Below are 56,173 nucleotides of genomic sequence, written 5' to 3' on the forward strand. Positions count from 1 at the left end.
CGCGCGACAGCTGGTTCAGCGCATACAGCGGCACCGCCAGCGTCACGCCATCGCGCACGCTGCCTGGTTCGAAGTGATAGGTCAGCACCAGCTCCAGGCCGGCCGCGTTCATCTTCTTCGGGAACAAATCGGTGGTGACGCCGGCCGCCTCATGCCGCATCAGCTCATCGCGGTTCAAGTACAGCAGCTTCGGTTCACTGGACGTCACATCCTTGTGCCACTTCTCGAAACCGGCGCCGTTCACCACGTCGGCCGGAATCAGCTTGTCGTAGAAGGCCGCGATCAGTTCATCGTCCACCAGCACGTCCTGACGGCGCGACTTGTGTTCGAGGTTCTCGATCTCTTTAATCAGCTTGTGATTGTGGGCGAAGAACGGCGCGCGCGTCTCGTAATCGCCGCCCACCAGCGCATCGCGGATGAAAATTTCGCGCGCCTCGGCCGGGTTGAACAAGCCGTAGTTGATGCGGCGCTGGCTGTACACCACCAACCCGTACAAGGTGGCGCGCTCGGACGCGGTGACTTGCGCCGAACGTTTTTCCCAGCGCGGCTCGCCCCACGATTTTTTCAGCAAATGGCCGCCGACCTTTTCCAGCCACTCCGGCTGGATCTGCGCGATGCAACGCGCATACAGGCGCGTGGTGTCCACCAGCTCCGCCGCCATGATCCACTTGCCCGGCTTTTTGCTCAGCGAGGAACCCGGCCAGATATTGAACTTGATGCCGCGCGCGCCCAGGAAGCCAGGATCGTCTTCCATCTTGAAGCCGATATTACCCAGCAGGCCAGTCAGCAGCGCCAGATGCAGGTTCTCGTAGGTCGCCGGCGTGTCGTTCAGGCGCCAGCCCTGTTCCTTGACGATGGTCAGCAGCTGCGAATGGACGTCGCGCCATTCGCGCAGACGCAGTTGCGACAGGAAGTTGGTGCGGCAGTTGTCCTGCAGCTGGCGGTTGGTCTTCTTGTGCTCAATCGCGTTTTCGAACCAGTTCCAGATCTTGATATAGCTGAGGAATTCGGACTTCTCGTCAGCGAACTTCTTGTGCGCCTCGTCGGCCGCCTGCTGGTGCTCCATCGGCCGGTCGCGCGGGTCCTGCACCGACAGCGCGGAGGCGATAATCAGCACTTCGTTCAGGCAGACGTTGTCCAACGCGGCCAGGATCATGCGGCCGACGCGCGGGTCCAGCGGCAGCTTGGCCAGCTTCTTGCCAAGTGGCGTGATCTGGTTGTATTCGTCGACCGCGCCCAGTTCCTGCAGCAGCTGATAGCCGTCGGCGATGGCGCGCGCCAGCGGCGGTTCGATGAAGGGGAAGGTCTCCACATCAGCCAGATGCAGGGTCTTCATGCGCAGGATGACGGAGGCCAGCGACGAGCGCAGAATCTCCGGTTCGGTAAACTTTGGACGCTGCAGGAAGTCCTGCTCTTCATACAAACGGATGCAAACGCCATCGGCCACCCGGCCGCAACGGCCGGCGCGCTGGTTGGCGGCCGATTGCGCGATCGGTTCGATCTGCAGCTGTTCGACCTTGTTGCGGTAGCTGTAGCGCTTGACGCGCGCCAGGCCGGCGTCCACCACGTAGCGGATGCCGGGCACGGTCAGCGAGGTTTCGGCGACGTTGGTGGCCAAGACGATGCGGCGCGCGTTGGTGGTCTTGAACACGCGCTCCTGCTCTTCGGCCGACAGGCGGGCGAACAACGGCAGGATTTCGACGTGCGGCGGATGATGTTTGCGCAGTGCTTCGGCGGCGTCGCGGATTTCGCGTTCGCCGGGCAGGAACACCAGCACGTCGCCGGAGCCGATGCGGCTCAGTTCATCGACAGCGTCAACCACGGCGTCCATCAGGTCGCGCTTCTCGCGTGCGGCGGCGGTGCGGGCGCCCTTGCCTTCGGCGTTGGCGATGGCGACCGCGTTGCCGCCAGGGTTGGCGCGGTTCACCACGTCGCTTTCGATCGGGCGATAGCGCACTTCCACCTTGTACAGGCGGCCGGAGACTTCGATCACCGGCGCCGGCTTCTCGGGCGTGCCAAAGTGGCGCGCGAAGCGGTCGGCATCGATCGTCGCCGAGGTGATGATGATCTTCAGGTCGGGACGGCGCGGCAGCAGCTGCTTCAGGTAGCCGAGCAGGAAGTCGATGTTCAGGCTGCGTTCGTGGGCCTCGTCGATGATGATGGTGTCGTAGGCTTTGAGCAGCGGGTCGCTTTGCGTTTCAGTCAACAGGATACCGTCGGTCATCAGCTTGACCGAGGCGCCTTTTTGCAGGGTGTCGGCAAACCGCACCTTGAAGCCAACGTGTTCGCCCAGCGGCGAGCCCAGTTCAACCGCGATGCGCTTGGCGGTGGACGAGGCGGCGATACGGCGCGGCTGGGTGTGGCCGATCAGCCCCTTCTGGCCACGGCCCAGCTCCAGACAAATTTTCGGCAACTGGGTGGTTTTGCCGGAGCCGGTTTCGCCGGAGACGATGATGACCTGGTTGTTCAGCAGCGCCTGCGCGATTTCGTGGCGGCGGCCGGACACCGGCAGATCTTCAGGGAAGGTAATCGGCGGCAGCGGGTTGCGGAACGCCCGTTCGGCCTCGCGCGCCGCCTGCTCCTCCGGCGTCAGACGCGGCCGGGCGTCGCGGCGCGGGCCACGCTGGCCAGCCTCGCCCTCGCCACGCGGGGCGCGGGGCGGACGGGCATCGGCGCCGGGCGCGGGGCGGTTGGCAGCGGTTTGAGGGCTGGAAGACGATTTTTGTGGCTTGTTGCTGGCTTCTGACATTGTTTTTTACAAAGGTATTTGGCGCGGACGTCGCGCCCCGAATTATAATGCGGCTAATGGAAAACCCTACCCAATTCGTCCAATGGCTGCGTTCCGTCGCACCCTACATCCACGCCTTCCGTGGCAAAACCTTCGTGGTCGCCTTCCCAGGTGAACTGGTGGCGGCCGGCGCTTTGCCGGTGCTGGCGCACGATCTCTCGCTGCTGCACGCGCTCGACATCAACGTCACCGTGGTCTACGGCTCGCGGCCGCAGGTGGCGGAACAACTGGCGCTGCGTAACGTCGAAGGCCGCTTCCACAACGGCGTGCGCATCACCGACACCGCCGCCATGGAATGCGCCAAGGAAGCCGCCGGCGAACTGCGCCTCGACATCGAGGCCGCGTTCAGCCAGGGCTTGCCGAACACGCCGATGTCCAACGCGGCGATCCGCATCATTTCCGGCAACTTCATCACCGCCCGCCCGCTCGGCGTGATCGACGGCGTCGACCTTGAACTGACCGGCGTCACCCGCAAGGTGGACGCTGAAACCATCCACTCCATCCTCGGCTCGGACGGCCTGGTGCTGCTGTCGCCGCTGGGCTTCTCGCCCACCGGCGAAGCCTTCAACCTGACCATGGAAGACGTGGCCTGCAGCGCCGCCATCGCGCTGCACGCGGACAAACTGATCTTCATCACCGAGACCCCGCTGATGACCGACGCCGGCGGCACCGAAATCCGCGAACTGTCGTCGCACCAGGCCGAAGCCGTGCTGCAGGCCGGCTTCCTGCCCGACGCCACCGCGTTCTACCTGAAGCACTGCGTCAAAGCCTGCGACAACGGCGTCGAACGCTCGCACATCGTGTCCTTCAACATGGACGGCTCGGCGCTGCTGGAGCTGTTCACCCACGATGGCGTCGGCACCATGATCTCGCACGAGAACCTAGAATCGCTGCGTACCGCCACCATTGAAGACGTCGGCGGCATCATCAAACTGATCGAACCGCTGGAAGCCGACGGCACGCTGGTCAAGCGCGGCCGCGAACTGATCGAACGCGAAATCGACCTGTTCTCGGTCATCGAGCACGATGGCGTGATCTTCGGCTGCGCCGCGCTGTACCCGTTCCCGGAACAGAAAATGGCGGAAATGGCTTGCCTGACGGTTAACCCTGAAGTCCAGGGCCAGGGCGATGGCGACCGCATCCTCAAACACATGGAGAACCGCGCCCGCGCCATGGGCCTGCAAAAACTGTTCGTGCTGACCACCCGCACCGCGCACTGGTTCATCAAGCGCGGCTTCCATCCGGCCACGGTGGACGCCCTGCCGAAGGACCGTCAGCGCATGTATAACTGGCAGCGCAAATCCCAGGTTCTGATTAAAACCTTATAATTCACGTTTTACATACCGCTTTAGGAGCACCCGAGATGGCCCGCACCGTTCAATGCATTAAACTCAACAAGGAAGCCGAGGGCTTGGATTTCCCGCCGTATCCTGGCGAACTGGGTAAGAAGATCTACGAACAGGTTTCCAAGGAAGCCTGGGCACAATGGCTGAAGCATCAGACCATGCTGGTCAACGAAAACCGCCTGAATCTGGCCGACCAGCGCGCCCGTAAATACCTGGCGACGCAGATGGAAAAACACTTCTTCGGCGACGGCGCCGATGCGGCACAAGGTTACGTGCCGCCAGCCGAGTAAGCTGCTGCCGCTCCCCGGTGCGCCGGGGAGCATCTGATTGCTTAGTACTTCAGCGTTTTCACACCTTCCGCCGTGCCCAGCAGGCACACATTGGCGCCACGCGCCGCGAACAGCCCCACCGCAATCACGCCGACGATCTGATTGATCTGCGCTTCCAGCGCCTTCGGATCGGTAATCGACAGACCCGACACATCCAGCAGATAACCACCGTTGTCGGTGACGAAGGCTTCGTCGCTGCCCGGCTTCAGACGCAGTTTCGGCGTGCCGCCCAGCGCCACCAGCTGACGCGCCACCGAGGCGCGCGCCATCGGGATCACTTCCACCGGCAGCGGGAACTTGCCCATCACGTCCACCAGCTTGGAACCATCGGCGATGCAGACGAACTGCTTGGCCACCGAAGCCACGATTTTCTCGCGCGTCAGGGCCGCGCCGCCGCCCTTGATCATGGCGCCGGAGTGGTCGATTTCATCGGCGCCATCGATGTAGACCGCCATTTCCGACACGTCGTTCAGGTCGAACACCTCGATGCCGTGGCCGCGCAGGCGAGCGGCGGTGGCTTCGGACGAGGCCACGGTGCCCTTGATCTTGTCCTTCATCTTGGCCAGTTCATCAATGAAGAAATTGGCGGTGGAGCCGGTGCCGACGCCGATGATCTCGTTTTCCACCACATAGGCAATGGCGGCGCGGGCTACGGCTTGTTTCAGTTCGTCTTGGGTCATGATAAAAAGATAAGGAAGGGGAATTCAGGGGGATATCAACTGCCGCTATTTTACCAGCCCGGCTTTTCCGGCAAAATTTACGTATAAAGCATGCAACAACTGTGGTCAGGAAGGTCACGGGATATGCGAGAATGAAAGCACCGCTCAGGGGACAGACATGACTACTAAAACAGTGCTGATCGTCGATGACAGCCGCGTCTCACGCATGATGGCGAAACAGTACATTGCCGGCCTGCGCGCCGACTGGATCGTGGAGGAAGCCGGCACCGGCGAGGAATCGCTGGTCAAGGCGCGCCACGTCAGCCCCGACCTGATACTGATGGACGTTAACATGCCCGGCATGGGCGGCATCGCCGCCGCCGAGCAGCTGCGCCAGGAATTCCCCACCGTGCCGATCTCGCTGCTGACCGCCAATGTGCAAACCGCCACCCGCGAGCGCGCCAGCGCCATGGGCATCGGCTTTGTCGAAAAGCCGATCACCGAGGCGCGCATCGCGCAACTGGTGGCCACGCTGGAAGCGGTGTAATCATGTTCAACCTGACCGAACTCGAAAACGACGCGCTGGTGGAAATCTTCAACATCGGCGTCGGCCAAGCGGCGGCGTCGATGAGCGCCATCGTGCACGAGGCGGTGCGGATGTCGGTGCCGTCGATCAGCTTCATCCCGCGCACCGAGGCGGCGCGGCTGCTGGGCAAGAACGACGGCCTGCCGGAGCGCATCTGCGGCGTCAGCCAGCATTTCCACGGCGCGTTCGGCACCCAGGCCATCCTGATGTTCCCGGAAGATAAAAGCCTGGAAATCGTGCGGCTGATGGTGGGGGAAGCCATTCCGCTCAAGGAACTGACCGAGATGGAACAAGAAGCCATGTGCGAGATCGGCAACATCATGCTGAACTCCTGCGTCGGCACGCTGGCCAACACCTTCCAGCGCGAGCTGCAAGGCTCGCTGCCGCAGTACCATGTCGGCACCAGCGATGAAATCCTCAGCGCCACCGGCAGCGAGGCCGGCAACGTGGTGCTGATGCTGCACATCGACTTTGTGCTGGAAAAGCACCAGATCCACGGCTACGTCGCCTTCGTGCTGGATATCTCGGCGCTGCACGACCTGCAGGAGCAGATCAACCTTTATATTGCGCGCGCGATGGGGCAAGCATGAATTCACCGCGACTGCCCCTGCTGGAAAGCGTGTTCTGCGCCGTCAACCTGGGCGCGATCGTGCTCGACCACGAGCGCCGCATCGTGCTGTGGAATAGCTGGATCAGCAAACACTCCGGGCTGGAGCACGAGCAGGTGCTGGGACGCGATTTCTTTGCCGTCTTCCCCGGCCTGCGCGGTGGCCGGGTCGACACCGCGATCCAGCACGCGCTGTACAACAACTTCGCCTCGCTGCTGTCGCAGACCCTGAACAAGGCGCCGTTCGCGCTGCATGCCAGCCGCGCGGCGGCCGCGCGCGACGAACGCATCCAGCAGGCGGTGGAAGTGACGCCGATCGCGGTGGATGGCGCGCCGCGCCACTGTCTGATCCAGGTCAGTGACGTCAGCATCGCGGTGACACGCGAAAAGCTGCTGCGCGAGCAAACCATGGTGCTGCGTTCGCAAACCTTCTCGGACGGCCTGACCGGCATCGCCAATCGCCGCCACTTCGACGTCGCGATGGAAAAGGAACACCGGCGCGCCAAGCGCGGCGCCACCCCGCTGTCGCTGCTGATGATCGACATCGACCACTTCAAAGCCTATAACGACCACTACGGCCACCAGAAAGGCGATCAATGCCTGATCCAGGTGGCGGCCGCGCTGGCCGACATGCTGAAGCGGCCGTGCGATCTGATGGCGCGCTACGGCGGCGAGGAATTCGCGATGATCCTGCCGGAGACCGACGTCGAGCAGGCCATGCTGATGGCGGAAACCATCCGCGCGCGGGCGCAGGAACTGGCGATCCCGCATGAACGCACCACCGACGCCGCGCAACTGGTCACGGTCAGCATCGGCATCGCCACCCAGTTGCCGGACCTGCCGGTGGAAATCGAAGCGCTGATCGGCGCCGCCGACCGCGCGCTGTACCAGGCCAAGCGCAATGGCCGCAACCGCGTGTCCGCCCTGCTCACCCACTGAGGAGACACCAATGCGCAAGCCGATGCTGTTATCCGCCTGCCTGCTCGCGACGCTAAGTGCCGGCGCCGCGCCGCTGGACCAGTTGGCGTGGCTGAGCGGCTGCTGGACCGCCGATGGCGGCGAGCCCGGCTCGGGCGAACAATGGACCACGACGGCCGGCGGCGCCATGATGGGCATGAGCCGCACCATCAAGGGCGGCAAGGTGGCCAACTATGAATTCATGCGCATCACCAGCGCCAATGACGATGCAGTGATTTTCCACGCGCAGCCGTCCGGCCAGGAGGGCGCCAGCTTCACCGCCATCGCCCTGAGCGCGACCGAGGTGGTGTTTGAAAACCAGGGCCACGACTTCCCGCAAAAGGTGATCTATCGTTACCAGCCGCCGAACCAGCTGCGCGCGGCCATCGAGGGCAGCTACAACGGCAAGGCACGGCGCATCGAATTCCCGATGACGCGCGCCGCCTGCGCCGGTCAGGTCCAGACGCGGTAGATCCAGTAGCTCTCGTCGCCGGAATCCAGCTTGCGCGCCAGTTCCAATGGACTGTGGCCTGTGATCTCGCGCGCTTCGCGGCAGAAGTGGGCCTGATCCGCATAACCACCGCGCGCGGCGATGTCGGACCACACCGCCCTGCCGGCCAGATACTCATCGCGCGCGCTGAAGAACGAGAGTTCGGCGCGCTGCAAACGCAGCAGCTTGCGCATTGGTTGGCCGGCGCTGGTTTTGATGCGGCGTTCGATGTTGCGCACGCCGCGTCCCAACGCGGTGTTGGCGGCCTGCGCGGCCAGATGGCGCACCCAATCGCCGGCCGTGGCGCCAGCGCCACCGGGACGCGCGGCCTGCCAGCGCGGCTCCAGAAATTCTTCCACCAGCTGCAGCGCCCGCTCCGGCGTCGCCAGCACGGCGGCCGATAAAGCTTCCCACTCGGGTCCCAGCGCCTGCTCCACCGGCGCCCAGCGGTTGACCCAGGATGAAAGGTCAATACCGCTCAACGCATGCAGCACCTGCGGGTAAAACATCACCATCAGCATGCGCACCGGGCCGGGATTGTAGGTGGTGATCGGACGGTTCTGCGGGCCGCAGAACACCACGCGGATGCGGTCCTGCGGCGCATCGGCCGGCTCCACCACTTCCGCCTCGCCCTCGATGTAGAAGGTGATCGAACAATGCGGCGTGGCCGGATAGTGGTTGTAGCGATCCGCGCGCGCGGCGAGCGGCGTCTCCACCGTGCTGCGCTCGATGTAGGCGCGTACGCAGGATGCCAGTGACTTGCGGGGGAAGATCAGCCGAGTACTCATGGCAAACAGTTTATACCATGTCGCAAACGTTCAATACGCTGCGCGCGCGGCGCGGCACACTGGCACTATCGTTACTCCAGGAAGCCGTCATGCAGAACACGATCAACGCCCCCGCCTCCGCCAACACCGCGCTGCGCCACCTGCGCGACCTGCCGGGACCACGTCCCTGGCCGTTGGCCGGCAATCTGCCGCAATTGCGCGCGCTGCGTATCCATCAGGACGTGGAGGCGTGGAGCAAGCGTTATGGTCCGCTGTTCAAAATCACGTTTGGCCGCACGCCCTTGCTGGTGGTGGCCGACCATCAACTGGTGAACGCGGTGCTGCGCGACCGGCCGGATGGTTTCCGGCGGCCGTCGATCAGCGCCATCATTTCCGAGGAAATGGGCGGCCGGCCCGGCGTGTTTTTGGCCGAGGGTGCGGCCTGGCGCGACCAGCGGCGCATGGTGATGGCAGCCTTGGCACCGCATGCGGTGAAGGCATATTTTCCATCGCTGGTGACGGTGGCGCTACGGCTGCAACAGCGCTGGCAACAGGCCGCGCGCGACGGCAGCAGCATCGATCTGGCCGAGGATCTGAAACGCTACAGCGTCGACATCATCGCCGGACTGGCGTTCGGTTCAACCGTGAACACCATCGATGGCGGCGAGGATGTGATCCAGCGTCACATGGACGTGGTGCTGCCGGCGGTGGCGCAGCGTTCGATCGCGCTGTTTCCTTACTGGCGCTATCTCAAGCTGCCGCGCGACCGCGCGCTGGACCGGCATCTGCTGGCGCTGAATCATGCCATCGATGAGCTGATCGCGGCGGCGCGCGCGCGGCTGACGGCCGATCCGGCGCGGCGCGAACGTCCATCCAATCTGCTGGAAGCGATGATCTGCGCCGCCGATGAGGGCGGCAGCGGCGTCACCGACGCGGCGGTGGCCGGCAACGTCACCACCATGCTGTTGGCCGGCGAGGACACCACCAGCAATACGCTGGCGTGGATGCTGTATCTGTTGCAGCGTAATCCGGCGGCGATGCAAAAAGCGCGCGACGAAGTGCTGCGGGTGGCGCCCGATCCACGCGGCTTCACCATCGAGCAGATGGACGCGCTGGATTATCTGGACGCCTGCGCGCAGGAGGCGATGCGTCTGAAGCCGGTGGCGCCCTTCATTCCGTTGGAAGCGCTGCGCGACAGTGTGGTGGGCGATGTGCAGGTGCCGAAAGGCGGCCTGGTATGGTGCGTGATGCGCAACGACAGCGTGTCCGACACCCACGTGCCCAATGCCGCCGCCTTCGATCCCGAGCGCTGGCTGGTACGCGGCGACGGCGCGATCGACAAACACGTCTCGATGCCGTTCGGCGCCGGCGTGCGTACGTGCCCGGGGCGCTACCTGGCGCTACTCGAAATCAAAATCGCCGCCGCCATGCTGCTGTCCAGCTTCAGCATCCAATCCATCGACACCTTGGACGGCGCCGAGCCCGAAGAACTGATGGCCTTCACCATGTCCCCGATCGGCCTGCGCATGCGACTTTGATCGACCACAACACCGCTGGCGTCGCTTGACTATACAAATAGTCAATGCATAATCAATTCAACGACATCGAATTCGATTTAGTAAAAGCCCAGTCAAATTTGCGCAAACACAAAGTAAGTTTTGGGCAGGCGGAGCAGGTTCTGCTAGATCCATTGGCGATCACCACAGAGGATAAGCACGCGCTCGGTGAGCAGCGTTTTTCGACTTTGGGCGCAGATGGCGCCGGGAAAATTCTGATAGTCATTCATACGTCGCGCGGTGATAGAACCAGGCTTATCTCCGCACGCAAGGCCAGCAAAAGCGAAGCGGAGAAATATCATGCGCAAGGAATATGATTTCAGTAAAGGATGGCGTGGTGCAGTGCTATCGACAAAAGGGAAAACACAAGTTTCAGTTTATCTCGACGATGACGTGTACGCTTTTTATCTTTCCAAGGCGGAGTCACTGGGACGCGGCTATCAAGGACTGATTAATGAAGTCCTGAAGACTGCCATGCTGCAAAATCAGATACCGCCACGCTAGCCATTTGCAAGACTGTTTCGCGTGCGCGGCGGTCGTGCTACGCTGATCCTTATGAGCCAGGGAGGAGCGCGATGCGGTTTAAATTTGAAACCAAGCGGCAGGGCCGCTGTTTTGCGGAAAGCGAACATGACGATGACGCCATCCGCGTCGAGATCTGGTACGACCAGAATACCGATCCCAAAAAGGTCGAGTACCTGCTGCATATCCGCGACGAACCGCCGCCCAAGCAGATCACCGAAGCCGGCGCCTTGCAGGACGCCACCCGCATCGCCATCAACCACTTCCAGGCCACCAAGACCAAAGACGGTGACGAGTTCGAAATGCACTGCAGCCGCATCACCGCCCGCTGGTCCGGCACGCTGTATAACAAACTGAGCGGCTAGGCCAGCAGATGCCCGACCATCACGCTACCGCATCCTGCAGCTGCGGCCAGCTGCGCATCGAAGTCCGCGGCGCCCCTCGCGGCGTCGGCCTGTGTCACTGCCTCGCATGCCAGCGCCGCACCGGCAGCGTGTTCGCCGCGCTGGCCAGCTTCAATGCGCCGTACCAGGTCAGCGGCCAGGCCACGGAATACCTGCGCAGCGGCGACCAGGGCGCGCAATTCCTGTTCCGCTTTTGCCCGGTATGCGGCACCACCGTGTACCACACCGAAGTCGGTGACGACAGCCGGGTCAGCGTCGCGGTCGGCGCGTTTGCCGACCCGACGTTTCCAGCGCCCACCGTCTCGGTCTACGACAGCCGCCGTCATCCCTGGGTCCAGCTGCCGCCGGGCACGCGGGCTTACCACACCGATCCATAAAAAAAGGCGCCGCAGCGCCTTTTGTCTTATGCCCGCAGGCTGCTGGCCGCCTTGGCCAGTTCGGTGATTTTGTCCCATTCACCGTTGGCGATCAGGTCTTTTGGCGTCAGCCACGAGCCGCCAACGCAGGCCACGTTCTTCAGCTTGAGGAACTGCGGCGCGGTCTCGATCGAGATGCCGCCGGTCGGGCAGAAGGTGACGTCCGGCAGCGGGCCGGCGATCCCGTTCAGCATGCCGACGCCGCCCGCCGGCACCGCCGGGAACAGTTTCAACTGCTTGAAGCCCTGCTCGCGCGCCACCATCACTTCCGACGGCGTCATCACGCCCGGCAGCAATGGCAGGCCGCTGCTCTTGGCGGCGGCGATCAGCGCCGGGGTCAAACCAGGCGACACGCCAAACACCGCGCCGGCATCGCGCGCGGCGGCGAATTCTTCCGGCTGGGTCAGCGTGCCGACGCCAACGATGGCGCCTTCCACCGCCGTCATGGCCTTGATCGCGCCCAGGCCGTGCGCGGTGCGCAGCGTCACTTCCAGCACGCGGATACCGCCGGCCACCAACGCTTTCGCCAGCGGCACGGCGTGATCAGGATCGTCGATCGCGATCACCGGGATCACGGCCGAGGTACGCATAATGTCGAGCAGAGACAGGGTCATATCAGGCTTCTTTCTTGGAGGAGAAATCTTCGTCGGAACCCGGCACGGTATTACCGACCGGCTCTTTTTCATGCAGATTCACCGTGGTGGCGATCGGCGACGGCAGCGGGAAGGTAGTCGCGCCCTTCTCCGCCTCGCACACGCTGTTGCGGAACATTGAGAACAGCTCGCGGCCCATGCCAACCTGGTTGATCGACATGTCGGCATGCGCCATCGAGCGCGCGTGCCACACCGTCGAGTCGACCAGCGCTTCCAGCGTGCCGGATTCGGCGCAGACCTTGATGATGTCGCCATCGCGCACCAGGCCGAGCGGACCGCCGGCCAGGATTTCCGGCGACACGTGGATCGCCGCCGGCACCTTGCCCGACGCGCCCGACATGCGGCCGTCGGTCACCAGCGCCACCTTGCGGCCGGCGTCCTGCAGATTGGCCAGCGCCGGGGTCAGCGCGTGCAGTTCCGGCATGCCGTTGGCGCGCGGGCCCTGGAAGCGCAGCACCGCCACGAAATCGCGGTCCAGCTGGCCGGCCTTGTAGGCATCCATGAAGTCTTCCTGCGAGTTGAACACCAGCGCCGGCGCTTCCACCGTGCGGTGCTGCGGCTTCACCGCCGACACCTTCATCACGGCGCGGCCCAGGTTACCTTGCACCAGCACCATGCCGCCGTCCGGCGAGAATGGCGCGCTGGCTTTGCGCAGCACTTTGTCGTCGCCCGGTTCGAGCGGCGCATCCTTGAACACCACACCCTTGTCGCCCTCGCCCAGGAACGGTTCGGCGCAGTGCGCGCGCAGACCTTTGCCGAGGATGGTGGTGACGTCGTCGTGCAGCAGGCCGGCATCCAGCAGCTCGCGGATGACGAAACCGGTACCGCCGGCGGCGTGGAAGTGATTGACGTCAGCGTCGCCGTTTGGATAGATGCGGCACAGCAGCGGCACCACTTTCGACAGCTCGTTGAAATCGTCCCAGTCGATGACAATGCCGGCCGCCTTGGCGATCGCCGGCAGGTGCAGCGTGTGATTGGTGGAACCACCGGTGGCCAGCAGCGCCACCACGGCGTTGATGATGGCCTTCTCGTCGACCACATGGCCGACCGGGATGTATTCGCCACCCTGGTCGGTGATGACGGCGGCGCGCTGGGCGGCAGCCTTGGTCAGCTCATCGCGCAGCGGCGTGTTCGGGGTGATGAAGGCGGCGCCCGGCAGGTGCAGGCCCATCACTTCCATCAGCATCTGGTTGGAGTTGGCGGTGCCGTAGAAGGTACAGGTGCCGGCGCTGTGGTAGGACTGCGACTCGCCTTCCAGCAGTTCGGCGCGGCCAACCTTGCCCTGGGCGTACAGCTGGCGCGTCTTGGCCTTCTCGGCGTTGGACAGGCCGGTGGTCATCGGGCCGGCCGGCACGAACACCGCCGGCAGGTGACCGAAGTGCAGCGCGCCGATCAGCAGGCCCGGCACGATCTTGTCGCACACGCCCAGGTACAGCGCCGAATCGAACATATTGTGCGACAGCGCCACCGCCGCCGACATCGCAATCGCGTCACGCGAGAACAGCGACAGTTCCATGCCTGGCTGTCCCTGCGTGACGCCGTCACACATGGCCGGGGTGCCGCCGGCGAACTGCGCCACCGCGCCCACTTCGCGCACCGCTTGTTTGATAATTTCAGGATAACGCTCGAACGGCTGATGCGCCGACAGCATGTCGTTGTACGCCGAAACGATCGCCACCGACGGCTTCTTGACCTCTTTCAGCACCAGCTTGTCATTGGCCGGGAAGGCGGCAAAGCCGTGCGCCAGATTGGTACAGGCCAGCGTGCCGCGCTGCGGCCCTTTGACGCGGGCCGCTTCGAGGTGGGCCAGATAGGCGCCACGCGATGCTTTGCTACGCTGAATGACGCGATTGGTGACGGCTTCTAAGACGGGATGCAACGCCATGATCGTTCCTTATGAATGAATTCCGTGAAATTTTACTACAAAATTCCAAAACCGACTTTGTTTTCTTATAGAGCTGGCATGTGCTGGCGGTCGTCGGCGGCGTAATTCAATCCGTTACAACAGTGGAAAAAATCGTGGCCTGCAACCAAAGCGTAGTGAATTTACCTGATTTTCCCTGTATTATTCGCTCATCCCCTCTTACCTCATAATCAACATTATGCGCCAGCCATCACTTACCTCGACCGCCAGTTTCCAAGCCCTAGCCGCTCATGCCGCCGACGCCAAGACCTGGCAGCTGCGCCAGTTGTTTGCGGCCGACGCACAACGTTTTCCCAAGCTGACCGTCGACGCGGCCGGCCTGTTCCTCGACTATTCCAAGAACCGCCTGGACGCCGACACCGTGCGCCTGCTGCTGGATCTGGCCCGCGAGCGCGGCGTCGAGCGCCAGCGCGACGCGATGCTGAATGGCGAGAAGATCAATCTTACCGAACAACGGGCTGTACTGCACACAGCATTGCGTATGCCGCGCGGCAAAGCCTTGGTGGTGGACGGCCAGGACGTCAACGCCGACGTGCACGCGGTGCTGGACCACGTGAAGGAATTCACCGACCGCGTGCGCAACGGCCAGTGGCTGGGCTACACCGGCAAGCCGATCACCGACATCGTCAACGTCGGCATCGGCGGTTCGGACCTGGGACCGAAAATGGCGGTGCTGGCGCTGCGCTCGTACTCGCATCCGCGCCTGAAAACGCACTTCGTGTCCAACGTCGACGGCCATGACATGGACGCCGCGCTGGCCCTGGTCAACCCGGAAACCACGCTGTTCATCATCGCCTCCAAGACTTTCACCACCGCCGAGACCATGCTGAACGCCGGCACCGCCCGCACTTGGTTCCTGCAGAATGGCGGCAAGGCGGAAGACCTGGCCAAGCACTTCGTGGCGGTTTCCACCAACACCAAGGCGGTGGCGGAATTCGGCATCGACACCGCCAATATGTTCCCGTTCTGGGACTGGGTCGGCGGCCGCTACTCAGTATGGTCGGCGATCGGCCTGTCGGTGGCGCTGGCGGTCGGTTTCGGCTATTTCAGCGATTTCCTGGCCGGCGCCCACGCCATGGATGAACATTTCCGCGAAGCGCCGCTGGAACAGAACATGCCGGTGCTGCTGGCCATGGTCGGTTTCTGGAACCGCCAGTTCCTCGACGCCGGCTCGCTGTCGATCGCGCCGTATCACCAGGATCTGAACCGCTTCCCGGCCTACCTGCAACAGCTGGACATGGAATCGAACGGCAAGCGCATCACCCGTGGCGGCGCTGAAGTCGACACCCCGACCTGTCCGGTGGTGTGGGGCGAATGCGGCACCAACGCGCAACACGCCTACTTCCAGCTGCTGCACCAGGGCACCGACGTGACGCCGATCGATTTCATCGCCGCGCTGCGCGCCACCCACGACCTGGCCGGCCATCACGACGCGCTGCTGGCCAACTGCTTCGCGCAATCGGAAGCCTTCATGACCGGCAAGACCGCCGATGAAGTGCGCGCCGACCTGGCCGGTTCCAAGCTGAGCGCCGAGGAAATCGACGCGCTGGTGCCGCACAAGACCTTCCCTGGCAACCGTCCATCCAACACCATCCTGATGGACCAGCTGACGCCGGGCGCGCTGGGCGCGCTGATCGCGCTGTACGAGCACAAGACCTTTGTGCAGGGCGTGATCTGGGACCTGAACAGCTTTGACCAGTGGGGCGTGGAGCTGGGCAAGGTACTGGCCAAGAACATCCAGTCGGAACTGACCGGCGAAGTAAAACCGGAACGTCACGACAGCTCGACCAATGGTCTGATCTTCATGGCAAAGGCGGCGCAACACATATGAACATCAAGGTAGCTTACGACGCCGTCATGCAAACCGGCGAGTGCCCGCTGTGGCACCCGCGCGAGCAGGCGCTGTACTGGGTCGACATCCCGGCTTTCACCGTGCACCGGCTCGATCCGGCCAGCGGCGCGCACCGCGCCTGGAAACTGGACAGCGAACCGGCCACGCTGGCCATCAGCGATCAGGGCGGCCTAGTGGTGGCGATGCGCAGCGGCTTCGCACACCTGGACACCGCCAGCGCGGACGTGAAGCTGACGCCCATCGTCGCCGCGCCGTATGACCAAGCCATCACCCGCTTCAACGATGGCCACGTCGATCCGGCCGGGCGCTTCTGGGTCGGCACCATTTACGAGCCGCGCGACAAGCCGGCGGCGGAAATGTATGTGCTGGAGCGCGGCCAGTTGCGCAAGGTATGGTCGGGCGGCATGACCAACTCCAACGGCTCCGGCTTCAGCCCGGACCAGAAGAGCATGTATCACGCCGACACCGCCGCCCACCGCGTCACCAAGCTGGATTACGACGTCGCCACCGGCGCGGTCGACAACCAGCGCCTGCTGCACCAGTTCTCGATGGATAAGGAGAACAATTACGGCGGCCGTCCGGACGGCGCCGCGATCGACAGCGAAGGCAATTACTGGGTGGCGATGTTTGAAGGCGCGCGCATCGCCAAGCTGTCGCCGGACGGCGCGCTGCTGGGCGAGATCAAGCTGCCGGTGCGTTGCCCGACCATGCCGGCCTTCGGCGGTCCGGATCTGCGCACGCTGTACGTCACCAGCGCCGGCGCCCGTCCGGCGCCGGAACTGGCGCAATATCCGCTGAGCGGCAAACTGCTGGCGATCGAGATGGATGTCGCCGGCCGCGAGGAGCCCGCCTACCGCGCATGAGGCAACGCCACGGAGGACACACACGATAGAAAATATGGAATTTTTGCTTTATATGCAATTTCATATTATTATCGCGCGGAAAAGTTCTTCGTGGAATCCTACATGCACATTGCTTCAGAAACACCCTCGCGCCACCAGCGCGCCCACACCTGGATCGCACTGGCGGTCGCGCTGCTGGTGGTGGGCGTCTTCTTCCGCCAACAGCTACTCAATCATTTCGCCTACCTGTCCGGCGACCGTTACGACGGCGTGATTCAGGTCGCGCTGCTGGAGCACTGGTATAACTTCTTCACCGGCTGGTCGCACTGGAACAGCCCCAACTACTTCTACCCCTATCCCAAGACGCTGGGCTATAACGAAGGCCAGTTCCTGTATGGCGTGATCTACACCGTGTTCCGGCTGTGCTCGATCGAATCGTTCGCCGCCAATGAGCTGGTGAACATGGTCATCAAGGCGATCGGCTTCTTCGGCTTCCTGGCGGCGGCGCGGCGCATGCTGAAGCTGCCGTTTGCGTGGGCACTGCTGGGCGCCGCCGTGTTCACCCTCAGCAACAACAGCTATATGCAGCTGTCGCACGCACAGCTGCTGTCGGTGGCGTTCGCGCCGGTCGAAGCGCTGCTGATCTATGAAACCTTGCAGGCGCTGTTTGCGCAGCAGGGCAAGCGCCTGTTCAAGTTCGGTAGCCTGGCCGCGTTGCTGTTCGCGGCGTGGATGCTGACCTGTTTGTACACCGCCTGGTTCTTCACCACCTTCACGCTGATCGTGCTGGCGGTGCAGCTGGTGCTGATCGGCCGTCCCGGCCTGCGTCAACTGCGCGACGCGGTGATCGCCAACTGGCGGCCGCTGCTTGGCATCGCCGTCGTGGGCGCGGTCGCCTTGCTGCCGTTCGCCAGCGTCTACATCAGTGGCGGCGGCGTGTCCAAGCAGCGGCCGTGGAGCGAGATTCTGTACTACATCCCTACCCTGTTCGACAGCTTCAACGTCGGCACCGCCAACCTGCTGTTCGGCGGCAAGATGCAGGCGCTGCACGCCGGCTGCCAGATGTGCGACCTCGGCAGCGGCGAGCGCGAAGCCGGCCTGACGCCGATTCTGCTGGTGCTGGCCGGGCTGTGCGTGCTGGCCATCTTCAAGCGCGAGCTGGCGGTGCCGCCGGCCATCCGCACCGCGCTGATCGGCATCGCCGCCGCCAGCCTGATCATGTTCCTGCTGGCGATCCGCTTCGGCGACGACAGCGGCTGGATCTGGATCTACAAATACATGCCGGGCGGCGGCGGCCTGCGCGTGGTGGCGCGGGTATTCCTGTTCCTGGCGGTGCCGGCGACGGCGCTGGCGGTGTGGTATCTGTCGCGTTCGGCGTGGCCACGGCTGGTGGTGCTGGCGCTGTGCGCGCTGCTGCTGGCCGAGCAGATCAATCTGCAGCCAATCACCACGCTGGACCGCCGCCTGCTGATTGAGCGCACCAGTGGCATCCCGGCGGCGCCGGCCGAGTGCAAGTCCTTCTTCACCACCGCCTCGCCGGATACCGTCGACGGCGATCCATCGTTCGCGGTGGGCTCGCTGTATCCGCACAATGTGGATGCGATGCTGATCGCGGAATTGGCGCACCTGCCCACCATCAACGGCTTCGCCAGCTTCAATCCGGCCGACTGGAATTTCGGCGCGCCCACCAGCCCGGATTACCGGCTGCGGGTGCAGGCGTTCGCGCAGGCGCACAAGCTGGACGGCCTGTGCGAACTGGACCTGGTGAACAAGCGCTGGGAAGCCCATCCGGTCTATGCCGCCACCGGCAGTCGGCTGGCTTACTGGGATTTGACCAGCGCCACGCTGGACGGCGCCAGCCTGCAAGGCTTTGCCGATGCCGAGCCGTGGGGCCGCTGGAGCGTGGGGCAGGAGGCGCGCTTCAAGTTCACGTTGCCCGAGCATGCCGGCCGCGACCAGCTGAAGCTGAAGATCAATCTGATTACGGCGCTGGTCAATGACAAACATAGCCAGCGCATGCTGGTCTCGGTCAACGGCGGCCCGGAACGGGAATTCGTGTTCAAGAGCACGGCACGGGCCAACGTCGAGCTGCCGCTGCCAGCCCTGGCCGACGGCCAGGTCGAGCTGCTGATGCGCTTCCCGGACGCGGCCTCGCCACGTCAGCTGGGCATCAACGCCGACGAGCGCCAGCTGGCGGTCGGCGTCAAGTCGATCGAGATCCAGTAAGAAGAAGCGGCGGTTACGCCACCAGCCGCAGCGCGGCTGGTGCGCTGGCCGCGCGCCGCGCCGCCGAACCTTCCTCCAGCTTGAAGGCCGACACCAGCCGGGTCAGATGCTGCGCTTCCTGCGCCAGCGCATCGGCCGCCGCCGCGTCTTCCTCGACCAGCGCGCTGTTCTGCTGCGTCACCTCGTCAAACTCGACGATGGCGCTGTTGATGCGCTCGATGCCTTCGTTCTGCTCCTGATTGGCGTTGCTCATCTCGCCCATGATGGCGGTCACGCGCTGCACGCTGTCGACCACTTCCAGCATGGTGGCACCGGCCTCGTCAACCAGCCGGCTGCCGCCCTCCACCGTCTGCACGGTATCGCCGATCAGCTCCTTGATTTCCTTGGCCGCGCTGGCCGAGCGGTGCGCCAGCGTGCGCACTTCCGACGCCACCACCGCGAAGCCGCGCCCCTGCTCGCCGGCGCGGGCCGCTTCCACCGCCGCGTTCAGCGCCAGGATGTTGGTCTGGAACGCAATCCCGTCGATCACCGAAATGATGTCGACGATTTTGCGCGACGAGGCGTTGATCTCGCCCATGGTGTCGACCACCTGGCGCACCGCATCGCCGCCCTTGGCCGCGATCTTCGACGCACTCTGCGCCAACTCGTTGGCCTGGCGCGCGCTTTCGTTATTGGCGCGCACCGTGGCCGCCAGCCGCGCCATCGACGACGCGGTCTGCTCGATGTTGCCGGCCTGGCGCTCGGTGCGGCGCGACAGCTCCGCATTGCCCTGCGCGATTTCGCCGGAGGCGCCGGCGATGGTATGCGCGCCATCGCGCACGCCGGCGATGGTGTCGCGCATGGTGACCAGCATTTCTACCAGCTTGCGCGCCAGCCGGCTGTGCGGCTGAGCCTGGGTGGCCGACAGGTCGATGCGGCCCTCGATCGCCGCCAGCGCGGCGACGATGCTTTCCAGCTCGGCCGCCTGGTTGGCGGCGCGGCGCAGAATGGTCGCCAGGAAGATCAGCACCGCCGACTCCACCACCACATAGGCGGCGTGAATGAACACGGTCGACAACTGCGGCCGGGTGAAGCACATCACGCCATAGCCCCATTCCTGCAGATAATGGAAACTCAGGTGATGCACCGCCGCCACAGCGGCCGCCACCACGATCGGCTTCCAGTCGCGGTAGGCCAGCAGGAAGGCCAGATAAACGAAAATGCCGAAGTGCAGCTCGGTCAGGCCGGCGGCCTGATGGATGTTGAGCGCCGCGAACACCATCAGCGACGCCGCCGCCGCGCAGCGCGTCAGCAGCGAGCCCGGCGCGGTCACGTGCAGCGCGGTCGGAATGCCGGCGGCCAGCAGGCCGACCAGCAGCGCCAGCAGCCAGGTGTCGTTGAGGCCGGCCAGCGCCAGCGCAAACAGTTGCAAGGCCCATAGCACGCACAGGATCAGCTTGTCGGCCTGGACGGCGATCGCCTGCAAGGGGTCGTATCGATTTGTCATGAAATGCTCCGGGGCCGATCAATGCGACTGCGCGCGACGACAGGCCAGCTTATAATTGACGGTTGGGGATCGGCGGGGCGAAGGCCGGGAGCGTAAAGATGCCGCGTAGTGGCGGCGCATGCGCTGCATGATCCGGCGGAGAGCGCGCAAAAGGGCGCGGAACGGCGTACAGGATCGCATGCGGGAATGCCGCCATTATAGCGCAATTTTCCCAAAGGAAATTAATCCGGCCAGCGTGCGGGCTGCGCGCAACAATTGCAGATCGCCAGTGGCCGGGCCCCTCGCGCACTATGATAATGTAGTAAAATTTCTTGCAAAGCCCCCTGAGAAGTAGTAAATTTACACTGGCGGCCGCTGCTGTTTGCGGTCATTCCTCCGGCACCTTTTTTGCGACGATTTACACACTATGGCTCTTTCCGATTTTGATCTGGTTCTGTTTGGCGGCAGCGGCGATCTGGCGATGCGCAAATTGCTGCCCGCGATGTATGCCCGCGATGTCGCCAAGGACTTGCCGCCGACCGCCCGCATTATCTGCGTCGGCCGCGCGGACGCCAGCCAGGAGGAATTCCTGCAAACCGTCGAAACCACCTCCAAGCCGCTGATCAAGTCGCCGGCCGTGGTGCCGGCCGCGTGGGAGCGCTTTACCAAGCGCATCGTCTACGTGTCGCTGAACGCCACCGACTCGGCCAGCTACAAGAGCCTGGTGGAAGCGCTGCGCAAGGACGAGGCCATCACCAAGGTCTACTACCTGGCGACGCCGCCGGCGATCTTCTCCAAGATCTGCGAGAACCTGAAGGAAAACGGCCTGGTCACGCCGAACTCGCGCGTGGTGCTGGAAAAGCCGCTCGGCCGCGACCTGGCCTCGGCCAAGCAAATCAACGCCGAAGTCGGCAAGGTGTTCGAGGAATCGCAGATCTACCGGATCGACCACTACCTGGGCAAGGAAACCGTGCAGAATCTGCTGGCGCTGCGCTTCGGTAACATCCTGTTCGAACCACTGTGGCGCCGCGAGTGGATTTCCGACGTGCAGATCACCATCGCCGAAAAGCTGGGCGTGGGCAACCGCCTGGGCTATTACGACACCTCGGGCGCACTGCGCGACATGCTGCAAAACCACCTGCTGCAACTGCTGTGTATCGTCGCCATGGAACCGCCGACCTCGATTTCGCCGGACGCGGTGCGCGACTCCAAGCTGCAAGTGCTGCGCTCGCTGAAAAAATTCACCCCGACCACGCTGGCGCAGAACATCGTGCGCGGCCAGTACCGCGCCGGCCACGTCGACGGCAAGGCGGTGCCGAGCTACCGCGACGAGCCGGACGCGCCGGAACATTCGCGCACCGAAACCTTCGTCGCGATGAAAGCCGAGATCGACACCTGGCGCTGGGCCGGCGTGCCGTTCTACCTGCGCACCGGCAAGCGCATGGCCGATGGCCTGGCGGAAATCGTGGTGCGCTTCAAGCAGATTCCGCACTCGATCTTTGCCCAGCCGACCAACAGCTTCCAGCCGAATTCGCTGGTGATCCGCTTGCAGCCGGACGAAGGCCTGCGCATGAACCTGATGGCCAAGACGCCCGGCGACGGCATGCGTCTGAAACAGGCCGAGCTGGAACTCGACTTCCGCGAGCAATTCAAATCGCCACGCATGGAAGCCTACGAGCGCCTGCTGCTCGACGTGCTGCGCGGCCAGCTGACGCTGTTCATGCGCGGCGACGAGCTGGAAGCGGCGTGGGAATGGGTCGAGCCTATCCTGAACAACTGGGAAGCCGACGACAGCTACCCGCTGCCTTACTCCTCAGGCACCTGGGGCCCGGCCGCCGCTTCGGCGCTGATCGGCCGCGATGGCCTGCAATGGCGTGAAGAAGTATTGCCGGAAGACTGATGCTACTCGATTCCATCCGTACCCAACTGGACTCGCTCTCCAAATCGGAGCGCAAGGTGGCGTTGGCCGTGCTCGATCACCCGACGCAGACGGTCAACCAGAACATCACTGCGCTGGCCAAAAGCGCGCAAGTGTCCGAACCGACCGTGGTACGTTTCTGCCGTACGCTGGGCTATGACGGCTGGCATGAGTTCAAGCTCAAGCTGGCCCAGGGGCTGGCGCTGGCCCTGCCCGGCCTGAACGAACAGCCGACCCAGGACGACCTCGCGGCCGACCTGGTCAACAAGATCTGCAGCCGCTCGATCAACACCCTGCTCGACCTGCGCAACAACCTGAATCCGGAAGCGGTGCAAAAGGCGCTGGACATTCTGTCCAAGGCCAACAAGATCGAGTTCTACGGCCAGGGCACGTCCGGCATTGTCGCCGCCGACGCCCAGCACAAGTTCTTCCGTTCCGGCGTGCCGACCGTGGCCTACGCCGATCCGCACATCCACAGCATCGCCGCCGCCCTGCTGCGCACCGGCGACGCGCTGGTGGCGATTTCACAGCGCGGCAACAGCCCGTCGCTGGTGCGCTCGGTCAAGCTGGCGCGCCGTGGCGGCGCCGAGGTGATCGTGCTGGCGCCATCCGGCACCCCGCTGGCCGAGCTGGCCACGGTGCTGATCCCGATCGACCTGATCTTCAACATCGACCCCTACACGCCGATCTCGGCGCGGCTGGCCTATCTGGTGGTGATCGACGTGCTGGCGGTGGGCCTGGCGCTGCAGCGCGGTCCGGAATTCCGCAAGAAGATGCAGAACGCGCAAAAAGCGTTGCAGGAATTCGACTTGCAATTCGACTCCTTCATCGGCTAAGCCCCTCTGTAACATTTTGTAATACTTCCTAGCCTGTGATTTACACGGCAGACCGTTGCCGTAGTGAACTATCTGACCTAGCCTGAGATGACTCAACACAGGAGGGAGTATGAATAATAACTTTCAATTCGGTTTCGGCTTTGGCCACGGCAACGATCGCGGCGGCTTCGGCGGCCACGGCGGCTATGACGCCGGCGATGCCAGTTACACCTTCACCATCACCAATGGCGCCGTGACGGCGGTGCAGGCCAGCACCACGCATGGCAGCACCACCACCACGCGCGATGTCGCCATCGGCCCCACCACCAGCTACACCGTCAACAGCGATGGCACCATCACCCAGACCACGGTGGTGGACCACGAAGTCGAAACCACCATCTATGCGGCCGGCACCACCGCCGGCAGCTACAACGTGCAATCGGTCACCGACACCTATATCCAGCAAGGCACGGCCACCACCCGCCTCGACGTCGAACCGTATGACCGCGCCAAGTTCACCATCGACAGCAGCGGTGCCGTCACCGCGGTCGACAAGGTGTTGAGCGACGGCACCACCAAGACCGTCACCGTCGACAGCGACACCACCTACACCCAGCTGGCCAGCGGCTACATCCTGGAAGTGCAGACCCACGGCAGCCACACCAGCTTTGAGGTCTACCACGACGGCAACGGCGACGGCATCTACACCGAAATCGCCCACGGCAGCGGCAGCACGGTCGATCTGGTCGGTTTGCAGACGCAAGTGAGCACCATCAACAACGTACTGTAAGCCTGGCCGGCGGTGCGTTCGCGTGGAGCGCACCGTTCACGCCAACCTTCTATAATTGGCCGCAGTAAGCTACAGTGTGACATTGCCACACTCGTAATATTGCGACCTGGACATGAACACACAGCGCATTCCCCTGCTCAACACCCATGTGCCCGGCCTGGACCAGATTCTGGGCGGGGGCTTTCCCGCGCACAGCCTGTATCTGATTCAGGGGCTGGCCGGCAGCGGCAAGACCACGCTGGCCTGCCAGGTCGCGTTCCAGCACGCGCATCAGGGCAAGAAAGTGCTGATCCTGACGCTAATCGCGGAAACCCACGGCAAGATGCTGAACCACCTCAGCAACTTCTCCTTCTTCGATGAGAGCCTGGTTGGCGAACACATTCTGTTCTTCGGCGCCTACAACGAGCTGCTCAAAGGCGGCCTGCGCGCGCTGCAAAAATCGATTGCGGCGCTGCTGAGCGAGCACCGGCCCGACCTGATGATCATCGACGGCTTCCGCACTGTGCGCGAGGCGGCGCCGTCGGACATGTCGCTATCCGAATTCATGCTGTCGCTGAATTCGCTGGTGGCCACCATGACTTGCACCACCTTCCTGCTGTCACCCACCGAGGGCAATGTGGCCGATTCGGAAAACACCCTGGTCGATGGCTTGATTGAACTAAGCCAGTACGAACGCGGCATGCAGCTGATTCGCGAAATCAAGGTGTTCAAATTGCGCGGCTCGCGCCACCTGTTGGGGCGCCATGTATTCGAGGTGGGCGCCGACGGCATCGCGATTTATCCTCGGCTGGAATCGCTCAGCAGCGCCGCCGGCGCCGAGCGCTGGCTGCAACCGGAACGGGCCGGCTTTGGCATCGCCGGCTGGGATCAACTGACCAAGGGCGGCGTGGTGCGCGGCTCCACCACCGCGCTGCTGGGCAATCCCGGCGTCGGCAAAACGCTGATGGCGCTGCACTTCATCCACGAAGGCTTGCAGCGCGGCGAGCCCTGTCTGATCGTCGGCTTCCACGAATCGCCGCTGCGGCTGCTGGAAAAGGCGCGCAGCGTCGGTCTCGACCTGCAAACGTATGCCGACAGCGGCCTGTTGCAGATCATCTGGAACGCGCCGCTGGAAGTGCTGGTCGACGGCCTGGCGCAGCAGGTACTGCACAACGTCGAGCAACGCCAGGTCAAGCGGTTGATGGTGGACGGCATCGACGCGCTGGTCGAACTCATCTTCCATAGCGGCCGCGCGCGTTCCTTCCTGGTGGCGCTGGTGAACGAGTTGCGGCGCCGCAATGTGACCACGTTCTTCATGCAGGAGCTGCCGTATTTCCACCAGGGGCCGGCGCAGCCCGAAGGGTCGTACTCCATGCTGTTCGATAACATCGTGCTGCTGCGTTATGTCGACATGGGCGGCATCAACCGCCGCCAGATCGGCGTGCTGAAGCTGCGCGAAAACAGCTACGACGCCGCCAACCATCTGTTGTTCATCTCCGACCAGGGCATGAGCATCGAGGGACCGGCCAACACGCCGCACGTGCAGCCGCTGTAGGGCGCCCATGAATCTTCCCGTTCCCGCGCCGCTGCTGCTGTTGGTCGACGACGAATACGACGTGCTGACCGCCTACAGCATGCTGTTCGAATATCGCGGCTACCGCGTGCTGACGGCCGCCAACGGCGCCGAGGCGCTGCGCGTCGCCGCCACCGAGGCGCCGGACCTGGTGCTGTCCGACTACATGATGCCGGTGATGGATGGCGGCCGCCTGTGCCACGCCTGGCGCGCCGATGCGGCACTGCGCCACATCCCCTTCATCCTGTGCAGCGCCGGCCTGATGAAGGAAGCCGGGCTGCCCTACGACAGCTACTTCCACAAGCCGGTGGCGTTCGATGTGCTGATGGCGGAAATCGAACGCCTGCTGGCGTTGCGGAGAACCCCATGAACGCGGTGCCGGAGCTGCGCTAGGCCATGGACGGCTCGGTAGTCACCGTCGTGCTATTTGCCGCGCTGCTGCATGCGAGCTGGAATGCGCTGGTCAAGGCCGGTCCCGACAAATATCTGATCACGCTGCTGGTGGCCTGTGGCGCCGGCCTGGTGTCGCTACCGCTGCTGCCGCTGTTGGCATGGCCGGCGCGCGACAGCTGGCCGTGGCTGCTGGCATCCGCCTGCTGCCAGGTGATCTATTACCGTCTGCTGGCGGCGGCCTACCGCCACGGCGACATGAGCCAGGCCTACCCGCTGATGCGCGGCGCGGCGCCGCTGCTGGTGGCACTGGCCAGCGTGCCGCTGCTGGGCGAACGCCTGCACTGGCTGCAGGATGTGGCGGTGATGCTGATCTGCGGCGGCGTGCTAACGCTGACCATCCTGCGCGGCGCCAGCGTCGGCGCCGACACCGCCGCCAACCGCGAGGCGCGCCGCCGCGCCACTTTCTACGCGCTGCTGAACGCCGCCGTCATCGCCGCCTACACCATGATCGACGGCATCGGCGTGCGCCGCTCCGGCAGCCCGGCCGCCTACACTCTGTGGCTGTTCGTGCTGACCGCAGTGCTGCTACTGCTATGCTCCACCCAGCGCTGGCGCGAGCTGCCGGCCTATGCCCGCACCCATGTGCGGGTGATGCTGGTGGGCGGCGGCGGCACGCTGGCGTCCTACGGCCTGGCACTGTGGGCGATGACGCTGGCGCCGGTGGCGGCGGTGGCGGCGCTGCGCGAAACCTCGATTCTGTTCGCCGCCGTGATTGCCGCGCTGTTCCTGAAAGAGCGGCTGGCGCCCGGCCGCATCCTGGCGGTCGGCCTGATCGCCTGTGGCGCAATTGCCATGCGGCTAGGCTAATGCGGCCGGGTTCGGAGTAAAATAAGCCGGATAACAACTCCTTTATCAGATTGGCAGCGCAAATGAACCAACTTGAACAACTCAAACAGTACACCACCGTGGTTGCCGACACCGGCGACTTCCAGTCCATCCAGGCTTACACCCCGCGCGACGCCACCACCAACCCATCGCTGATTCTGAAGGCGGTGCAAAAGGATGAATACAAGCCGCTGCTGGAAAAAGCCGTGCGCGACAACCTGGACGCGCCGACCGGCGAAGTGATCGACCAGTTGCTGGTCGCCTTCGGCAAGCAGATCCTGCGCGTGATTCCAGGCCGCGTGTCGACCGAGATCGACGCCGCGCTGTCGTTCAACACCAACGCCTCGGTGGCCAAGGGCCGCGACCTGATCAAGCTGTACGAGAAAAACGGCATCGACCGTGAGCGCGTGCTGATCAAGATGGCCTCGACCTGGGAAGGCATCCGCGCCGCCGAGATCCTGGAGAAGGAAGGCATCCACACCAATATGACGCTGCTGTTCTCGCTGCCACAGGCGATTGCCTGCGCCGAAGCGGGTGCCCAGCTGATTTCGCCGTTCGTCGGCCGCATCTACGACTGGTACAAAAAGTCGACCGGCATCGACTACCAAGGCGCTGAAGATCCGGGCGTGCAGTCGGTCAAGCGCATCTACAACTACTACCGCAAGTTCGGCTACAAGACCGAGGTGATGGGCGCCAGCTTCCGCAACACCGGCCAGATCCTGGAACTGGCCGGCTGCGACCTGCTGACCATCAGCCCCGACCTGCTGCAGAAGCTGGCCGACACCAACGCGCCGCTCGAGCGCAAGCTGAATCCGGACGCCAGCAACAGCGCGCCGATCGGCAAGATCTCGATCGACGAGGCGACCTTCCGCTTCATGCTGAACGAGGACGCGATGGCGACCGAGAAGACCGCCGAGGGCATCCGCGCCTTCGTGGCCGACACCGCCAAACTGAAGCAAATCATCTCCGGCATGCGTTGATCTGACGCGCTTTCCCGGCTGCGAGGCAGAAGCACGGCACGGGCCGTCCTTCTGCCTTTTTTTGCATTACAATCTTGCATCAACTATAAAACCATGATGCGAGACTATCCATGAGATTCGTCCCTCGTTGCGCCGCCGTCGCCCTGCTTGCCCTGCTGGGCGCCTGCGGTGAAAAGAAAACCGATACCGCGCCCCCTGCCCCCGCCACCGTCGCCGTGGTCACCGCCACTCCCGGCAGCGTCACCCTGAACAGCGAACTGCCCGGCCGCACCGAAGCGTCGCGGATTGCGCAGGTGCGGGCGCGCACCGCCGGCATTGTGCTGAAACGGGTCTACACCGAGGGCGGCGACGTCAAGGCGGGCGAGGTGCTGTTCCGCATCGATCCGGCGCCGTTCCAGGCGTCCTACGACAGCGCGCAAGCGGCGGTGGCCAAGGCCGAGGCCAATCTGGCCCAGGCGGAGCTGAAAGTAAAACGGTATAAGCCGTTGCTGGCGGCGCAGGCGGTCAGCCAGCAGGAATACGACGATGCGGTGACGGCGCAGAAGCAGGCGGCGGCCGATCTGGCCACCGGCAAGGCGGCGCGCACCACCGCCGGTCTGACGCTGGGTTATGCGACGGTGACGGCGCCGATCTCGGGGCGCGTCAGCCGCGCGCTGGTGACCGAGGGCGCGCTGGTCGGCCAGGGCGAAGCGACGCCGATGGCGACCGTGCAGCAGCTGGACCCGATTTACGTCACCATCACGCAATCGTCGACCGAGGTGCTGAAGCTGCAGCGCGCGCTGGCCGAGGGCAAGCTGAAAAACGCCGGCACCAAACGCGAGGCGCGGGTGACGCTGGTGACCGAGGATGGCCAGGTCTATCCGCATGCGGGGCGCTTGCTGTTCTCGGATGTGTCGGTGGATGAGACCACCGGTTCGGTGTCGATGCGGGCCGAGTTCCCGAATCCGCAGCGGGTGCTGCTGCCGGGGATGTACGTGCGCGCGCGGCTGGAGCAAGGCGTCAACGATGCCGCCATCACGGTGCCGCAGCAGGCCATCGTGCGCACCAATGAGGGCTCGACGGTGTTGATCGTCGGCGCCGATAACAAAGTGATTTCGCAGCCGGTGACGGCCAACGCCAACGACGGCAATAACTGGGTGGTCAGCAGTGGATTGAAAGGCGGCGAGCGCATCGTGGTCGAAGGCTTCCAGAAGGCCAAGCCCGGCGCCACCGTCAATCCGCAGCCCTGGAAAGGCCCGGTCGGCACCGCGCCCGTCGCCAACCGCCCCGCCCAATAACCGGGAGCGCACATGGCCAAGTTCTTTATTGACCGCCCGGTGTTCGCGTGGGTCATCGCGCTGTTCATCCTGCTCGGCGGGATGCTGGCGATTACCGTGCTGCCGGTGTCGCAGTACCCGACCATCGCTCCGCCGTCGATCGTCATCACCGCCAACTACCCCGGCGCCACCGCGCAGGTGCTGGACGACGCCGTCACCAGCGTGATCGAACAGGAGATGAACGGCGCCGACGGCCTGCAATACGTGGAATCGCAAAGCGAAGCCAGTGGCGCCGTCACCATCACCGTCACCTTCGTCCCCGGCACCAATCCGGACCTGGCGGCGGTGGACGTGCAGAACCGCATCAAACGGGTTGAATCGCGGCTGCCGGCCGCCGTCACCCAGCAGGGCGTGCAGGTCAACAAGGCCCGTTCCAACATCCTGATGTTCGTCGGTCTGACCTCCACCGATGGCCGCCTCGACCCGACCGGCCTCGGTGACTACATGGCGCGCAACGTCGTCAACGAAGTCAAACGCATTCCCGGCGTCGGTCAGGCGCAGTTGTTCGGCACCGAACGCGCGATGCGGATCTGGGTCGACCCGGTGAAACTGATCGGCCTCAAAATGACCATGGCCGACGTCACCGCCGCCATCAAGGCACAGAACGCGCAAGTCACTTCCGGCACGCTGGGCGACCTGCCCAGCCCCGCCAGCCAAACGTATTCGGCGCCGATCGTGGTGACCGGCCAGCTCTCGTCCACCACCGAATTCGCCCGCATCGTTTTGCGCGCCAATCCGGATGGCTCGCTGGTGCGGCTGAAAGACGTGGCGCGGGTTGAGATGGGCGGCGCCAGCTTCACCACCAACGCGCGCCTGAACGGCCAGCCGTTCGCCGCGCTGGCGGTGCAGTTGTCGCTGACCGGTAACGCGCTGCAGACCGCCACAGCCGTCAAGGACAAGATGGAGCAGCTGTCCAAATACTTCCCGCCCGGCGTCAAATACACCGTCCCCTACGACACCTCGCTGTTCGTCAAAATCTCCATCGAAGAAGTGGTGAAAACCCTGCTGGAAGCGGTGCTGCTGGTGTTCCTGGTGATGTACCTGTTCCTGCAAAACATCCGCTACACGCTGATCCCCACCATCGTGGTGCCGGTGGCGCTGATGGGTACCTTCGCCGCCATGCAGCTGTTCGGCTTCTCGATCAACGTGCTGACCATGTTCGGCATGGTGCTGGCGATCGGCATCCTGGTCGACGACGCCATCGTGGTGGTGGAAAACGTCGAGCGCATCATGAGCGAAGAAGGCTTGTCGCCGCGCGAGGCCACCCGCAAGGCCATGGGCCAGATCACCGGCGCCATCATCGGCATCACGCTGGTGCTGGTGGCGGTGTTCATTCCGATGGCCTTCTTCGGCGGCGCGGTGGGCGCGATCTACCGCCAGTTCTCGCTGGCGATGGTGTCGGCCATGCTGTTCTCCGCGCTGATGGCGCTGACCCTGACGCCGGCGCTGTGCGCCACCATGCTCAAGCCGGTGGAAGCCGGACATCACCACGAGAAGAAAGGCTTCTTCGGCTGGTTCAACCGCAAATTCGCGGTGACCGCCAGCGGCTACCAGGGCGTGATCGCCAACATCCTCAAGCGCACCGGCCGTTATCTGATCATCTTCGCGCTGCTGTGCGGCGTGGTCGGCTGGCTGTATGTGAAGCTGCCGTCGTCGTTCCTGCCCAACGAGGATCAGGGCTATCTGATCACCAACGTGCAGCTGCCGCCGGGCGCATCCACCTCACGCACCCAGGCCGTGCTGGCGCAGGTTGATGCCTACTTCCGCAAGCAGCCCGCCGTGGCGCGCACGATCGCGGTGGCAGGTTTCTCGTTCTCAGGTAATGGCCAGAATGCGGGCCTGGTGTTCATCCCGCTCAAAGACTGGAAGGAGCGCGGGCCGGACGAATCGGCGCAGGCGATTGCGCAGCACGCGTTTAGCGCGTTGTCCGGCATACCGGATGCGATCATCTATCCGCTTAGTCCTCCGCCGATCCGCGAACTGGGTAACGCCACCGGCATCACCGCGCGCCTGCAGGACCGCAGCGCACAGGGCCACGCCGCCCTGGTGGCCGCGCGCAACCAGTTGCTGGAGCTGGCCGCGAAAAGCGCGGTGCTCAAAGGCGTGCGGCCAGAAGGCCTGGAAGACGCGCCGCAGCTACAGGTCGATATCGACCGCGAAAAAGCCAACGCGCTGGGTGTCAGCTTTGCCGACATCAACGCCATGCTGTCGACCGCGCTGGGCTCCTCCTACGTCAACGACTTCGCCAGCAGCGGGCGGCAGCAGCGCGTGATCGTGCAAGCCGACGCGCCACGCCGCCTGCAACCGAACGACATCATGCAGCTCAACGCGCGCAGCGCCAGCGGCACCATGGTGCCGTTCTCCTCGTTCGCCAGCTCGCACTGGATACAAGGCCCGGTGCAGTTGGTGCGCTACAACGGCTATCCGGCCATCAAGCTGACCGGCGACGCCGCGCCCGGCCGCTCCACCGGCGAGGCGATGGCGGAACTGGAACGATTGGCCGAGCAACTGCCGCCCGGCTTCGGCATCGAATGGACCGGCCAGTCGCTGGAAGAAAAAACCTCCGGCTCGCAGGCGCCGATGCTGTTCGCGCTGTCGCTGCTGGCCGCCTTCCTGGTGCTGGCCGCGCTGTATGAAAGCGAATCGATCCCGATCGCGGTGCTGCTGGTGGTGCCGCTCGGCGTGCTGGGCGCGCTGCTTGGCGCGCACCTGCGCGATCTGCCGAACGATGTGTACTTCAAGGTCGGCCTGATCGCCATCATCGGCCTGTCGGCCAAGAACGCGATTCTGATCATCGAATTCGCCAAGGATCTGCAGGCGCAAGGCAAGGGACTGATCGAAGCCACGCTGGAAGCGGTGCACCTGCGCTTCCGCCCCATCATCATGACCTCGCTGGCGTTCATCCTCGGCGTGCTGCCGCTGGTGATCGCCACCGGCGCCGGTTCGGCCAGCCAGCGTGCCATCGGCACCGGCGTGATGGGCGGGATGATTACCGCCACCGTGCTGGCGGTGTTCCTGGTGCCGGTGTTCTTCGTCGTGATCCGCCGCATCTTCAAAGGCAGCGAGCGTCAGCGCAAACTGGCAGCACATGAAATGAACGACAAAAACCATGAGACCTATGACTAAGCTTCCCGCCGCCCGCGCCACCCTCGCCGCGCTGTCGGGCGCCGCGCTGCTGTCGGCTTGCTCACTGGCACCGACTTATCAACGGCCGGCGGCACCGGTGGCCGCTACCTTCCCCGCCGACAGCGTCGGTGCGGCAGCGCGCACCAGCGTGCCGCTACCGTTGGCCGCCAACGCCAGGACCGCCGTCGATACCGGCTGGCGCGACTACTTCCCCGAGCCGCGCCTGCAAAGCCTGATCGCCGCCGCGCAGGAGAACAACCGCGACCTGCGCACCGCCGTGCTACGCATCGAAGAAGCGCGCGCGCTGTACAACGTGCAGTCGGCCGACCGCCTGCCCAACCTGAACGCCAGCGTGGCCGACACCCGCGCCAAGACCCCGGCCTTTCTGTCCTCGACCGGCGTCAGCACCATCGGCAAGCGTTACGACGTCGGCGTCTCGGTGTCCTCGTTCGAGCTGGATTTCTTCGGCCGCGTTAAAAGCCTGAGCGACGCCGCGCTGTCCACCTACCTCGCCACCGACGAAGCGCGCATGGCGGCGCAGATCGCGCTGGTGGCGCAAGTGGCCCAGGCGTACTACACCGAACGTGCCTACGCCGAACAATACGCGCTGGCACAGCAAACCTACGAGGCGCGCGCCCGCACCTACCAGTTGACGCAGCAGCGCGCCGAAGTTGGCGCGTCGTCGCGGCTCGACCTGCGCTCCAACGAAACGCTGATGGAGACCGCGCGCGCCGCCGCGCTGGCACTGGCACGCCAGCGCGCCCAGGCCGAAAACGCGCTGACACTGCTGGTCGGCCAGGCGCCGGCATCGGCCGCCGCTGGCGCGCTGCCGGATGCGCGTCAGCTCGACAACATGAGCGCGCTGCCTGCCGGCCTGCCGTCCGACCTGCTGATCCGCCGTCCCGACATCCGCGCCGCCGAGCTGCGCCTGAAAGCCGCCAACGCCAACATCGGCGCCGCGCGTGCCGCCTTCTTCCCGCGCATCAGCCTGACGGCGGCGCTGGGCAGCAGCAGCCCGTCGCTGCACGGCCTGTTCGACAGCGGCTCCGGCAGCTGGTCATTCGCGCCGCAGCTGACACTGCCGATCTTCGACGCCGGCCGCAATCGCGCCAACCTCACACTGGCCGAAGTCCGCAACAACCTCGCCGTAGCCGACTACGAGAAAACCATCCAGACCGCATTCCGCGAAGTGGCCGACGCACTGGCCGCGCGCGACTACCTGGGCGAACAGGAAGCAGCACAGCGCGCCGTGCAGGAAGCGCAGGCCGACCGCCTGAAGCTGCTACAACTGCGCTTCGACAACGGCGTCGCCAGCTCGCTGGACGTGCTGGACGCACAGCGCGAACTATTCAGCGCCCAGCAATCGCTGGTACAAGTACGACTGCTGCGCACCACCACCGCCATTGACCTGTACCGCGCCCTGGGGGGCGGTTTACAATAATCGCATGAGCAGCTCCCCCATCACCATCCGCCTCGGCCAGCGCGCGCGGCAGCGTATCGCTGCTGACGGCGTGCAGGCCGCCGATATCGCCATCGTTCCCGCCGCCGCCGGCGGCCCCAAAGGCTTGATACTGCACGGTCTCGATTGCTGGATGTTCGGTGAATTCTTCCGCCACGCGCCACGCCAGCGGCGGCTGGTTGGGGCGTCCATCGGCGCCTGGCGCATGGCTGCTTCGGCGTTTCAGGATCCGGTGGCGGCGCATCGGCGGTTGGCGCGCCTGTACGCCGGTCAACGCTATCCCAACAAGGTAACGCCGGACTACGTCAGCCGCACCTGCCGCGCCCTGCTCGACGAGCTGCTCGACGGCCGTGGCGCGGAAGCGATTCAGCATCCGCAGTATCAGCTGTCGATCCTGACGGTGCGCGGCATCGGTGCGCTCGGCAGCACCAACGGCGCGCGCTGGCGCGAGATGACCGGCTTCCTGCTGGCCGCCGCCGGCAACGCGCTGTCGCGCAAGCGTCTGGCGGCGTCGATGGAGCGCGTGGTGTTCCACCACCATCATGACGATGCAAGCTGGCTGCGCGATGGCTTCGACGCTTTCGCCAACCACTTTGTCGCGCTGTCGGACGCCAACCTGCGCGATGCGCTGCTGGCCTCCGGCTCGATCCCGCTGGTGCTGGAGGCGGTGACCGATATCGCCGGCGCCCCGGCCGGCGCCTATTGGGACGGTGGCCTGATCGACTATCACCTGCACCTGCCCTACCAGCGCGATCCCGGCCTGGTGCTGTACCCGCACTTCAGCGATTACATCGTGCCCGGATGGCTGGACAAGTCAATGCCGTGGCGCCGCGCGCGCGATCAGGCGCTGGACAATATGATCCTGGTGTCGCCCTCGCCGGAGTTTGTGGCCAGTCTGCCCAACGCCAAACTCCCGGACCGCAAGGACTTCAAGGTCTACGGCCAGGACCACGAACGCCGCAACCGCGACTGGCTGCAGGCGATCGGCGAAAGCCAACGCATGGCCGATGCCTTCGCCCGCTGGTGCGAGCAACCGGATCTGAAACAGACCGTCAGCTTTTGACTGTTCTCAAACAGCAACACCCCATACACATCGCCGCCGGACAGGCGCATACTTGACTCCCGCTATCCTGTTGGGAGTGATTGATCATGAACGTTCTGTCACAGTTGCGCATCGGTACACGGCTCGCCATCGGTTTCGCGATCGTGCTGCTGCTGGCCGTTCTGGCCACTTCGGTCGCCCTGGTCAACGCTCGCGCCAACGCCCAGGCCACGCGCGACATGATGGAGCAGCCGCTGGCCAAAGAGCGCCTGGTGGCTGACTGGTATGTGCTGATCTACTCCGCCATCGCCCGCACCGCGCTGATCGCCCGCAGCTCGGACGAGAAGCTCAGTGATACTTTTGCCGACGTCATCGCCGCCAGCGCCAAGCGCGGTGGCGAGCTGCTGGAACAGATCAAAAAGATGGACCAGAACGATGAAGAGCGCAAGATGCTGGAACAGATCACGGATCTGCGCAACAAATATCAAAAAGTTAAAAACGAGGTGATGAACGCCCGCAAGGCCGGTGACGGCGCCAAGGCCGAGGCGCTGTTCAAGGACAGCTTCACCACGTCGGCCGAAGCGTATCAAAGCCGCGTCAAGGATTTTCTGGCCCTGCAGCGCAAGGACATCGACAATACCGCGCACGACATCGACGCCGCCAATTCCCGCTCCAATACGCTGCTGATGGTGCTGGCGCTGCTGATGGTGGGCCTGGGTTCGGTGGCGGCGTGGATTATTTCGCGTTCGATCACGGTGCCGCTGAAGTCCGCCGTCGATATCGCCACCACGGTGGCCAACGGCGACCTGACCACGCAGTTCGCGGCGCAGAACAACAAGGATGAAATCGGCGATCTGATGAAGGCGCTGCGTGGCATGAACGATGCGCTGCGCGAGGTGGTGAGCCAGGTGCAGATCGGCACCAACACCATCGCCACCGCGTCCAATGAAATCGCGGCCGGGAATATGGACCTGTCGCAGCGCACCGAGCAGCAAGCCGGCTCGCTGGAGGAAACCGCGTCGTCGATGGAAGAGCTGACCTCCACCGTGCGCCAGAACGCGGAAAATGCCAAGCAGGCCAACCAGCTGGCGCAAGCCGCCTCCGAGGTGGCGGAAAAAGGCGGCGCGATTGTCGGTCAAGTGGTCGACACCATGGGGTCGATCAACGATTCGTCGCGCAAGATTTTCGACATCATCAGCGTCATCGACGGCATCGCGTTCCAGACCAATATCCTGGCGCTGAATGCGGCGGTGGAAGCGGCGCGCGCTGGCGAACAAGGACGCGGCTTCGCGGTGGTGGCGTCCGAGGTGCGCAATCTGGCGCAGCGCTCGGCCGGCGCGGCCAAGGAGATCAAGGAGTTGATCGGCAATTCGGTCGAGCAGGTGGATATCGGTTCGAAGCTGGTGCAGCAAGCCGGCAGCACCATGGGCGATGTGGTGGCCAGCGTGCGCCGCGTCACCGACATCATGGGCGAGATTACCTCGGCCAGCAGTGAGCAGAGCATCGGCATCGATCAGGTTAACGGTGCGATCACGCAGATGGATCAGGTGACGCAGCAGAATGCGGCGCTGGTGGAGCAAGCCGCCGCCGCTGCCACCAGCATGCAGGAACAGGCGCAGCGACTGGCGGATGTGGCCTCGTCCTTCAAGCTGGGACACGATGGACTGCATGGCGCGGTGAAGGCCGCGCCGGCGGCGGTGAAGCGCCCCGCCGCGCCGGCGCCACGTCCGGCAGCGCCACCGCGCGCGGTGGCCAAACGCCCGGCGCCCAAGCTGGCCAGCGCCAGCAGCGCGTCCAAACCCGCCACCGTTGGCGGCGACAAGGACTGGGAAGAATTTTAACCCTTCAGGAACATCTCCTGCAGGTCGTTGAGGAAGCGCTGTCCCAACGCGGTCGGCTTGATGATCTTGTAATCGCGGTAGAGCAAGCCCTTGGCCTCTGCCGCGTTGAGCTGCTTGTCGATGGCGTTGATGCTCATGCCGGTGCGCTCGCTGAACAGATTCGGATCGAAGCCGCCGTGCAGGCGCAGCGTGTTGAGCATGAACTCGAAGCCCATGTCCTCGCGCTGAATCTCGTACTCTTCCTGTATCGGCGCGCCCAGTTTGATCTGCTCCATATAAGCCTTGGGCTGCTTGTAGCGCGCCTGACGCAGAATGCGGTGCGGGAACGATAGCTTGGAATGCGCGCCGGCGCCGATGCCGAGGTAATCGCCAAACTCCCAGTAGTTCAGATTGTGGCGCGCGCGCCGGCCTTCCTTGGCGTAGGCTGAGATCTCGTACTGGTTGTAGCCATTGGCGGCGGTCAGTTCGGCGATCATGTCCTGCATGTCGGCGCTGGCATCGTCGTCCGGCAGCGTCGGCGGATATTTGGCGAACAGCGTGTTCGGCTCCATCGTCAGGTGGTACAGCGACAGGTGTGGTGGCTGGAACGACATCGCCGTCTCCACGTCCTGGCGCGCTTCGTCCAGCGTCTGCGATGGCAGCGCGTACATCAGGTCCAGATTGAAGTTGTCGAAGTTGGCCAGCGCGATGTCGACCGCGCGTTTGGCTTCGTTATCGTCGTGAATGCGGCCCAAGGCTTTCAGGTGACGCTCGTTGAAACTCTGGATGCCGATCGACAGCCGATTGACGCCGCTGGCGCGGTAGGACTTGAACTTCTCCGCCTCGAAGGTGCCGGGATTGGCTTCCATCGTGATCTCGCAGTCGCTGTCCAGCGGCAGCAAGGTGCGCACGTCGGACAGCAAACGGTCCAGCCCCGCCGCCGACATCAGGCTCGGTGTGCCGCCGCCGATGAAGATGGTGTAGATCTTGCGGCCCCAGATCAGCGGCAGCGCCATTTCAAGATCGGTGCGCACCGCGTCCAGGTATTCCTGTTCGGGGAAGGCGCCGCCGTCCTTGGCTTCGTGCGAATTGAAGTCGCAGTACGGGCATTTGCGCACGCACCACGGGAAGTGGATGTACAGCGACAGCGGCGGCAGCGCCGTCAGGTTCAGTGCTCCGCCTTGCAGATACTTCGCGGCGACACCGGCGGTCTCGCTGATGTCGACAGCTGGCTTGCTGGCTGGCGTGCTGGTGCCGACGATTTTAATCGGGATCATTTCAGTTTCTCTACCAATGCGCGCAGTGCCTGGCCGCGATGCGACAAAGCGTTTTTCTCTTCCGGCGCCAGCTCGGCGGCGCATTTGCCCAGTGCTGGAATGTAGAAGTAAGGATCGTAGCCGAAGCCGCCCTCGCCGCGCGGCGTATCGACCATCACGCCGTTCCAGCGGCCGTCGGCGATGATCGGTTGCGGATCGTCGGCGTGGCGCACGAACACCAGAACGCAGTAGTAGTACGCGGACTTGTCTTCATGCTTGGCCAGTTCGGCGATCATTTTTTCGTTGTTGCGGGCGTCCGATTTCGGCTCGCCGGCAAAGCGCGCCGAGTATACGCCGGGCGCGCCGCCCAGCGCATTGACGCACACGCCGGAATCGTCCGCCAGCGCTGGCAGGCCAGTCAGGCGCGCGGCGTGACGGGCCTTTTGCAGTGCATTTTCGACAAAGGTGTGAAAAGGTTCATCCGCTTCCGGGACGTTGTACTCGCCCTGCGCGTGGACGTCAAAGCCCACGGTGGACAGCAGTTCGTTGAACTCTTTCAGCTTGCCTTTGTTGTTGGAGGCGAGGATCAGGCGTTGGGTCATGATGGTCGGCGACGTAAATGAAGCCGACATTGTAAACCCTTTGCGCTCAGCCTACCCGTAGCACCAGCTTGCCGTTGTTGGAACCGTCGAACAGCTTCTGGAAGGTTTCGGGGAAGGTCTCCAGGCCCGGCACCACGTCCTCCCGCGTCTTCAGCTGGCCGGCGCGAATCCAGCCCGCCATGTCGGTGATGGCTTCCTTGGCGCGCGGGTAGTAATCGGCCACCATCACGCCGCGCAGCGTGGCGCGCTTGACCATGATTTGCAGGTAGTTGGATGGACCTTTGATCGCTTCCAGGCTGTTGTACTGCGAGATCGCGCCGCACACCACCACCCGCGCCTGCATCGCCAGCTGCGTCAGCACCGTATCCAGAATCTCGCCGCCGACGTTATCGAAGAAGACGTCGACGCCTTGCGGGCAGTGCTGCTTCAGCGCCGCCGCCACGTTTTCAGTCTTGTAGTCGATGGCGGCGTCAAAGCCCAACTCCTCGACCAGATAGCGGCATTTATCAGCGCCGCCGGCGATGCCGACCACGCGCGCGCCTTTGATCCTGGCGATCTGGCCGACAGTCGAACCCACCGCGCCTGCCGCGCCGGACACCACCACCGTATCGCCCTGCTTCGGCTGGCCGACATCCAGCAGGCCGAAATACGCGGTCATGCCGGTCATGCCCAGCGTGCCGAGGAACAGCGGCAGCGGCGCCAGCGCGGGATCGACCTTGAACAAGCCCTGGCCGCTGGAGATCGCGTATTCCTGCACGCCCAGCAGGCCGGTGACATGGTCGCCCACCGCGAAGCCGGCGTTGCGCGTATCGATCACTTTGCCGGCGGCGATGGCGCGCATCACGTCGCCAATCGCGACTGGTGGCATGTAGGAGTTTTCGCTGGCGTTCATCCAGCCACGCATGGCTGGGTCGAGCGAGATGTACTGGATCTGGATCAGCACTTCGCCATCGGCCAGCGCGCGCACTTCTTCGCCGGCATAGGCGAAATCGCTGCGCTTGACGGCGCCGGCGGGACGGCTGGTGAGACGGAATTGATGATTAAGCATGGTTGACCTCTTCATTATCGGATGCAGCCAGTATAGGCTGCGGAAAAGCGTTTGATAAGTCACCAATCAGACGATACATTGTTGCCCACAGAGGGACAATCATGCTTAATCCACAGCGTCTGGCGATCTTCGCCACCATCATCAAGGCCGGCAGCATCAGCGCGGCGGCAGCCCAGCTCCGCATAGGCAAGTCGGTCGTATCGCGCCAGTTGGCCAAGCTGGAAGAAGAACTGGGCGCGCGCCTGATCCAGCGTTCCACCCGCAAGCTGGCGCTGACCGAGATCGGCGACCAGGTGCTGCAACAGGCACGCCAGATCGAACGCGCGCTGGGGAATATCGAACAGCTGACCGACCAGCACCAGCAACAGGTACGCGGGCTGCTGCGCGTGTCCAGTTCCATCGCCGCGCGGCGGCCGCTGGTGCCGTTGCTGGCGGAGTTTGCGCAGTTGCACCCGGAAGTGAAGATTTCGCTTCAGCTGGAGGATCGCATGGTGGACCTGATCGATGAACAGATCGACGTCGCCATCCGCACCTCCAACCTGGTCGATTCCACGCTGGTGGCGCGCAAGCTGGCGGACAACCGCAGCATCATCGTCGCGGCGCCGAGCTATCTGGCTCGCGCCGGCGAGCCACAAACGCCGGAGCAGTTGCGCGATCACGCCTGTCTGCTGTACACCAACAGCGGCAAGGTCTATGACGAATGGACTTTCGTCGGCAAGGATGGCGTCTACGCGGTGCGGGTCGACGGGCCGTTGCAGATCAACGATGGCGGCTCGCTGGTTGGCGCGGCGGTGGCCGGCGCCGGCGTGCTGCGGGTGCCGGTGGCGCTAGTGCGCAAGGAACTGAAGGAAGGCGCGCTGGTGCCGGTGCTGGCGCATTGCGAGCTGCCGCAAGGCCCGGCCACGTATGCCGTTTATCCGGCGCGCGAATTCCTGGCCTTGAAGACGTCGGTATTCATCGACTTTCTCCAGGCCAGAATGGGGAATTAAATCCCCAGCGACTGCTTCTGCAGTTTGATCAAATCGGCGATGCCGGCCTGCGCCAGGTCCAGCAGACGGTTCATGCCGGCGCGGTCGAAGGCCTCGCCTTCAGCCGTGCCCTGCACTTCGATGAAGTGGCCGGCTTCGGTCATCACCACGTTCATGTCGGTGTCGCAGCCCGAGTCTTCGATGTAGTCCAGGTCCAGCACCGGCGTGCCCTGATAGACGCCAACCGAAATCGCCGCCACGAAGTGCTTCAGCGGAATCGCTGGAATCGCGCCGCGTGCCACCAGCTTGGAGAAGGCGTCATAGGCCGCCACCATGGCGCCGGTGATCGACGCGGTGCGGGTGCCGCCATCGGCCTGGATCACGTCGCAGTCCAGGTGCAGCGTGCGTTCGCCGAAGGCTTCCAGGTCGAAGGCGGCGCGCAGCGAACGGCCGATCAGGCGCTGGATCTCCTGCGTGCGGCCGGACTGCTTGCCCTTGGCCGCTTCGCGGTCCATGCGGCTGTGGGTGGAACGCGGCAGCATGCCGTATTCGGCGGTCAGCCAGCCCTGGCCTTTCCCTTTCAGGAAGCCCGGTACTTTCTCTTCGATGCTGGCGGTGCAAATGACCTTGGTGTCGCCGCATTCGATCAGTACCGAACCTTCGGCGTGCTTGGTGTAGTCGCGGGTCAGACGCAGGGTGCGCAGCGCGTCGACGGGACGGCCGCTCGGGCGGTTTACTACGGTCATATTTTTTCCTTATTTCAGAATTTGGGAGGATTTCTCGATGGCCCCGCGGATCTCCGCGATGGCTTTTTCAATTTCGTCGTCGTCAAAGGCGTCGATGTTTTCCGGCGCCTGTGGCGCCGGCGTGTCGCGGATGGTGGTGCTGTGCAGCTCCACCGGCAGCGTCTCGGTCGAAATCACGGTCGACATCTCGGCCATGGTGGTCGGCCCCAGGCTGTCCAGCACCGAGCTGCCCTGCCACATGATGGCCAGCGCGGTGACGTTGTCGCTGCCGTCGCCGGCGGCGCGCAACGCGGCCTGCAGCATGTCCGGCACCGCGCGCACCACGGTCTGCGCCTGCATGCGGCGCAGCAGATCATCGTCCGGCAGCATAGACCACAAGCCGTCGGAACACAACAGCAGCAAATCGCCCGGCAGCAGGCTGGCGCCGCCGGCCACCTCGACCCGTGGCAGGGTGTCGGCGCCGAGGCAGTTCCACAGCTTGTTGCGGTCCGGATGGGTGGCGCGCTCGGATGGCAGTGCCAGTCCTTTGGCGATCAGGTTCTCGACGTGCGAATGATCGCGCGTGCGGCCGAGGATTTCGCCGCCGCGCATCCAGTACAGGCGCGAGTCGCCGCAATGCGCCCAGGTGGCGGTGTTGTGCTGGATCAGGCAAGCGACGATGGTGGTGCGCGGCGTTTCCGGCATCTGGTGCGCATGGCGGTATTGATGGATGTCCTGGTGCGCGGCCAGCAAGGCCTCTTCCAGAAAGCGCTGCGGCTTCTTCACGTAGGGCTGCGCCTGCTGCTGGAACAGGGTGGAGATGGTTTGCAGCGCCACCGTGGCCGCCACTTCGCCGCGCAGATGGCCGCCCATGCCGTCGGCCAGCACCAGCAGCAGCGCGTCGCGCGTGAAGCTGTAGCCCATGCGGTCCTGATTGACCTTGCGGCCGCCGATATGACTTTCCTGATACACGGAGAATTGCATGATTCAGTCCTTATCGAGTCAGACCAAGGTATCCGGCGCGGGCTTGGAACGGCCCATGCCCAGACGCCCGGCCAGGCCGCGCAGCTTGTCCAGCACGCCGGGTGCGGACGGTGGCGTTGGCGCCACGGCCGGTGCCTTGGCCTGCAATCCCTTCTGCACCGCGAACAGGCTTTGCGGCCGGTTCAGCGGGTCCACTTCCAGGCACCAGCGCACCAGCTGCACCAGCTCCGGCGAGTACAGGCCGGCCAGCTTGTCGAAATGGCCGGCCATTTTGTCTTCACTCTTGCGCTGGTCGGCCGGCTGCGGCGGCGAGCCGACCATGCAGGCGAACATAGAGGCGCCGATGCTGTAAATATCAGTCCACGGCCCCAGGCCGGTCTTGGCGTACAGCTCGGGCGGGGCGAAGCCGGGGGTGTACATCGGCGTCAGCGTCGGCAGGTCGGTGTTGATGGTCTGGCGTGCGGCGCCGAAGTCCAGCAGCATCGGCGTGCCGTCGGTGCGCAGATAGATGTTGGCCGGTTTCAGGTCGAGGTGCAGCAGCTGGTTGGCGTGGACTTCGCGCAGTCCCTTCACCACCTGGGTGAAGATGGTGCGGATGAAAAGTTCGCCTACTTTAACGCCCTTGCCGCGCTGGCGCTGGATGTGCTCCTGCAGCGAGTGGCCGGATTCGTAAGCCATCACCATGTAGACGGTGTCGTTGGCGCGGAAGAAGTTGAGCACGCTGACCACATTGGGATGGGCGATGCGCGCCAGCGCCCTGCCCTCTTCGAAAAAGCATTTGAGGCCGATGCGGAACACCGGCAGATGCGCCTTGGAGATGGCCGGCACCAGTTCGCCCGGCTGGCGCAACGCCAGCGAGCTGGGCAAATATTCCTTGATCGCGACGGCCACGCCGTCGCTGTCATACGCCAGGTAAACAATACTGAACCCACCGGACGCAATTTTCTTTACAATGCGATATCCAGCAATTTCCAGACCATCTGGTAACGGGGCGTTGTTTTGTGCAGCCATAGGGTTCCTCGCCTCAACAACCGGATTGTGTGGATAAATCACTGTTTTGTAAAGATTAAATCGGGGATATCCATTGAGCATTTCCAGCATGACGGGCTACGCGGTCGCCACCAGTGAGAGTGCGGCGGGAACTTTGACCATTGAAATCAAGAGTGTGAACTCGCGATTTTTGGACTTACAGTTTCGAATTAACGACGATTTGCGCGCCCTTGAACCCGATTTACGCTCGGCGATCATGGGCGCCATCACGCGCGGCAAGGTGGAATTGCGGTTGAGTTTTGGCCGTAAGGCCGCGACCACCGGTTCGCAGGCGCTGAATCTGCCGTTATTGACCGAATTGCAACGCCTGCAGGGTGAAGTCGGTGGTTTGTTCCCTGGCGTGCAAACGATGTCAGTGGCGGAGCTGCTGCGCTGGCCCGGTGTGATCGAGGAAGCGCAAATCGGCCAGGAATCGCTGCAGGCCGACGTCGCCACGCTGGCCGGCCGCACCATCCAGGCGTTTGTGCAGAGCCGTCAGCGCGAGGGTGCGGCGCTGGAAGCGATGCTGATTTCGCGCATCGAGGCGATGGAAGGTATCGTCAAGCGCATCACGCCGCTGATTCCGCAGGTGGTGGCGGCGTTCCAGCAAAAGGCGGTGGAACGCATGCAGGACGCGCTGGGGCTGGCTTGCCAGGGCTCGAATTCGGCGCTGTCGCGCCAGGATGCGCTGGAGCGGATCCGTCAGGAAGTGATTTTGTACGGTATCCGCATCGACGTGGCGGAAGAGCTGGGCCGGCTGTCGGCGCATTTGACCGAAACCCGTCACATCCTGAAGAAAGGCGGCCAGGTCGGCAAGCGTCTGGACTTCATGATGCAGGAGCTGAACCGCGAAGCCAACACGCTGGGCGCCAAAGCCTCGGTCAAGGAACTGGCCGATGCGTCGATGGAGCTGAAGCTGCTGATCGAGCAGATGCGCGAGCAGGTACAAAACCTGGAATAAGCAAAAAGGAGCCACGGCTCCTTTTTTAACGCCCTGATTATTCACATAGGTGGAAAATCATTTCGTTTTTACCGGATTTATCGGGTAATCAGATGGCGCTACAGTGGAGTCATTCCAACTTCCACTGAAAGGCAAACATCATGAAAACCGCTAGCCAACTGCTCAACGCCTACCTCGACAACATCCAGAATCCCGCCGCAGCCGCCGCGCTGTTTGCCGATGATGGCGTGCTGGAGCTGCCTACCCTGGGCTCGTTCGCCCGCGCCGTCGGCCCGGCCGCGATTGCCGACTTCATCGGCGGCCTGCTGAAAAAAGTGCCGGACTTCCGCTTCAAGGACGTCAAGCTGTTCATTGACAATGGTGATCAGGCGTTTGGCGAATACAGCGTGGAAGCGCTGGTGCCGTCCACCGGCAAGCTGTACAAACAAACCTATGCCGGCGTGCTGCTGTCTAAAGACGGCAAAATCCAGCTGCTGCGCGAAGCCCTGGACACCCTGGCCGCCGCCCAAGCCTTCTCCCCAGACTGACCAGCTTGCTTGCGGCTACCTCCTGAAGGGAGTAATGTTGACAGACTTTCAGGAGGTGTCGCCATGCCCAGCGCAAGCTTACCTAGCAGAACAACAGAACCCACATTAGCCGAAATCCAGGAAGAGGCAAATGACGGCCCGGTCTACCTGTCAGGTGAATATGGGCTCACTCACGTGCTGATGACCATTGCCGATTACGAGCGCATCCTGAAAGGAAAACTCAACATCGTTGAATTGCTGTGGATGCCCGGCACACCCGACATCGATTTCGTCCCGCCGCGCTCTACCGAACCGCTAACGCCAGCCGACTTTTCATAATGGTGATCCTGGATACCAACGTGATTTCCGAATTGCGGAAAGTCGCGCTCGGCAAAGCAAATGCCAACGTCGCCAAATGGGCGCGTCACATGGAGGCTAACACGTTGTACCTCTCCGCTATTACCATTCACGAAATTGAAAGCGGGATCTTGCGACTCAAGCGACGCAACGACTTCAGCAGCGAGGTGCTGCGCCTGTGGCTGGATAATCACGTCCTCAAAGCATTTGCTGGCCGTATTCTGCCTGTCGATACCGCTGTGGCTCAGCGTACCGCTGCACTGCACCTTCCGCAAACGCGACCATGGGCTGACGCTTTTATCGCGGCGACAGCGCTGGTGCATGGAATGGTCGTGGCAACACGCAACGCACGGGATTTTCAGCCCATGGGGGTTCCCGTGCTCAATCCTTGGTTATAGCACCTGGTTCAGCTTGACGATCTGCACGTCGGCCTTGCCGGCGACGGCTTGTATCAGTGCCTGGAAATGCGGCGTGGCTTCGTGCGCGTCCAGCGCGGCCTGGTCGCGCCAGGCTTCGAGCATGACGAAGCTGGCGTGGTTGCCCAAGTCGATGTGCAGGTCGTAGCGGATGCAGCCCGCTTCCGCACGGCTGGGCGGCACCACTTGTTCCAGCGCTTCGCGCACCAGCACTGCGTTGCCATCGCGGGCGGTAATGGTGGCGACGATGATCAGCTCTTTCATGGTATATCCTTATCGACTTAAACCTTGATACTAGCAGGAGACGGCAAATGGCGCAGATACGGGCTGGCATCGGCGGCTGGGACTTCGCGCCCTGGCGCGACACCTTCTATCCCAAGGAGGTGCCAATCAAGAAGCAGCTGGAATACGCCAGCTCGCAACTCACCAGCATCGAAATCAATGGCACTTTTTACCGCTCCGCCAAACCCGAACACTTCGCCAGCTGGGCCGAAAAGACCCCGGATGATTTCATCTTTTCGGTCAAGGCCACGCGCTACGCCACCAACCGCAAGGTGCTGGCCGAAGCCGGCGAATCGATCGAGCGTTTCATGCAAAGCGGCCTGACCGAACTGGGCGACAAGCTCGGCCCCATTCTGTGGCAACTGGCCAACACCAAACAGTTCGATGCCGACGATCTGGAAGCCTTCTTCAAGCTGCTGCCGGCCAAGCTCGGCAAGCGCAAGCTGCAGCACGTGCTGGACGCCCGCCACGACAGCTTCCTCGACGACGCTTACCTGAAGCTGGCGCGCAAATACAAGGTCGCCACGGTCATCACCGACTCGCCCAAATTTCCGCACTTCGAAGCCCTCACCGGCGAGTTCGCCTACGCCCGTTTGATGGATGCGCAAATCGACATCGCCACCGGCTACACCAAGCCGGCGCTGAAGAAGTGGGCCACACAGGCCCAGGACTGGCAGCAGCAAGCCAAGTCCGGCCAGGTCTACGTCTACTTCATCAACGGCGCCAAGGAACGCGCGCCGGCCGCGGCGCAACACTTCCTGTCCTTGCTGTAAATTGAGTTCCCGTCGTTGCTCTTGGTAAAATACATCTTTGGGCGACAGAATCGGTTGCCCGCTGACGTTTTTGAAAGATCAACATGAGCTCAACCAACGCATTTGCAGGCAGCCTGTTCGTGGTTGCCGCGCCATCCGGCGCCGGCAAGTCGACGCTGGTCAACGCGCTGCTGGCCAAGGAACCGACCATCAAGCTGTCGATTTCCACCACCACCCGCGCGCCGCGTCCGGGCGAAACCCACGGCAAGGAGTACTACTTCACCAGCGCCGAAGATTTCGTCGCGCGCGCCAAGAACGGCGAGTTCCTGGAGTGGGCCGAAGTGCACGGCAACTACTACGGTACCTCGCGCCTGATGGTGGAAGACCAGATGAAAAGCGGCACCGACGTGCTGCTGGAAATCGACTGGCAAGGCGCGCGCCAGGTCAAGAAACTGTTCCCGCAAGCGGCCGGCATTTTCATCCTGCCACCATCGATCGCGGCACTGGAAGAACGCCTGAACAAGCGCGCCACCGATGAGCCGCACGTGATCACCAAACGGCTGCTGGCGGCGGGCGGCGAAATCGCCCACGCTCCCGAGTTCGAGTATGCTATTATCAATGAAGAATTCGACGTAGCGCTGTCGGAACTGACCGCGATCGTTCGAGCGGCCCGTTGCCGGTTTGCGCAACAAGCGGCACGCAACACCTCGCTCTTCGCCCAACTGGGTATCCACGCCGAATAACAGAACACACAAGATTTTAGGAGTTTTAGATGGCCCGCATTACGATTGAAGATTGTCTGAAAAACGTACCGAACCGTTTCCAGCTGACCCTGGCCGCCACCTACCGCGCACGCCAGCTGCTGCAAGGCCACACCCCTAAGGTGGAAGCCAAGGACAAGCCTACCGTGGTCGCCCTGCGTGAGATCGCAGCCGGCAAAGTCGGTCTGGAAATGCTGAAGAAAGTCCCAATGTAAGTTGGGACCGCGTTCCCGAACAATGTGAATGTGGTATGTTTTAGCAGTAGTGAGACATTCTCATCGAGACGGAACGCATTTTTATGAATCTGATTCCTGCAGATCCTGATTTGAGCGGCACGCCCGCCCGGGCGAAAAAGCCGGCCAAGAAGCCGGCCGCAGCCATGCCCGGATCGGATGCAGGCGATAGCACCGCCGCCGCACTCGCACCACCCGTTTCCCCTCCCGCAGCCCCCGTGATTTCCTCGTCGCCCCTGGCCACGCCGCCCGCCATGTTGGCCGGTGTTGCGTCCGTTACCCATCTGACCGAAAAACTGGCCGACTACATGACGGCCGCCGACCTCAAAAAGGTCAAGGAAGCCTACCGCTTCTCGGATGAAATGCACCTCGGTCAATTGCGCAAGTCGGGCGAGCCCTACATCTCGCACCCGATCGCCGTGGCCGAAATCTGCGCCGACTGGAAGCTGGATGCGCAAGCCATCATGGCGGCGCTGCTGCACGACGTCATGGAAGACCAGGACGTCAAGAAAGAAGAACTGATCGAACGCTTCGGCGCGCCGGTGGCCAATCTGGTCGACGGCTTGTCCAAGCTGGAGAAAATCGAGTTCCAGAGCCAGATCGAGGCGCAGGCGGAAAACTTCCGCAAGATGCTGCTGGCCATGGCCTCGGACGTGCGCGTGATCCTGATCAAGCTGGCCGACCGCCTGCACAATATGCGCACCATGGACGTGATGAAACCGTCGGCGCGCGCCCGCATCTCGAAAGAGACCATGGAAGTGTACGTGCCGATCGCGCACCGCCTCGGCCTCAACAACATCTACCGCGAACTGCAGGATCTGTCGTTCTGCCACCTGTTCCCGATGCGCTACCGCACGCTGGCCAAGGCGGTCAAGGCGGCGCGCGGCAACCGCCGCGAAGTGGTCAAAAAAATCCTGGAGTCGGTCAAGAACACGCTGTCGATGGCCAACATCGAGGCCGAAGTGTATGGCCGCGAAAAAACCCTGTACGGCATCTACAAGAAGATGCGCAGCAAGCACCTGTCGTTCTCGCAGGTGCTGGATGTGTACGGCTTCCGGGTGGTGGTGGACAGCTTCCCCAACTGCTACGTGGCGTTGGGCACGCTGCACTCGCTGTACAAGCCGATGCCGGGCAAGTTCAAGGACTACATCGCGATCCGCAAGCTGAACGGCTACCAGTCGCTGCACACCACGCTGATTGGCCCGTATGGCACGCCGGTCGAGTTCCAGATCCGCACCCAGGAAATGCACCGCACCGCCGAATCCGGCGTGGCCGCGCACTGGCTGTACAAGAACGGCGACGCCAATATGTCGGACCTGCAGCAGCGCACCCACGCCTGGCTGCAATCGCTGCTCGACATTCAGCAACAGACCGGCGACTCGGCCGAGTTCCTGGAACACGTCAAGGTCGACCTGTTCCCGGATTCGGTGTACGTGTTCACGCCGAAATCGAAGATTATCGCGCTGCCGCGCGGCGCCACCCCGGTCGACTTCGCGTATGCGATTCACACCGGGATAGGCGACCACACGGTGTCGGTCACCATCAACAACGAACCGGCCTCGCTGCGCACCGAGCTGCGCAATGGCGACATCGTTGAAATCGTCACCGACTCGGCATCGCGGCCGAGCCCGTCGTGGCTATCGTTCGTCCGCACCGGCAAGGCACGTTCGGCGATCCGCCATCACCTGCGCACGATCAACCTGCCGGAATCGATCGCGCTGGGGCAGCAACTGCTGTCCGCCGCGCTGAGCTCGCTGGGCTGCCCGCCGCTGCTGGAAGAACACCTGATCGAGCGCCTGCTGAAAGAATCCAGCGCCAAATCGCTGGACGAGCTGTATGCCGACATCGGCATCGGCAAGCGCATGGCGGCGCTGGTGGCGCGCCACATCTTCGGCCTGCGCGGCGGCGAATCGGCTAGCGCGCCGGTCGACCACAACAGCGCGGCCGAGCTCGACCCGGTCACCATCTGCGGCAGCGAAGGGGTGTCGGTACAACTGGCGCCATGCTGTTTGCCGATACCGGGCGACGCCATCATCGGCCAGCTGCGGCGCGACCAGGGACTGCTGGTGCACACCTCCGACTGCACCCAGGCCAAGCGCCAGAAAGCCAAGGAACCAGACCGCTGGATCGCGGTCAAATGGGGCACCGAGCTCAACCGCCGTTTCGACAGCCGCATCAAGCTGCTGATCAACAACGAAAAAGGCATCCTGGCGCGGGTGGCGGCCGAGATCGGCGAATCGGACGCCAACATCACCTACGTCGGCATGGACGAGGACAAAGAACACGTGCTGCACCAGTTGCGCTTCACGGTGCAAGTCAAAGACCGCGTGCACCTGGCCGGGCTGCTGCGCAACGTGCGCCGCGTGGCCGGCGTCAATCGCATCCTGCGCGAACGCAACTAAAACCAGTAGGCTTTTTCGGCCAGCGGGGTTTGCGGCGATAGCAACGGGTTGTCGAGCCGGAAGATGCGGCGCTTGCGTAGCCCGACTTTCTCTATCATGGCATCGTAAAATTCGTGGAATAGCTGGTCGTAGCGGCCGTCGGCGATCAGTTGCTGCAGCCCGTATTCGAGCCGCTGCGCCAGCCGTTGCTGGTGTCCGCCGATGAAGAAGTAGCGCGGCGACGGGATGTACAGGGCGAAGCTGCGTTCCACGCTCAGCGTCGGAAACGCCGGCGCGTAGGCGGCCTGTTCGTACAGCGCTTCGTCGATGGCGCGCGGGAAGTGCTGGAAGCGCCCCGCCGCCAGCATGCTGTGCAGCCCGGCCGAGGTGGTGCCCTCCACCACCTTGAAACCGGCCTGTTTGTAGGTGGCGGTCAGGCTCCACTGCCGCCCGGCGCCCAGCGTCAGCGCGCGCAGCTGATCCAGCGTGCGCACCGCGCTGAACAAGTCCTGGTTGCGGCTGTCGATCAGCGAGATCCGGTAGCACGAGATGCCTTTGTCGATCGGAATCCGGATCGGGATCAGCTTTTGCTCCCATTCCTGCGAGGTCACCTGCCCGCTCAGGTTGGCCAGCTCGCCCTTCAGCATTTCCTGCAGCAGCCGGTCGCGCTCCATGCGCAGCTGCGCCACTTTCAATTCGTACGGTCCGTACTTGGCTTTGGAGGCTTCCAGCGCGGCCGTCACCAGGTGCATGATGTGACTGTCCGCGTAGGCGGATTTGCTGGAATTCATGTCGATGATGTAAACGTCGGCCGCCAGCGCGGCCTGCTGCCAGCCCGCCAGCGCCAGCAAACAGCACAGCGCTTTAGTCAGCCGCCGGCGCAGGATAGCGAACCTCCAGGATGTCCAGTTCCTCCACGCCGTGCGGCGCCTGGAAAGTGATGGTGTCGCCCTCGCGCGCCTTGGTCAGCGCGCGCGCCACCGGCGCCACCCAGCTGATCTTGCCCTGCAGCGGGTCCAGCTCATCGATGCCGACGATGGTGATGGTGCGTTCCTCGCCATGCTGGTTGCTGTAGGTGACGGTGGCGCCGAAAAACACCTGGTCGCTGCCATAGTGCGCGCTGGGGTCGACGATGAAAGCCGAATCCATGCGCTTGGTCAGGAAGCGGATGCGGCGGTCGATCTCGCGCAGCCGGCGCTTGCCGTAGATGTAGTCGCCGTTTTCCGAGCGGTCGCCGTTGGAGGCGGCCCAGTGCACGATGCGCACCACTTCCGGCCGGTCGACGTCGATCAGCTGCAGCAGTTCGCCCTTGATGCGCTGATAGCCTTCGGGCCGGATGTAATTCTTCGAGCCGGCCGGGATCGCCAACGCCAGCGCCGCGGCTTCGTCGTCATCTTCCTGATCGCTTTCTTTGACAAATGCTTTGTTCATACGGCTTATTGTAGCGGCTTTCACGTATTATGCATGGCTATGGAATCTCCCCACCACGACAGTCAGGCGCTGGCGGCGGAACTGGAGCAGGTCCGCGCCCGCTTTGCCGCCATCGTCTCCAACACGCCCGGCCTGGTGTACCAGTTTGCGCTGCACACCGACGGCCAGGTCAGCTTCCCTTACCTGAGCGAGGGCTGCCAGGCGCTGCTTGGCCTGACCGCGGCCGAGCTGCACGCCCATCCGCAACGCTTCGAGGCCTTGATCTTGCCGGAAGACCGGCCTTCCTATCTGGAAGCAATGCACACTTCGGCGCGGCAGCTGTGGAGCTGGAACTGGGAGGGCCGGATCTGGGTCGACGCCTGGAAGGACGTCAAGTGGATCAATCTGCGCAGCACGCCGCATCCGCTGGCCGATGGCGCGGTGCGCTGGGACGGCATCATGACCAATATCACCGACAGCAAGCTGGAGCAGCAGGAAGTGCACCATTCGCGCGCCCGCCTGGCCGAGCTGACCGCCCACACCGACCGCGTCAAGGAACAGGAACGGACCCGCATCGCGCGCGAAATCCATGACGAGCTGGGCGGTAACCTGACCGCGATCAAGATGGCGGTGGCGATGCTGGCGGCGCGGCTGGACGGCGCCGAGCCGGCGCTGCGCGAAAAAACCGATTACGTCGACGCCCTGGTCGACCGCACCATCGAGGCGGTGCACCGGATTTCGCTCGACTTGCGGCCGGCGCTGCTGGACCTGGGCCTGGTGGCGGCGCTGGAATGGCAGGTCAAGGAATTCGACAAGCAGACCGGCATCGCCACCAGCTTCAGCGCCAACCAGCGCGACATCGGCCTCGACAACGACCAGGCCACCGCGCTGTTCCGCATCGCCCAGGAGGCGCTGACCAATATCGCCAAGCACGCCAACGCCAGCAAGGTCACGGTCAAGCTGGCCCGGCTGCGCCAGCACGTCAGCCTGAAGATCAGCGACAACGGCGGCGGCATCCGCCAGGCCGACCGCGCCAAGCCGGCCTCGTTCGGCCTGCGCGGCATGGCGGAACGGGCGCGCGCGCTGGGCGGCACGCTGACGCTGAGCCCGGCCAGCGGCGGCGGCACCGTGGTGGCCATCAAAATAAAACGCGATAGCAGTCAGGACAGCCTCCCAGCGCCGCCGCCGGGCGCTACAATAGCGGAAGATAACATTTCCACCATGAAATAATGTGTCATCAATGATGCGGGTGGGACACAACAGGGTTAACGATTCATGACTGAAAAAGCCATCATCAAGGTCTTCATTGCCGACGACCACGCCATCGTGCGGGAAGGCTTGAAACAAATCCTGGCCGAGACGCGCGACATCGTGGTGGCGGGCGAGGCCGAGAGCGGCCTCGACGCCATCAAGCTGTTCCGCAAGTCCGAGTGCCAGGTGATGCTGCTGGATATTTCGTTGCCAGATCGCAACGGCATCGAAGTGCTCAAGCAAATCAAGAAGGAAAAGCCGGAGCTGGCGGTGCTGATGCTGTCGATGCACCGCGAGGACCAGTACGCGATCCGCGCGCTGAAGGCCGGCGCGGCCGGCTATCTGACCAAGCAGAGCGCGCCGCGCGAGCTGGTGACGGCGATCCGTCAGGTCGCCGGCGGCCTCAAGTACATCAGCGCGGCGCTGGCGCAGGAACTGGCCAACCACGTCGGCGACGACCATGAAACGCCGCTGCACGACACCCTGTCCGACCGCGAATACCAGACCCTGACCATGATCGCCTCCGGCAAGACGGTGGGCATGATCGCCAAGGAACTGTCGCTGTCGGTCAAGACCGTCAGCGAGTACCGGGCCCGGCTGCTGGTCAAGATGAAGCTGAAAAACAGCGCCGAACTGACCCATTACGCGATAAAAAATCAATTAATTGAATAAGCGCGGGTAAGATAGCAAGAGTCATGTCACATATTGTTGCCCAAAGAAAAATGGTTAATGCATCGATGAAAGCCACCTTCCCGCCCCTGCTCTCGGCAATGCCGCACGGCGCGGGCGCTTATCATGGCGGCAATTGGTAATCCATTAAGAGGTCCGCGCGCCATCATGTCCAGCAAACCCACCCCTCCCGAGCAAAATCCGGCCGATATCGCGCGCGAGGCGTTCCGACGCCTGGCGGTGCGCCGCATCGCGCCGACGCCGGAAGCCTATCGCGACATTTACAACGAAATCGCCGGCATCCCGGCGACGCCGGCGCCGGCTGCGGCAGCACCGCTGGGCAGCACCGAGCCGGGGCCGGAATCGGTGCTGAGCCAGCTCGCCACCCGCATGACCGAGAAAACCGGCGATCTGGCCGAGTTCGGCCGCCGCTTCGACCGCGCGGTCAAGTCGCGCGACTGGGAAGGCTATGCGCGCGCGCTGTCGCAGCTGGTGGAAAAACATGTGACGGCGCCGAAAAAAGGCATCGAGGTGGCCGGCCTGGCGGGCGAGGACAGCGAGCAGGCGCGCGCGCTGCGCGACTTGCTGGCGCGCACCCTGACCTTCGCGCTGGCCTCGTCGCTGGCCGGGGCGCCGGTGCTGGCGGCCGAGGCCGAATCGCTGGGCGCCGCCGCCAAGCTGGCCCACAGCGAGGAGGCGCTGGCCGAGATCGCCGCGCGGCTGAAGCAGCTGTGCTACCAGATCGAGCAGCGCGGCGGCGACAGCGGCGAGCAGCAGGAATTGCTGTTGCGCCTGTTCAAGCTGCTGCTGGAAAACGTCAGCGAGCTGCTGGACGACGACAGCTGGCTGCGCGGCCAGATCGAGGCGGTGCAAAACCTGATCGCCGGCCCGCTTGACGTGCGCGCGCTGGAGGAAGCCACGCGCAGCCTGAAGGAAGTGATTTACAAGCAGGGCCAGCTCAAGCACAGCCTGGCGGACGTCAAGCTCACCGTCAAGAACATGATGATGACCTTTATCGACCGCCTCAGCCAAGTGGCGGCCTCGACCGGCGACTTCCACGAGAAAATCGGCGGCTATTCGGAAAAGATCAGCAAGGCCGACAATATTTCCGAGCTCAACAGCATTCTTGACGAGGTGCTGAAGGAAACCCGCATCGTCCAGAACGAGGCGCTGAAGGCGCGCGACAAGATGATGCTGGCGCAGCAGGAAGTGCAGGACGCCGAGGCGCGCATCCACACGCTGGAAGCCAAGCTGCAGCATTTGAGCGAACTGGTGCGCGAAGACCAGCTCACCGGCAGCCTCAACCGTCGCGGCCTGGACGATGTGTTCGAGCGCGAAACCGCCCGTTCCGACCGCCGCGGCACGCCGCTGTGCATCGCCGTGCTGGACCTGGACGATTTTAAAAAGCTCAACGACACCTACGGCCACATCGCCGGCGACGCCGCGCTCAAGCACCTGGTCAAAATCGTCAAGGACACCTTGCGCTCGATGGATGTGATCGCCCGCTTCGGCGGCGAGGAATTCCTGATCCTGATGCCGGAAACCACGGTCGACGCGGCGGCCTCGACCATGACGCGGCTGCAGCGCGAGCTGACCAAGCATTTCTTCCTGCACGATAACGAGAAAGTGCTGATCACCTTCTCGGCCGGGGTGGCGCTGCGCCGTCCCAACGAGGAACAGACCGAGCTGGTCAAACGGGCCGACAAGGCCATGTACACCGCCAAGCAGACCGGCAAAAACCGCGTGGTCGTGGCCGACTGAGCGAAATCCCCCCCGCCATCCCCGTGCCCGGCCGCTGTGCCGGGCATTTTTTTTGCGCGAAATAAATTTTTTTTCGCCCTAAAGTTTCCTTTTTTACCGTCGTTTAGACGCTCATCGGTAGCGAACTTTAGCCCGGTAAACAAAAATTTACCGCCTTTTTCTCCCTAAACTTTCCACATGGGAACCCGTTACCAGCTTCAACAGCGGTTTGATTGTCTCGGAACAACGAGGCAGACCAAAGTGAAATTGAGCACCTCGCCCACACGGTAGTAATCTGGAGAATTGAATCATGGCACAAGTCATCAACACCAATATTAGCTCGCTGAATGCGCAACGGAACCTGAACAGCTCGCAGGCTTCCCTGTCGACCTCGCTGGAGCGTCTGTCGTCCGGCCTGCGTATCAACAGCGCCAAGGACGACGCGGCTGGTCTGGCGATTTCCGACCGCTTTACTTCGCAAATTCGCGGCAATACGACGGCTGCACGTAACGCCAACGACGGTATCTCGCTGGCGCAAACGGCCGAGGGTGGCTTGAGCACCGCCGGCGATCTGCTGCAGCGTATCCGCGAACTGGCCGTGCAGTCGGCCAACGGCACCAACTCGGACTCCGACCGCGCGTCGATCCAGGGCGAGGTATCGGCCCTGTCGCAAGAGCTGGACCGCGTCGCCAACACCACCCAGTTCAACGGCCAGAACGTGCTGGACGGCTCGCTGACCTCGGCCCAGTTCCAGGTCGGCGCCAACGCCGGTCAAACCATCAACGTCGGCATCCAGTCGGCCAAGGCGACCGACATCGGCAACAACACGCTGGCCTCGAACTACGGCGACACCACCTCGATCTCGGCCGCCACCGCCACCGCCACCAACAACGTCGGCGCGCAAACCCTGTCGATCACCTCGGGTACCGGTGTCACCACCTCGGTCAACGTCGAAGCCGGCGCCAGCGCCAAGAAAATCGCGTCCGACGTCAATGCCCTGAGCAGCAAGAGCGGCGTCACCGCCACCGCCAGCACCACCGCCACCCTGGCCGGTCTGCAGGACGGTTCGGTCCAGTTCACGCTGCGCGGCGACAACTCGGTCGAATCCGATCCAGACTCGACCGGCGTGACCATCTCGGCCCAGGTCAAGAACGGCGACCTGTCGGCACTGGCCCAGGCGATCAACGCACAAACCGGCACCACCGGCGTCGCCGCCTCGATCGAACTGGACTCGTCCGGCAACAAGCAGATCAAGATGACCAACAGCTCCGGCTCGGACATCCAGATCAACAACACCAACACCGGCACCACCGACGCGCTGGGCACCGCCACCATCAAGGGCATGGACAAGCCGGGC

54 protein-coding genes (2 of these 54 only partly in view) are annotated in these 56,173 nt (G+C 63.6%); 39 read left to right on the forward strand and 15 right to left on the reverse strand.

The window, feature by feature from the left end:
* Positions 1-2,749 carry the 5' portion of an ATP-dependent RNA helicase HrpA gene (gene hrpA / locus GJ699_RS05765; protein ID WP_154373959.1) on the reverse strand. Its footprint begins 1,382 nt before the window's first position, so the window shows 2,749 of its 4,131 coding nt (coding positions 1-2,749); the start codon lies at positions 2,747-2,749; the stop codon falls past the left edge of the window.
* A 56-nt stretch (positions 2,750-2,805) separates the two neighbouring features.
* On the opposite strand from hrpA, the gene argA reads away from it, so the two are divergent.
* Both argA and GJ699_RS05775 read left to right on the forward strand, forming a co-directional pair.
* Positions 2,806-4,116, forward strand: coding sequence for an amino-acid N-acetyltransferase (gene argA, locus GJ699_RS05770; protein WP_154373961.1), 1,311 nt, complete (start codon positions 2,806-2,808; stop codon positions 4,114-4,116).
* Between the two features lie 35 nt (positions 4,117-4,151).
* Positions 4,152-4,424: an oxidative damage protection protein gene (locus tag GJ699_RS05775; RefSeq protein WP_154373963.1), complete on the forward strand. Its 273-nt coding sequence runs from the start codon at positions 4,152-4,154 to the stop codon at positions 4,422-4,424.
* Between the two features lie 41 nt (positions 4,425-4,465).
* On the opposite strand, the gene rpiA is transcribed toward GJ699_RS05775, so the two are convergent.
* On the reverse strand, positions 4,466-5,143 hold the full coding sequence (rpiA, locus tag GJ699_RS05780) for a ribose-5-phosphate isomerase RpiA (protein WP_154373965.1): 678 nt from the start codon (positions 5,141-5,143) through the stop codon (positions 4,466-4,468).
* A 157-nt stretch (positions 5,144-5,300) separates the two neighbouring features.
* On the opposite strand from rpiA, the gene GJ699_RS05785 reads away from it, so the two are divergent.
* The 4 genes from GJ699_RS05785 to GJ699_RS05800 are packed head-to-tail and all read left to right on the forward strand — an operon-like array spanning position 5,301 to position 7,744.
* A complete protein-coding gene (locus GJ699_RS05785) occupies positions 5,301-5,669 on the forward strand; it encodes a response regulator (protein WP_154373966.1) in 369 nt (122 codons plus the stop codon).
* Between the two features lie 2 nt (positions 5,670-5,671).
* A complete protein-coding gene (locus GJ699_RS05790) occupies positions 5,672-6,298 on the forward strand; it encodes a chemotaxis protein CheC (protein ID WP_154373968.1) in 627 nt (208 codons plus the stop codon).
* Positions 6,295-7,254 (forward strand): diguanylate cyclase, encoded by a 960-nt coding sequence (locus GJ699_RS05795; RefSeq protein WP_154373970.1) that lies wholly within the window; start codon positions 6,295-6,297, stop codon positions 7,252-7,254. The genes GJ699_RS05790 and GJ699_RS05795 overlap by 4 nt, the downstream gene beginning before the upstream one ends.
* A gap of 10 nt (positions 7,255-7,264) precedes the next feature.
* A complete protein-coding gene (locus tag GJ699_RS05800) occupies positions 7,265-7,744 on the forward strand; it encodes a DUF6265 family protein (RefSeq protein WP_154373971.1) in 480 nt (159 codons plus the stop codon).
* Here the strand turns inward: GJ699_RS05800 and GJ699_RS05805 are convergent.
* Complete coding sequence (locus tag GJ699_RS05805) at positions 7,726-8,550, reverse strand: helix-turn-helix domain-containing protein (RefSeq protein WP_154373973.1); 825 nt, start codon at positions 8,548-8,550, stop codon at positions 7,726-7,728. The genes GJ699_RS05800 and GJ699_RS05805 overlap by 19 nt on opposite strands.
* A 17-nt stretch (positions 8,551-8,567) precedes the next feature.
* On the opposite strand from GJ699_RS05805, the gene GJ699_RS05810 reads away from it, so the two are divergent.
* The 5 genes from GJ699_RS05810 (at position 8,568) to GJ699_RS05830 (ending at position 11,388) form a co-directional block, all read left to right on the forward strand.
* A complete protein-coding gene (locus tag GJ699_RS05810; protein ID WP_308495503.1) occupies positions 8,568-10,067 on the forward strand; it encodes a cytochrome P450 in 1,500 nt (499 codons plus the stop codon).
* A 44-nt stretch (positions 10,068-10,111) separates the two neighbouring features.
* Positions 10,112-10,402, forward strand: coding sequence for a BrnT family toxin (locus GJ699_RS05815; RefSeq protein WP_154373975.1), 291 nt, complete (start codon positions 10,112-10,114; stop codon positions 10,400-10,402).
* Positions 10,386-10,589: a BrnA antitoxin family protein gene (locus tag GJ699_RS05820; RefSeq protein WP_154373977.1), complete on the forward strand. Its 204-nt coding sequence runs from the start codon at positions 10,386-10,388 to the stop codon at positions 10,587-10,589. The genes GJ699_RS05815 and GJ699_RS05820 overlap by 17 nt, the downstream gene beginning before the upstream one ends.
* A gap of 71 nt (positions 10,590-10,660) precedes the next feature.
* The gene (locus GJ699_RS05825; RefSeq protein WP_154373979.1) at positions 10,661-10,972 is read left to right on the forward strand and encodes a hypothetical protein; all 312 of its coding nucleotides are present in this window, start codon (positions 10,661-10,663) and stop codon (positions 10,970-10,972) included.
* A gap of 8 nt (positions 10,973-10,980) precedes the next feature.
* Entirely contained in the window at positions 10,981-11,388 is a 408-nt protein-coding gene (locus GJ699_RS05830; RefSeq protein ID WP_154373981.1) for a GFA family protein, read from the forward strand.
* 26 nt (positions 11,389-11,414) lie between these two features.
* On the opposite strand, the gene eda is transcribed toward GJ699_RS05830, so the two are convergent.
* Both eda and edd read right to left on the reverse strand, forming a co-directional pair.
* Positions 11,415-12,041, reverse strand: coding sequence for a bifunctional 4-hydroxy-2-oxoglutarate aldolase/2-dehydro-3-deoxy-phosphogluconate aldolase (gene eda / locus GJ699_RS05835; protein WP_154373983.1), 627 nt, complete (start codon positions 12,039-12,041; stop codon positions 11,415-11,417).
* A 1-nt stretch (position 12,042) separates the two neighbouring features.
* Positions 12,043-13,965 carry a phosphogluconate dehydratase gene (gene edd / locus GJ699_RS05840; RefSeq protein ID WP_154373985.1) on the reverse strand — a complete coding sequence of 641 codons (1,923 nt, stop codon included), beginning with the start codon at positions 13,963-13,965 and terminating at the stop codon, positions 12,043-12,045.
* A gap of 217 nt (positions 13,966-14,182) precedes the next feature.
* Here edd and pgi point away from each other — a divergent pair, with 217 nt between their 5' ends.
* From pgi to GJ699_RS05855, 3 genes are all read left to right on the forward strand, one after another.
* Positions 14,183-15,835, forward strand: coding sequence for a glucose-6-phosphate isomerase (gene pgi / locus GJ699_RS05845; RefSeq protein ID WP_154373987.1), 1,653 nt, complete (start codon positions 14,183-14,185; stop codon positions 15,833-15,835).
* Positions 15,832-16,719, forward strand: coding sequence for an SMP-30/gluconolactonase/LRE family protein (locus GJ699_RS05850; RefSeq protein WP_229261955.1), 888 nt, complete (start codon positions 15,832-15,834; stop codon positions 16,717-16,719). Before pgi ends, GJ699_RS05850 begins: the two co-directional genes overlap by 4 nt.
* Positions 16,720-16,821: 102 nt before the next feature.
* The gene (locus GJ699_RS05855) at positions 16,822-18,924 is read left to right on the forward strand and encodes a hypothetical protein (RefSeq protein ID WP_154373989.1); all 2,103 of its coding nucleotides are present in this window, start codon (positions 16,822-16,824) and stop codon (positions 18,922-18,924) included.
* 13 nt (positions 18,925-18,937) lie between these two features.
* Here the strand turns inward: GJ699_RS05855 and GJ699_RS35115 are convergent, their stop codons facing one another.
* Positions 18,938-20,410, reverse strand: coding sequence for a methyl-accepting chemotaxis protein (locus tag GJ699_RS35115; RefSeq protein WP_154373991.1), 1,473 nt, complete (start codon positions 20,408-20,410; stop codon positions 18,938-18,940).
* 406 nt (positions 20,411-20,816) lie between these two features.
* Between GJ699_RS35115 and zwf the strand changes: the two genes are divergently transcribed.
* From zwf to GJ699_RS05920, 12 genes are all read left to right on the forward strand, one after another.
* Entirely contained in the window at positions 20,817-22,289 is a 1,473-nt protein-coding gene (gene zwf / locus GJ699_RS05865; protein ID WP_154373992.1) for a glucose-6-phosphate dehydrogenase, read from the forward strand.
* On the forward strand, positions 22,289-23,143 hold the full coding sequence (locus tag GJ699_RS05870; RefSeq protein ID WP_154373995.1) for an SIS domain-containing protein: 855 nt from the start codon (positions 22,289-22,291) through the stop codon (positions 23,141-23,143). Before zwf ends, GJ699_RS05870 begins: the two co-directional genes overlap by 1 nt.
* A gap of 109 nt (positions 23,144-23,252) precedes the next feature.
* Entirely contained in the window at positions 23,253-23,912 is a 660-nt protein-coding gene (locus GJ699_RS05875; protein ID WP_154373997.1) for a hypothetical protein, read from the forward strand.
* 112 nt (positions 23,913-24,024) lie between these two features.
* Positions 24,025-25,446, forward strand: a complete 1,422-nt coding sequence (locus tag GJ699_RS05880; protein WP_154373999.1) for an ATPase domain-containing protein — start codon at positions 24,025-24,027, stop codon at positions 25,444-25,446.
* A gap of 7 nt (positions 25,447-25,453) precedes the next feature.
* Entirely contained in the window at positions 25,454-25,834 is a 381-nt protein-coding gene (locus GJ699_RS05885; protein ID WP_154374001.1) for a response regulator, read from the forward strand.
* Positions 25,835-25,860: 26 nt separating this feature from the next.
* Positions 25,861-26,724, forward strand: a complete 864-nt coding sequence (locus GJ699_RS05890; RefSeq protein WP_154374003.1) for an EamA family transporter — start codon at positions 25,861-25,863, stop codon at positions 26,722-26,724.
* 62 nt (positions 26,725-26,786) lie between these two features.
* Entirely contained in the window at positions 26,787-27,722 is a 936-nt protein-coding gene (gene tal, locus GJ699_RS05895; protein WP_154374005.1) for a transaldolase, read from the forward strand.
* Between the two features lie 110 nt (positions 27,723-27,832).
* Positions 27,833-28,999 (forward strand): efflux RND transporter periplasmic adaptor subunit, encoded by a 1,167-nt coding sequence (locus GJ699_RS05900; protein ID WP_154374007.1) that lies wholly within the window; start codon positions 27,833-27,835, stop codon positions 28,997-28,999.
* Between the two features lie 12 nt (positions 29,000-29,011).
* Complete coding sequence (locus GJ699_RS05905) at positions 29,012-32,164, forward strand: efflux RND transporter permease subunit (RefSeq protein WP_154374009.1); 3,153 nt, start codon at positions 29,012-29,014, stop codon at positions 32,162-32,164.
* Positions 32,157-33,605 (forward strand): efflux transporter outer membrane subunit, encoded by a 1,449-nt coding sequence (locus tag GJ699_RS05910; protein WP_154374011.1) that lies wholly within the window; start codon positions 32,157-32,159, stop codon positions 33,603-33,605. The genes GJ699_RS05905 and GJ699_RS05910 overlap by 8 nt, the downstream gene beginning before the upstream one ends.
* 4 nt (positions 33,606-33,609) lie before the next feature.
* Entirely contained in the window at positions 33,610-34,686 is a 1,077-nt protein-coding gene (locus GJ699_RS05915) for a patatin-like phospholipase family protein (RefSeq protein ID WP_154374013.1), read from the forward strand.
* Positions 34,687-34,772: 86 nt separating this feature from the next.
* Positions 34,773-36,506 carry a methyl-accepting chemotaxis protein gene (locus GJ699_RS05920; protein ID WP_154374015.1) on the forward strand — a complete coding sequence of 578 codons (1,734 nt, stop codon included), beginning with the start codon at positions 34,773-34,775 and terminating at the stop codon, positions 36,504-36,506.
* Here GJ699_RS05920 and hemW read toward each other — a convergent pair.
* Genes hemW through GJ699_RS05935 form a run of 3 tightly spaced genes read right to left on the reverse strand, consistent with a single transcriptional unit; the run spans position 36,503 to position 39,391 of the window.
* Positions 36,503-37,762: a radical SAM family heme chaperone HemW gene (gene hemW / locus GJ699_RS05925; protein WP_154374017.1), complete on the reverse strand. Its 1,260-nt coding sequence runs from the start codon at positions 37,760-37,762 to the stop codon at positions 36,503-36,505. The genes GJ699_RS05920 and hemW overlap by 4 nt on opposite strands.
* Positions 37,759-38,343 carry an RdgB/HAM1 family non-canonical purine NTP pyrophosphatase gene (gene rdgB, locus GJ699_RS05930; protein WP_154374158.1) on the reverse strand — a complete coding sequence of 195 codons (585 nt, stop codon included), beginning with the start codon at positions 38,341-38,343 and terminating at the stop codon, positions 37,759-37,761. The genes hemW and rdgB overlap by 4 nt, the downstream gene beginning before the upstream one ends.
* Before the next feature lie 46 nt (positions 38,344-38,389).
* On the reverse strand, positions 38,390-39,391 hold the full coding sequence (locus GJ699_RS05935) for an NADP-dependent oxidoreductase (protein ID WP_154374019.1): 1,002 nt from the start codon (positions 39,389-39,391) through the stop codon (positions 38,390-38,392).
* 101 nt (positions 39,392-39,492) lie between these two features.
* Here GJ699_RS05935 and GJ699_RS05940 point away from each other — a divergent pair, with 101 nt between their 5' ends.
* The gene (locus tag GJ699_RS05940; protein ID WP_154374021.1) at positions 39,493-40,380 is read left to right on the forward strand and encodes a LysR family transcriptional regulator; all 888 of its coding nucleotides are present in this window, start codon (positions 39,493-39,495) and stop codon (positions 40,378-40,380) included.
* Here the strand turns inward: GJ699_RS05940 and rph are convergent.
* From rph to GJ699_RS05955, 3 genes are read right to left on the reverse strand one after another with little or no spacing between them, the layout of a single operon-like run.
* Positions 40,377-41,105 (reverse strand): ribonuclease PH, encoded by a 729-nt coding sequence (gene rph / locus GJ699_RS05945; protein WP_154374023.1) that lies wholly within the window; start codon positions 41,103-41,105, stop codon positions 40,377-40,379. The genes GJ699_RS05940 and rph overlap by 4 nt on opposite strands.
* Positions 41,106-41,114: 9 nt before the next feature.
* Complete coding sequence (locus GJ699_RS05950) at positions 41,115-42,068, reverse strand: PP2C family protein-serine/threonine phosphatase (RefSeq protein WP_154374024.1); 954 nt, start codon at positions 42,066-42,068, stop codon at positions 41,115-41,117.
* Between the two features lie 18 nt (positions 42,069-42,086).
* Positions 42,087-43,079, reverse strand: a complete 993-nt coding sequence (locus GJ699_RS05955) for a serine/threonine protein kinase (RefSeq protein WP_154374026.1) — start codon at positions 43,077-43,079, stop codon at positions 42,087-42,089.
* An 88-nt stretch (positions 43,080-43,167) separates the two neighbouring features.
* Between GJ699_RS05955 and GJ699_RS05960 the strand changes: the two genes are divergently transcribed.
* The 4 genes from GJ699_RS05960 to GJ699_RS05975 all read left to right on the forward strand — a co-directional run bounded on the left by GJ699_RS05960 (position 43,168) and on the right by GJ699_RS05975 (position 45,319).
* A complete protein-coding gene (locus tag GJ699_RS05960; RefSeq protein WP_154374160.1) occupies positions 43,168-44,058 on the forward strand; it encodes a YicC/YloC family endoribonuclease in 891 nt (296 codons plus the stop codon).
* 140 nt (positions 44,059-44,198) lie between these two features.
* A complete protein-coding gene (locus GJ699_RS05965) occupies positions 44,199-44,585 on the forward strand; it encodes a nuclear transport factor 2 family protein (protein WP_154374028.1) in 387 nt (128 codons plus the stop codon).
* A gap of 63 nt (positions 44,586-44,648) precedes the next feature.
* Positions 44,649-44,903 carry a type II toxin-antitoxin system Phd/YefM family antitoxin gene (locus GJ699_RS05970; protein WP_154374030.1) on the forward strand — a complete coding sequence of 85 codons (255 nt, stop codon included), beginning with the start codon at positions 44,649-44,651 and terminating at the stop codon, positions 44,901-44,903.
* Positions 44,900-45,319, forward strand: a complete 420-nt coding sequence (locus tag GJ699_RS05975) for a type II toxin-antitoxin system VapC family toxin (protein ID WP_371867475.1) — start codon at positions 44,900-44,902, stop codon at positions 45,317-45,319. The genes GJ699_RS05970 and GJ699_RS05975 overlap by 4 nt, the downstream gene beginning before the upstream one ends.
* On the opposite strand, the gene GJ699_RS05980 is transcribed toward GJ699_RS05975, so the two are convergent.
* Positions 45,314-45,601, reverse strand: coding sequence for a putative quinol monooxygenase (locus tag GJ699_RS05980; RefSeq protein WP_154374034.1), 288 nt, complete (start codon positions 45,599-45,601; stop codon positions 45,314-45,316). The genes GJ699_RS05975 and GJ699_RS05980 overlap by 6 nt on opposite strands.
* Positions 45,602-45,648: 47 nt before the next feature.
* Between GJ699_RS05980 and GJ699_RS05985 the strand changes: the two genes are divergently transcribed.
* From GJ699_RS05985 to GJ699_RS06000, 4 genes are all read left to right on the forward strand, one after another.
* Positions 45,649-46,392 (forward strand): DUF72 domain-containing protein, encoded by a 744-nt coding sequence (locus GJ699_RS05985; RefSeq protein ID WP_154374035.1) that lies wholly within the window; start codon positions 45,649-45,651, stop codon positions 46,390-46,392.
* A gap of 83 nt (positions 46,393-46,475) precedes the next feature.
* A complete protein-coding gene (gmk, locus tag GJ699_RS05990; RefSeq protein WP_154374037.1) occupies positions 46,476-47,114 on the forward strand; it encodes a guanylate kinase in 639 nt (212 codons plus the stop codon).
* Between the two features lie 29 nt (positions 47,115-47,143).
* Entirely contained in the window at positions 47,144-47,347 is a 204-nt protein-coding gene (rpoZ, locus tag GJ699_RS05995; protein ID WP_005665923.1) for a DNA-directed RNA polymerase subunit omega, read from the forward strand.
* An 83-nt stretch (positions 47,348-47,430) separates the two neighbouring features.
* The gene (locus tag GJ699_RS06000) at positions 47,431-49,767 is read left to right on the forward strand and encodes a RelA/SpoT family protein (protein ID WP_154374039.1); all 2,337 of its coding nucleotides are present in this window, start codon (positions 47,431-47,433) and stop codon (positions 49,765-49,767) included.
* Here the strand turns inward: GJ699_RS06000 and GJ699_RS06005 are convergent.
* Positions 49,764-50,597 carry a transporter substrate-binding domain-containing protein gene (locus GJ699_RS06005; protein WP_154374040.1) on the reverse strand — a complete coding sequence of 278 codons (834 nt, stop codon included), beginning with the start codon at positions 50,595-50,597 and terminating at the stop codon, positions 49,764-49,766. The genes GJ699_RS06000 and GJ699_RS06005 overlap by 4 nt on opposite strands.
* Before the next feature lie 13 nt (positions 50,598-50,610).
* Complete coding sequence (gene greB / locus GJ699_RS06010) at positions 50,611-51,177, reverse strand: transcription elongation factor GreB (RefSeq protein ID WP_154374042.1); 567 nt, start codon at positions 51,175-51,177, stop codon at positions 50,611-50,613.
* Positions 51,178-51,210: 33 nt separating this feature from the next.
* Here greB and GJ699_RS06015 point away from each other — a divergent pair, with 33 nt between their 5' ends.
* The 4 genes from GJ699_RS06015 to GJ699_RS06030 all read left to right on the forward strand — a co-directional run.
* The gene (locus tag GJ699_RS06015) at positions 51,211-52,386 is read left to right on the forward strand and encodes a sensor histidine kinase (RefSeq protein WP_154374044.1); all 1,176 of its coding nucleotides are present in this window, start codon (positions 51,211-51,213) and stop codon (positions 52,384-52,386) included.
* A 45-nt stretch (positions 52,387-52,431) separates the two neighbouring features.
* Positions 52,432-53,079: a response regulator gene (locus tag GJ699_RS06020; protein WP_154374046.1), complete on the forward strand. Its 648-nt coding sequence runs from the start codon at positions 52,432-52,434 to the stop codon at positions 53,077-53,079.
* A 165-nt stretch (positions 53,080-53,244) separates the two neighbouring features.
* Complete coding sequence (locus tag GJ699_RS06025) at positions 53,245-54,837, forward strand: sensor domain-containing diguanylate cyclase (protein ID WP_154374048.1); 1,593 nt, start codon at positions 53,245-53,247, stop codon at positions 54,835-54,837.
* 289 nt (positions 54,838-55,126) lie between these two features.
* Positions 55,127-56,173, forward strand: the 5' portion of a protein-coding gene (locus GJ699_RS06030) for a flagellin N-terminal helical domain-containing protein (protein WP_154374050.1). It continues 477 nt past the right edge of the window; only the first 1,047 of its 1,524 coding nucleotides appear in the window; its start codon is at positions 55,127-55,129; the stop codon falls past the right edge of the window.

This window comes from Duganella guangzhouensis (genome assembly GCF_009674535.1).
Taxonomy (GTDB): domain Bacteria; phylum Pseudomonadota; class Gammaproteobacteria; order Burkholderiales; family Burkholderiaceae_D; genus Rugamonas; species Rugamonas guangzhouensis.

Excerpts from the sequence above, each read along its gene's own strand:
- argA (WP_154373961.1), top strand. The coding sequence starts at position 2,806 with ATGGAAAACCCTACCCAATTCGTCCAATGGCTGCGTTCCGTCGCACCC.
- GJ699_RS05775 (WP_154373963.1), top strand. The coding sequence starts at position 4,152 with ATGGCCCGCACCGTTCAATGCATTAAACTCAACAAGGAAGCCGAGGGC.
- rpiA (WP_154373965.1), bottom strand. The coding sequence starts at position 5,143 with ATGACCCAAGACGAACTGAAACAAGCCGTAGCCCGCGCCGCCATTGCC.
- GJ699_RS05785 (WP_154373966.1), top strand. The coding sequence starts at position 5,301 with ATGACTACTAAAACAGTGCTGATCGTCGATGACAGCCGCGTCTCACGC.
- GJ699_RS05790 (WP_154373968.1), top strand. The coding sequence starts at position 5,672 with ATGTTCAACCTGACCGAACTCGAAAACGACGCGCTGGTGGAAATCTTC.
- GJ699_RS05795 (WP_154373970.1), top strand. The coding sequence starts at position 6,295 with ATGAATTCACCGCGACTGCCCCTGCTGGAAAGCGTGTTCTGCGCCGTC.
- GJ699_RS05800 (WP_154373971.1), top strand. The coding sequence starts at position 7,265 with ATGCGCAAGCCGATGCTGTTATCCGCCTGCCTGCTCGCGACGCTAAGT.
- GJ699_RS05805 (WP_154373973.1), bottom strand. The coding sequence starts at position 8,550 with ATGAGTACTCGGCTGATCTTCCCCCGCAAGTCACTGGCATCCTGCGTA.
- GJ699_RS05810 (WP_308495503.1), top strand. The coding sequence starts at position 8,568 with ATGTCGCAAACGTTCAATACGCTGCGCGCGCGGCGCGGCACACTGGCA.
- GJ699_RS05815 (WP_154373975.1), top strand. The coding sequence starts at position 10,112 with ATGCATAATCAATTCAACGACATCGAATTCGATTTAGTAAAAGCCCAG.
- GJ699_RS05820 (WP_154373977.1), top strand. The coding sequence starts at position 10,386 with ATGCGCAAGGAATATGATTTCAGTAAAGGATGGCGTGGTGCAGTGCTA.
- GJ699_RS05825 (WP_154373979.1), top strand. The coding sequence starts at position 10,661 with ATGCGGTTTAAATTTGAAACCAAGCGGCAGGGCCGCTGTTTTGCGGAA.
- GJ699_RS05830 (WP_154373981.1), top strand. The coding sequence starts at position 10,981 with ATGCCCGACCATCACGCTACCGCATCCTGCAGCTGCGGCCAGCTGCGC.
- eda (WP_154373983.1), bottom strand. The coding sequence starts at position 12,041 with ATGACCCTGTCTCTGCTCGACATTATGCGTACCTCGGCCGTGATCCCG.
- edd (WP_154373985.1), bottom strand. The coding sequence starts at position 13,965 with ATGGCGTTGCATCCCGTCTTAGAAGCCGTCACCAATCGCGTCATTCAG.
- pgi (WP_154373987.1), top strand. The coding sequence starts at position 14,183 with ATGCGCCAGCCATCACTTACCTCGACCGCCAGTTTCCAAGCCCTAGCC.
- GJ699_RS05850 (WP_229261955.1), top strand. The coding sequence starts at position 15,832 with ATGAACATCAAGGTAGCTTACGACGCCGTCATGCAAACCGGCGAGTGC.
- GJ699_RS05855 (WP_154373989.1), top strand. The coding sequence starts at position 16,822 with ATGCACATTGCTTCAGAAACACCCTCGCGCCACCAGCGCGCCCACACC.
- GJ699_RS35115 (WP_154373991.1), bottom strand. The coding sequence starts at position 20,410 with ATGACAAATCGATACGACCCCTTGCAGGCGATCGCCGTCCAGGCCGAC.
- zwf (WP_154373992.1), top strand. The coding sequence starts at position 20,817 with ATGGCTCTTTCCGATTTTGATCTGGTTCTGTTTGGCGGCAGCGGCGAT.
- GJ699_RS05870 (WP_154373995.1), top strand. The coding sequence starts at position 22,289 with ATGCTACTCGATTCCATCCGTACCCAACTGGACTCGCTCTCCAAATCG.
- GJ699_RS05875 (WP_154373997.1), top strand. The coding sequence starts at position 23,253 with ATGAATAATAACTTTCAATTCGGTTTCGGCTTTGGCCACGGCAACGAT.
- GJ699_RS05880 (WP_154373999.1), top strand. The coding sequence starts at position 24,025 with ATGAACACACAGCGCATTCCCCTGCTCAACACCCATGTGCCCGGCCTG.
- GJ699_RS05885 (WP_154374001.1), top strand. The coding sequence starts at position 25,454 with ATGAATCTTCCCGTTCCCGCGCCGCTGCTGCTGTTGGTCGACGACGAA.
- GJ699_RS05890 (WP_154374003.1), top strand. The coding sequence starts at position 25,861 with ATGGACGGCTCGGTAGTCACCGTCGTGCTATTTGCCGCGCTGCTGCAT.
- tal (WP_154374005.1), top strand. The coding sequence starts at position 26,787 with ATGAACCAACTTGAACAACTCAAACAGTACACCACCGTGGTTGCCGAC.
- GJ699_RS05900 (WP_154374007.1), top strand. The coding sequence starts at position 27,833 with ATGAGATTCGTCCCTCGTTGCGCCGCCGTCGCCCTGCTTGCCCTGCTG.
- GJ699_RS05905 (WP_154374009.1), top strand. The coding sequence starts at position 29,012 with ATGGCCAAGTTCTTTATTGACCGCCCGGTGTTCGCGTGGGTCATCGCG.
- GJ699_RS05910 (WP_154374011.1), top strand. The coding sequence starts at position 32,157 with ATGACTAAGCTTCCCGCCGCCCGCGCCACCCTCGCCGCGCTGTCGGGC.
- GJ699_RS05915 (WP_154374013.1), top strand. The coding sequence starts at position 33,610 with ATGAGCAGCTCCCCCATCACCATCCGCCTCGGCCAGCGCGCGCGGCAG.
- GJ699_RS05920 (WP_154374015.1), top strand. The coding sequence starts at position 34,773 with ATGAACGTTCTGTCACAGTTGCGCATCGGTACACGGCTCGCCATCGGT.
- hemW (WP_154374017.1), bottom strand. The coding sequence starts at position 37,762 with ATGATCCCGATTAAAATCGTCGGCACCAGCACGCCAGCCAGCAAGCCA.
- rdgB (WP_154374158.1), bottom strand. The coding sequence starts at position 38,343 with ATGACCCAACGCCTGATCCTCGCCTCCAACAACAAAGGCAAGCTGAAA.
- GJ699_RS05935 (WP_154374019.1), bottom strand. The coding sequence starts at position 39,391 with ATGCTTAATCATCAATTCCGTCTCACCAGCCGTCCCGCCGGCGCCGTC.
- GJ699_RS05940 (WP_154374021.1), top strand. The coding sequence starts at position 39,493 with ATGCTTAATCCACAGCGTCTGGCGATCTTCGCCACCATCATCAAGGCC.
- rph (WP_154374023.1), bottom strand. The coding sequence starts at position 41,105 with ATGACCGTAGTAAACCGCCCGAGCGGCCGTCCCGTCGACGCGCTGCGC.
- GJ699_RS05950 (WP_154374024.1), bottom strand. The coding sequence starts at position 42,068 with ATGCAATTCTCCGTGTATCAGGAAAGTCATATCGGCGGCCGCAAGGTC.
- GJ699_RS05955 (WP_154374026.1), bottom strand. The coding sequence starts at position 43,079 with ATGGCTGCACAAAACAACGCCCCGTTACCAGATGGTCTGGAAATTGCT.
- GJ699_RS05960 (WP_154374160.1), top strand. The coding sequence starts at position 43,168 with ATGACGGGCTACGCGGTCGCCACCAGTGAGAGTGCGGCGGGAACTTTG.
- GJ699_RS05965 (WP_154374028.1), top strand. The coding sequence starts at position 44,199 with ATGAAAACCGCTAGCCAACTGCTCAACGCCTACCTCGACAACATCCAG.
- GJ699_RS05970 (WP_154374030.1), top strand. The coding sequence starts at position 44,649 with ATGCCCAGCGCAAGCTTACCTAGCAGAACAACAGAACCCACATTAGCC.
- GJ699_RS05980 (WP_154374034.1), bottom strand. The coding sequence starts at position 45,601 with ATGAAAGAGCTGATCATCGTCGCCACCATTACCGCCCGCGATGGCAAC.
- GJ699_RS05985 (WP_154374035.1), top strand. The coding sequence starts at position 45,649 with ATGGCGCAGATACGGGCTGGCATCGGCGGCTGGGACTTCGCGCCCTGG.
- gmk (WP_154374037.1), top strand. The coding sequence starts at position 46,476 with ATGAGCTCAACCAACGCATTTGCAGGCAGCCTGTTCGTGGTTGCCGCG.
- rpoZ (WP_005665923.1), top strand. The coding sequence starts at position 47,144 with ATGGCCCGCATTACGATTGAAGATTGTCTGAAAAACGTACCGAACCGT.
- GJ699_RS06000 (WP_154374039.1), top strand. The coding sequence starts at position 47,431 with ATGAATCTGATTCCTGCAGATCCTGATTTGAGCGGCACGCCCGCCCGG.
- greB (WP_154374042.1), bottom strand. The coding sequence starts at position 51,177 with ATGAACAAAGCATTTGTCAAAGAAAGCGATCAGGAAGATGACGACGAA.
- GJ699_RS06015 (WP_154374044.1), top strand. The coding sequence starts at position 51,211 with ATGGCTATGGAATCTCCCCACCACGACAGTCAGGCGCTGGCGGCGGAA.
- GJ699_RS06020 (WP_154374046.1), top strand. The coding sequence starts at position 52,432 with ATGACTGAAAAAGCCATCATCAAGGTCTTCATTGCCGACGACCACGCC.
- GJ699_RS06025 (WP_154374048.1), top strand. The coding sequence starts at position 53,245 with ATGTCCAGCAAACCCACCCCTCCCGAGCAAAATCCGGCCGATATCGCG.